Source organism: Mycolicibacterium chengduense (assembly GCF_033741155.1).
In the GTDB taxonomy this organism is placed as follows: domain Bacteria; phylum Actinomycetota; class Actinomycetes; order Mycobacteriales; family Mycobacteriaceae; genus Mycobacterium.
Window position 1 is genome coordinate 57,672 of sequence record NZ_JAWQNH010000009.1, and the last position, 56,035, is coordinate 113,706.

At 67.8% G+C, this 56,035-nt stretch carries 58 protein-coding genes and 1 tRNA gene (2 of these 59 only partly in view); 31 read left to right on the forward strand and 28 right to left on the reverse strand.

Annotated features, from left to right (window positions below):
• A protein-coding gene (locus SBI67_RS27185; protein WP_318983553.1) for a glycosyltransferase family 39 protein crosses the window boundary here: on the forward strand, positions 1–1,096 show its 3' portion. Its footprint begins 428 nt before the window's first position; only the last 1,096 of its 1,524 coding nucleotides appear in the window; its start codon lies off the left edge, out of view; the stop codon is at positions 1,094–1,096.
• Positions 1,097–1,100: 4 nt separating this feature from the next.
• Here the strand turns inward: SBI67_RS27185 and SBI67_RS27190 are convergent, their stop codons facing one another.
• Complete coding sequence (locus tag SBI67_RS27190; protein WP_318983554.1) at positions 1,101–1,898, reverse strand: nitrilase-related carbon-nitrogen hydrolase; 798 nt, start codon at positions 1,896–1,898, stop codon at positions 1,101–1,103.
• Between the two features lie 13 nt (positions 1,899–1,911).
• Positions 1,912–3,375: a PucR family transcriptional regulator gene (locus SBI67_RS27195; protein ID WP_318983555.1), complete on the reverse strand. Its 1,464-nt coding sequence runs from the start codon at positions 3,373–3,375 to the stop codon at positions 1,912–1,914.
• 119 nt (positions 3,376–3,494) lie between these two features.
• Here SBI67_RS27195 and SBI67_RS27200 point away from each other — a divergent pair, with 119 nt between their 5' ends.
• Both SBI67_RS27200 and speB read left to right on the forward strand, forming a co-directional pair.
• Positions 3,495–4,958 carry a purine-cytosine permease family protein gene (locus SBI67_RS27200; RefSeq protein ID WP_318983556.1) on the forward strand — a complete coding sequence of 488 codons (1,464 nt, stop codon included), beginning with the start codon at positions 3,495–3,497 and terminating at the stop codon, positions 4,956–4,958.
• Complete coding sequence (speB, locus tag SBI67_RS27205; RefSeq protein WP_318983557.1) at positions 4,955–5,908, forward strand: agmatinase; 954 nt, start codon at positions 4,955–4,957, stop codon at positions 5,906–5,908. The genes SBI67_RS27200 and speB overlap by 4 nt, the downstream gene beginning before the upstream one ends.
• Here speB and SBI67_RS27210 read toward each other — a convergent pair.
• The 3 genes from SBI67_RS27210 to SBI67_RS27220 all read right to left on the reverse strand — a co-directional run bounded on the left by SBI67_RS27210 (position 5,869) and on the right by SBI67_RS27220 (position 8,792).
• Positions 5,869–6,180, reverse strand: a complete 312-nt coding sequence (locus tag SBI67_RS27210; RefSeq protein ID WP_318983558.1) for a hypothetical protein — start codon at positions 6,178–6,180, stop codon at positions 5,869–5,871. The genes speB and SBI67_RS27210 overlap by 40 nt on opposite strands.
• 153 nt (positions 6,181–6,333) lie before the next feature.
• Positions 6,334–6,957, reverse strand: a complete 624-nt coding sequence (locus SBI67_RS27215) for a flavin reductase family protein (protein WP_318983559.1) — start codon at positions 6,955–6,957, stop codon at positions 6,334–6,336.
• Between the two features lie 50 nt (positions 6,958–7,007).
• Positions 7,008–8,792 (reverse strand): helix-turn-helix domain-containing protein, encoded by a 1,785-nt coding sequence (locus tag SBI67_RS27220; RefSeq protein WP_318983560.1) that lies wholly within the window; start codon positions 8,790–8,792, stop codon positions 7,008–7,010.
• Between the two features lie 106 nt (positions 8,793–8,898).
• On the opposite strand from SBI67_RS27220, the gene SBI67_RS27225 reads away from it, so the two are divergent.
• The 6 genes from SBI67_RS27225 to SBI67_RS27250 are packed head-to-tail and all read left to right on the forward strand — an operon-like array spanning position 8,899 to position 15,510.
• Positions 8,899–10,389: an aldehyde dehydrogenase gene (locus SBI67_RS27225; protein ID WP_318983561.1), complete on the forward strand. Its 1,491-nt coding sequence runs from the start codon at positions 8,899–8,901 to the stop codon at positions 10,387–10,389.
• A 30-nt stretch (positions 10,390–10,419) separates the two neighbouring features.
• Positions 10,420–11,787 (forward strand): MFS transporter, encoded by a 1,368-nt coding sequence (locus SBI67_RS27230; RefSeq protein WP_318983562.1) that lies wholly within the window; start codon positions 10,420–10,422, stop codon positions 11,785–11,787.
• Positions 11,784–12,983, forward strand: a complete 1,200-nt coding sequence (locus tag SBI67_RS27235) for an FAD binding domain-containing protein (RefSeq protein WP_318983563.1) — start codon at positions 11,784–11,786, stop codon at positions 12,981–12,983. The genes SBI67_RS27230 and SBI67_RS27235 overlap by 4 nt, the downstream gene beginning before the upstream one ends.
• A 27-nt stretch (positions 12,984–13,010) precedes the next feature.
• Entirely contained in the window at positions 13,011–13,448 is a 438-nt protein-coding gene (locus SBI67_RS27240) for a cupin domain-containing protein (protein ID WP_318983564.1), read from the forward strand.
• Positions 13,445–14,425 carry an amidohydrolase family protein gene (locus SBI67_RS27245; protein ID WP_318983565.1) on the forward strand — a complete coding sequence of 327 codons (981 nt, stop codon included), beginning with the start codon at positions 13,445–13,447 and terminating at the stop codon, positions 14,423–14,425. The genes SBI67_RS27240 and SBI67_RS27245 overlap by 4 nt, the downstream gene beginning before the upstream one ends.
• Complete coding sequence (locus SBI67_RS27250; RefSeq protein ID WP_318983566.1) at positions 14,422–15,510, forward strand: NADH:flavin oxidoreductase/NADH oxidase; 1,089 nt, start codon at positions 14,422–14,424, stop codon at positions 15,508–15,510. Before SBI67_RS27245 ends, SBI67_RS27250 begins: the two co-directional genes overlap by 4 nt.
• A gap of 138 nt (positions 15,511–15,648) precedes the next feature.
• Here the strand turns inward: SBI67_RS27250 and SBI67_RS27255 are convergent, their stop codons facing one another.
• The gene (locus SBI67_RS27255; RefSeq protein WP_318983567.1) at positions 15,649–15,798 is read right to left on the reverse strand and encodes a hypothetical protein; all 150 of its coding nucleotides are present in this window, start codon (positions 15,796–15,798) and stop codon (positions 15,649–15,651) included.
• 128 nt (positions 15,799–15,926) lie between these two features.
• Between SBI67_RS27255 and SBI67_RS27260 the strand changes: the two genes are divergently transcribed.
• The 4 genes from SBI67_RS27260 to SBI67_RS27275 all read left to right on the forward strand — a co-directional run bounded on the left by SBI67_RS27260 (position 15,927) and on the right by SBI67_RS27275 (position 19,700).
• A complete protein-coding gene (locus SBI67_RS27260; RefSeq protein ID WP_318983568.1) occupies positions 15,927–16,520 on the forward strand; it encodes a hypothetical protein in 594 nt (197 codons plus the stop codon).
• Between the two features lie 54 nt (positions 16,521–16,574).
• Positions 16,575–17,528 carry a helix-turn-helix transcriptional regulator gene (locus tag SBI67_RS27265; RefSeq protein ID WP_318983569.1) on the forward strand — a complete coding sequence of 318 codons (954 nt, stop codon included), beginning with the start codon at positions 16,575–16,577 and terminating at the stop codon, positions 17,526–17,528.
• A gap of 150 nt (positions 17,529–17,678) precedes the next feature.
• Entirely contained in the window at positions 17,679–18,077 is a 399-nt protein-coding gene (locus tag SBI67_RS27270) for an STAS domain-containing protein (protein WP_318983570.1), read from the forward strand.
• Positions 18,078–18,119: 42 nt separating this feature from the next.
• Complete coding sequence (locus SBI67_RS27275; RefSeq protein ID WP_318983571.1) at positions 18,120–19,700, forward strand: Na+/H+ antiporter; 1,581 nt, start codon at positions 18,120–18,122, stop codon at positions 19,698–19,700.
• Here SBI67_RS27275 and SBI67_RS27280 read toward each other — a convergent pair whose 3' ends face one another.
• The 8 genes from SBI67_RS27280 to SBI67_RS27315 all read right to left on the reverse strand — a co-directional run bounded on the left by SBI67_RS27280 (position 19,701) and on the right by SBI67_RS27315 (position 23,756).
• Positions 19,701–20,288, reverse strand: coding sequence for a DUF308 domain-containing protein (locus SBI67_RS27280; RefSeq protein ID WP_318983572.1), 588 nt, complete (start codon positions 20,286–20,288; stop codon positions 19,701–19,703).
• 138 nt (positions 20,289–20,426) lie between these two features.
• Entirely contained in the window at positions 20,427–21,032 is a 606-nt protein-coding gene (locus tag SBI67_RS27285; RefSeq protein WP_318983573.1) for a TetR/AcrR family transcriptional regulator, read from the reverse strand.
• Positions 21,033–21,184: 152 nt separating this feature from the next.
• Positions 21,185–21,397, reverse strand: a complete 213-nt coding sequence (locus SBI67_RS27290) for a CsbD family protein (protein WP_318983574.1) — start codon at positions 21,395–21,397, stop codon at positions 21,185–21,187.
• 99 nt (positions 21,398–21,496) lie between these two features.
• Positions 21,497–22,051, reverse strand: a complete 555-nt coding sequence (locus tag SBI67_RS27295; RefSeq protein WP_318983575.1) for an Asp23/Gls24 family envelope stress response protein — start codon at positions 22,049–22,051, stop codon at positions 21,497–21,499.
• Complete coding sequence (locus SBI67_RS27300; protein WP_318983576.1) at positions 22,048–22,806, reverse strand: hypothetical protein; 759 nt, start codon at positions 22,804–22,806, stop codon at positions 22,048–22,050. Before SBI67_RS27300 ends, SBI67_RS27295 begins: the two co-directional genes overlap by 4 nt.
• Position 22,807: 1 nt before the next feature.
• The gene (locus SBI67_RS27305; protein WP_318983577.1) at positions 22,808–22,990 is read right to left on the reverse strand and encodes a DUF2273 domain-containing protein; all 183 of its coding nucleotides are present in this window, start codon (positions 22,988–22,990) and stop codon (positions 22,808–22,810) included.
• 2 nt (positions 22,991–22,992) lie between these two features.
• Positions 22,993–23,292 carry a hypothetical protein gene (locus SBI67_RS27310; RefSeq protein WP_318983578.1) on the reverse strand — a complete coding sequence of 100 codons (300 nt, stop codon included), beginning with the start codon at positions 23,290–23,292 and terminating at the stop codon, positions 22,993–22,995.
• The gene (locus SBI67_RS27315) at positions 23,289–23,756 is read right to left on the reverse strand and encodes an Asp23/Gls24 family envelope stress response protein (protein WP_318983579.1); all 468 of its coding nucleotides are present in this window, start codon (positions 23,754–23,756) and stop codon (positions 23,289–23,291) included. Before SBI67_RS27315 ends, SBI67_RS27310 begins: the two co-directional genes overlap by 4 nt.
• Positions 23,757–23,893: 137 nt before the next feature.
• Between SBI67_RS27315 and SBI67_RS27320 the strand changes: the two genes are divergently transcribed.
• From SBI67_RS27320 to SBI67_RS27335, 4 genes are all read left to right on the forward strand, one after another.
• A complete protein-coding gene (locus tag SBI67_RS27320) occupies positions 23,894–24,454 on the forward strand; it encodes an RNA polymerase sigma factor (RefSeq protein WP_318983580.1) in 561 nt (186 codons plus the stop codon).
• An 88-nt stretch (positions 24,455–24,542) separates the two neighbouring features.
• A complete protein-coding gene (locus SBI67_RS27325) occupies positions 24,543–25,052 on the forward strand; it encodes a hypothetical protein (RefSeq protein WP_318983581.1) in 510 nt (169 codons plus the stop codon).
• Positions 25,053–25,142: 90 nt separating this feature from the next.
• Positions 25,143–25,628 (forward strand): J domain-containing protein, encoded by a 486-nt coding sequence (locus tag SBI67_RS27330; RefSeq protein WP_318983582.1) that lies wholly within the window; start codon positions 25,143–25,145, stop codon positions 25,626–25,628.
• Complete coding sequence (locus SBI67_RS27335; RefSeq protein WP_318983583.1) at positions 25,616–26,893, forward strand: MFS transporter; 1,278 nt, start codon at positions 25,616–25,618, stop codon at positions 26,891–26,893. The genes SBI67_RS27330 and SBI67_RS27335 overlap by 13 nt, the downstream gene beginning before the upstream one ends.
• 13 nt (positions 26,894–26,906) lie before the next feature.
• Here SBI67_RS27335 and SBI67_RS27340 read toward each other — a convergent pair.
• Both SBI67_RS27340 and SBI67_RS27345 read right to left on the reverse strand, forming a co-directional pair.
• A tRNA-Cys gene (locus SBI67_RS27340) sits at positions 26,907–26,980 on the reverse strand.
• Positions 26,981–27,040: 60 nt separating this feature from the next.
• Positions 27,041–27,781: a DUF899 domain-containing protein gene (locus SBI67_RS27345; RefSeq protein ID WP_318983584.1), complete on the reverse strand. Its 741-nt coding sequence runs from the start codon at positions 27,779–27,781 to the stop codon at positions 27,041–27,043.
• Between the two features lie 91 nt (positions 27,782–27,872).
• Here SBI67_RS27345 and SBI67_RS27350 point away from each other — a divergent pair, with 91 nt between their 5' ends.
• Entirely contained in the window at positions 27,873–28,607 is a 735-nt protein-coding gene (locus SBI67_RS27350; RefSeq protein WP_318983585.1) for an MgtC/SapB family protein, read from the forward strand.
• Here SBI67_RS27350 and SBI67_RS27355 read toward each other — a convergent pair.
• Positions 28,583–29,986 carry an MFS transporter gene (locus SBI67_RS27355; protein ID WP_318983619.1) on the reverse strand — a complete coding sequence of 468 codons (1,404 nt, stop codon included), beginning with the start codon at positions 29,984–29,986 and terminating at the stop codon, positions 28,583–28,585. The genes SBI67_RS27350 and SBI67_RS27355 overlap by 25 nt on opposite strands.
• Positions 29,987–30,292: 306 nt before the next feature.
• Here SBI67_RS27355 and SBI67_RS27360 point away from each other — a divergent pair, with 306 nt between their 5' ends.
• Complete coding sequence (locus SBI67_RS27360; RefSeq protein ID WP_318983620.1) at positions 30,293–31,990, forward strand: BCCT family transporter; 1,698 nt, start codon at positions 30,293–30,295, stop codon at positions 31,988–31,990.
• 3 nt (positions 31,991–31,993) lie between these two features.
• Here the strand turns inward: SBI67_RS27360 and uvrB are convergent, their stop codons facing one another.
• Positions 31,994–34,165, reverse strand: coding sequence for an excinuclease ABC subunit UvrB (gene uvrB / locus SBI67_RS27365; RefSeq protein WP_318983586.1), 2,172 nt, complete (start codon positions 34,163–34,165; stop codon positions 31,994–31,996).
• Positions 34,166–34,224: 59 nt separating this feature from the next.
• Between uvrB and SBI67_RS27370 the strand changes: the two genes are divergently transcribed.
• From SBI67_RS27370 to SBI67_RS27380, 3 genes are read left to right on the forward strand one after another with little or no spacing between them, the layout of a single operon-like run.
• Positions 34,225–34,518, forward strand: a complete 294-nt coding sequence (locus tag SBI67_RS27370; RefSeq protein WP_318983587.1) for a hypothetical protein — start codon at positions 34,225–34,227, stop codon at positions 34,516–34,518.
• A gap of 2 nt (positions 34,519–34,520) precedes the next feature.
• Positions 34,521–35,024, forward strand: a complete 504-nt coding sequence (locus SBI67_RS27375) for a ribonuclease FAU-1 family protein (protein WP_318983621.1) — start codon at positions 34,521–34,523, stop codon at positions 35,022–35,024.
• Between the two features lie 11 nt (positions 35,025–35,035).
• Positions 35,036–35,557, forward strand: coding sequence for a hypothetical protein (locus SBI67_RS27380; RefSeq protein WP_413232576.1), 522 nt, complete (start codon positions 35,036–35,038; stop codon positions 35,555–35,557).
• Positions 35,558–35,561: 4 nt separating this feature from the next.
• On the opposite strand, the gene coaE is transcribed toward SBI67_RS27380, so the two are convergent.
• From coaE to rpsA, 3 genes are all read right to left on the reverse strand, one after another.
• Positions 35,562–36,725 (reverse strand): dephospho-CoA kinase, encoded by a 1,164-nt coding sequence (coaE, locus tag SBI67_RS27385; protein ID WP_318983588.1) that lies wholly within the window; start codon positions 36,723–36,725, stop codon positions 35,562–35,564.
• A 29-nt stretch (positions 36,726–36,754) separates the two neighbouring features.
• Positions 36,755–37,990 (reverse strand): zinc metallochaperone AztD, encoded by a 1,236-nt coding sequence (gene aztD, locus SBI67_RS27390; protein WP_318983589.1) that lies wholly within the window; start codon positions 37,988–37,990, stop codon positions 36,755–36,757.
• Positions 37,991–38,102: 112 nt separating this feature from the next.
• Positions 38,103–39,551: a 30S ribosomal protein S1 gene (gene rpsA, locus SBI67_RS27395; RefSeq protein WP_266049781.1), complete on the reverse strand. Its 1,449-nt coding sequence runs from the start codon at positions 39,549–39,551 to the stop codon at positions 38,103–38,105.
• 149 nt (positions 39,552–39,700) lie between these two features.
• Between rpsA and SBI67_RS27400 the strand changes: the two genes are divergently transcribed.
• Positions 39,701–40,852 (forward strand): PrsW family intramembrane metalloprotease, encoded by a 1,152-nt coding sequence (locus tag SBI67_RS27400; protein WP_318983590.1) that lies wholly within the window; start codon positions 39,701–39,703, stop codon positions 40,850–40,852.
• Positions 40,853–40,979: 127 nt separating this feature from the next.
• Here the strand turns inward: SBI67_RS27400 and polA are convergent, their stop codons facing one another.
• A complete protein-coding gene (polA, locus tag SBI67_RS27405; protein WP_318983623.1) occupies positions 40,980–43,640 on the reverse strand; it encodes a DNA polymerase I in 2,661 nt (886 codons plus the stop codon).
• Positions 43,641–43,686: 46 nt separating this feature from the next.
• Positions 43,687–44,577: a LysR family transcriptional regulator gene (locus tag SBI67_RS27410; RefSeq protein WP_318983591.1), complete on the reverse strand. Its 891-nt coding sequence runs from the start codon at positions 44,575–44,577 to the stop codon at positions 43,687–43,689.
• Between the two features lie 71 nt (positions 44,578–44,648).
• Here SBI67_RS27410 and SBI67_RS27415 point away from each other — a divergent pair, with 71 nt between their 5' ends.
• Together SBI67_RS27415 and SBI67_RS27420 are read left to right on the forward strand one after the other, a co-directional pair.
• A complete protein-coding gene (locus SBI67_RS27415) occupies positions 44,649–45,770 on the forward strand; it encodes an FAD-dependent monooxygenase (protein WP_318983592.1) in 1,122 nt (373 codons plus the stop codon).
• Positions 45,767–46,438: an alpha/beta hydrolase gene (locus SBI67_RS27420; RefSeq protein WP_318983593.1), complete on the forward strand. Its 672-nt coding sequence runs from the start codon at positions 45,767–45,769 to the stop codon at positions 46,436–46,438. The genes SBI67_RS27415 and SBI67_RS27420 overlap by 4 nt, the downstream gene beginning before the upstream one ends.
• Here SBI67_RS27420 and SBI67_RS27425 read toward each other — a convergent pair.
• Positions 46,432–46,782 carry a hypothetical protein gene (locus tag SBI67_RS27425; protein WP_318983594.1) on the reverse strand — a complete coding sequence of 117 codons (351 nt, stop codon included), beginning with the start codon at positions 46,780–46,782 and terminating at the stop codon, positions 46,432–46,434. The two genes, SBI67_RS27420 and SBI67_RS27425, sit on opposite strands and share 7 nt — an antisense overlap.
• A gap of 297 nt (positions 46,783–47,079) precedes the next feature.
• Between SBI67_RS27425 and SBI67_RS27430 the strand changes: the two genes are divergently transcribed.
• The 6 genes from SBI67_RS27430 to SBI67_RS27455 all read left to right on the forward strand — a co-directional run bounded on the left by SBI67_RS27430 (position 47,080) and on the right by SBI67_RS27455 (position 52,121).
• Entirely contained in the window at positions 47,080–48,699 is a 1,620-nt protein-coding gene (locus tag SBI67_RS27430) for a hypothetical protein (RefSeq protein ID WP_318983595.1), read from the forward strand.
• 55 nt (positions 48,700–48,754) lie between these two features.
• Positions 48,755–49,195, forward strand: a complete 441-nt coding sequence (locus SBI67_RS27435; protein WP_318983596.1) for a Zn-ribbon domain-containing OB-fold protein — start codon at positions 48,755–48,757, stop codon at positions 49,193–49,195.
• On the forward strand, positions 49,192–50,388 hold the full coding sequence (locus SBI67_RS27440) for a lipid-transfer protein (RefSeq protein ID WP_318983597.1): 1,197 nt from the start codon (positions 49,192–49,194) through the stop codon (positions 50,386–50,388). The genes SBI67_RS27435 and SBI67_RS27440 overlap by 4 nt, the downstream gene beginning before the upstream one ends.
• A gap of 361 nt (positions 50,389–50,749) precedes the next feature.
• Positions 50,750–51,199, forward strand: coding sequence for a hypothetical protein (locus SBI67_RS27445; RefSeq protein ID WP_318983598.1), 450 nt, complete (start codon positions 50,750–50,752; stop codon positions 51,197–51,199).
• A gap of 127 nt (positions 51,200–51,326) precedes the next feature.
• Positions 51,327–51,548 (forward strand): DUF167 domain-containing protein, encoded by a 222-nt coding sequence (locus SBI67_RS27450; RefSeq protein WP_318983599.1) that lies wholly within the window; start codon positions 51,327–51,329, stop codon positions 51,546–51,548.
• A gap of 195 nt (positions 51,549–51,743) precedes the next feature.
• Complete coding sequence (locus SBI67_RS27455; RefSeq protein ID WP_318983600.1) at positions 51,744–52,121, forward strand: DUF1003 domain-containing protein; 378 nt, start codon at positions 51,744–51,746, stop codon at positions 52,119–52,121.
• 267 nt (positions 52,122–52,388) lie between these two features.
• On the opposite strand, the gene SBI67_RS27460 is transcribed toward SBI67_RS27455, so the two are convergent.
• The 4 genes in view from SBI67_RS27460 to SBI67_RS27475 are tightly spaced (each overlapping or abutting the next) and all read right to left on the reverse strand, a layout consistent with a single transcriptional unit that may run on beyond the window.
• Positions 52,389–53,129 (reverse strand): ABC transporter ATP-binding protein, encoded by a 741-nt coding sequence (locus SBI67_RS27460; RefSeq protein ID WP_318983601.1) that lies wholly within the window; start codon positions 53,127–53,129, stop codon positions 52,389–52,391.
• On the reverse strand, positions 53,116–53,964 hold the full coding sequence (locus tag SBI67_RS27465) for an ABC transporter ATP-binding protein (protein WP_318983602.1): 849 nt from the start codon (positions 53,962–53,964) through the stop codon (positions 53,116–53,118). Before SBI67_RS27465 ends, SBI67_RS27460 begins: the two co-directional genes overlap by 14 nt.
• Positions 53,961–55,151, reverse strand: coding sequence for a branched-chain amino acid ABC transporter permease (locus tag SBI67_RS27470; protein ID WP_318983603.1), 1,191 nt, complete (start codon positions 55,149–55,151; stop codon positions 53,961–53,963). Before SBI67_RS27470 ends, SBI67_RS27465 begins: the two co-directional genes overlap by 4 nt.
• On the reverse strand, positions 55,148–56,035 hold the 3' portion of the coding sequence (locus SBI67_RS27475) for a branched-chain amino acid ABC transporter permease (RefSeq protein ID WP_024451932.1). 150 nt of this gene lie beyond the right edge of the window; only the last 888 of its 1,038 coding nucleotides appear in the window; the start codon falls outside the window, past its right edge — the gene reads right to left on this strand; its stop codon occupies positions 55,148–55,150. Before SBI67_RS27475 ends, SBI67_RS27470 begins: the two co-directional genes overlap by 4 nt.

The following is a 56,035-nucleotide window of genomic DNA, read 5'->3' on the forward strand; positions in this document are numbered from 1 at the left end:
TGCCCTGACGGCGGCCGTCGCGGTGTGGCTGACGGTGCTCCTGGTCGCGGCGTGCCGCCGGCCCCGCCTGTGGGTGGCTTATGGTGCCGGTTTGGCGCTGGCCGCCGTACTCAACGTCTTCATGGTGCTGCTCGTGCTGCCGCACGCGGTGTTCATCGCGACGCTGCGTGAGCGTCGGTCCACCGTGGCGTGGGCCGGCGCCGCGGCCGCCGCGGCGCTCACCGTCGCGCCGCTGTTGTTCTTCTGCCGTACCCAGATAGCGCAGGTGCGATGGATCTCCCCGCTGTCGGCACGCACGGTCCGCGAGGTCCTCAAGGAGCAGTACTTCGACGACAGCCTGGCGTTCGCGGTGTGCGCCGGGGTTATCCTGCTGCTGCCGTTGGCATTCCGGCGGCTACGGCCGGCCGAACCGGGGGCACGCACGCTACTTCGTCTCAGTGTGGCCTGGCTGGTACTGCCCACCGCGGTGTTGCTGCTGTATTCCGTTGTGGCCGAGCCGATTTACTACCCCCGCTATCTCACGTACACCTCCCCCGCGATGGCGTTGCTGCTCGGGGTGAGCATCGTCGGCATCGTGCGGACCCGGGAGCGCGCCACCGCGGCGCTGGCCGTCCTCGCCGTCGCCGCGACGCCGAATTTCCTGATGGTCCAGCGCGGCCCATATGCCAAGGAGGGCATGGATTTCAGTCAGGTCGCCGATGTCATCACCGCGCACGCCGCGCCCGGCGACTGCCTGATCATGGACAACACCACCAACTGGATGCCGGGCCCGATCCGGCCGCTGACCGCGGCACGACCCGCGGCCTACGCCAAGCTGATCGATCCCGGCCGCGGGACGCGCGCCGCGGACCGGAACCGGTTGTGGGACGCGCATCTGGGCATCTGGGGGGTGGCCGACCGGGTTCGCGCGTGCACCGTTCTATGGACGGTGTCCCAACGCGATCGGGCCGTGCCGGACCGGCAGAGCGGCGCCGCACTGGACCCGGGACCGCGATTGCGCCGCGCCCCGGCCTACCAGGTACCCGAGCGGATGGGCTTCCACATCGTGGAGCGCTGGCAGTTCAATTTCGCCCAGGTGGTGAAATCCACGCGCTGACAGCTCAATACAACTCGGGACGCCGATCACCGAACAGATCGACATACTCGGTGAGCGCCTTGTCGTGGGTGACGCTGAGGTCGACATCGGCGATAGCCATGCCTGTGCCGGAGCCGACGGCAGAGAGCACCCACCCGTCCGGGGACACCACCGCACTGCCCTCCGTCCACGCCTGGCCGCGTTCCACCCCGGTGCGATCACAGCAGGCGACGGCCACCTTGCTGGCCCGGGCGGTGGCCATCGCGTTGATCACCTCGCCGGCGCGTTCACCATCCGGACGGGGAAACAGGGGCCAATTCACCGGCGCGGCAAGGAGTTCGGCCCCGGCCAGCGCCACCGGTCTGGTCAGTTCCGGGAACTCCAGGTCGTAGCACACCATCACCGCGATGGCGCCGTGCCGGGTGGCGACCACCTGCGGCACCGCCGCGCCGGGAGTGAAGATCAGCTTCTCCCGGTCCCACAGGTGCGATTTGCGGTAGAAGCCCAGCACCCCGGATCCGTCGAGCATCACCGCACTGTTGTAGAGCAACCCGTCCGGACCGCTCTCCGGAAATCCGCCGATCACGACGGCGTCACCGGCCGCGGCGATCCACTCGGCGAACGTGTCCGCGGTGGCCGGCCGCGCGAGTGACCGGGCCTCGTCGGCGTCGGCGAACATGTACCCCGAGGTGACCAGTTCGGGCAGCACGACGACATCGGCACCGGCGGCGACCGCGGCGCGGATCTGCTCGACGATCAGGGCGGTGTTGGCCGTCAGGTCACCGAACACGGGCGCGATCTGGCAACAGGCGATCCGGGTCATCAGCGCAGTGTAGTCACGGCAGGGCGGTGCGGGCCTTCAGCGCCAGCCACAGCTCCATGCGGTCGTCACCGTCGTCCAGGCGGCGCCCGGTCAACTGGGCTATCCGTTCGATACGGTTGCGAACGGTGTTGCGGTGCACGGACAACCGTGCCGCGGCGGGATCCCAGGCCCCGTTGACCCGCAGCCACTGGTCGAGGGTGCGCAGCAGCTCCACCCGCTCGCCGGGTTCGAGTTGGTCCAGCGGTGCGAGCACCGCGTCGCCGAATCCGCGCACCGTCTCGGGCTCCCCCATCGACAACAACAGCGACACCGTCTCGCCCTCACCCGCGGTGACGATGCGGCCCAGCCGCCGGCTGACCGGCACCAGGGACCGGGCCTGGGCGGCGGACACCCCGAGCGTCTCCGGGCTGGTCGCGGCGCCGACCCCGATGGGCAGGCCGCCGGCGTGGGTGGTCAGGGTCTCGGTCAGCGCGGCCAGATCCCAGTGGGCGACCTCGACCGTCGGACCCGTCACCCGGACCAGTGCGCCGTCGAGGGTGGACCGCAGCAAAAAGGCCAGCTCGTCGCCCGCGCCGTCGACCACGGCAACGTGGCAGTGCGCACCGGTCAGGCCCACGCTGGCCGCCAGTTGTTGGGCGCGTTCACGTTTCATGCCGGCACGCAGCAGCTGCCCGAACACCTGCTCGCGCCGTCGGCGCTCGGGCTCGTCGGAGAGTTCACGCCGCTCGCGGTCCACGGCGATGAGCGAGACCAGTACCGTCGACGACGCTCGGGTGGCGGCGTCCATATCGGCACCGAGCACGACGTAGGCCAGCGGTACCCGGGCGCCGATGGCGTGCACCTCGAACCCGTCCACCACCGCCCAGCTGCGGCCGTCCATCTGTCCGCAGCTCGCTCGCGCCCGCTCGACGGTGTCCTGCGCAGCGCCAGGGCTCGCCGCCACCAGGCCGCCCGCACCGTCACACACCACGCACGGGGTGGTGCTCGTCGCCGCCCAGGCCGACAGCAGCGCAGGCAGTGGCGCGGAACTGGTCGCCACCGCGGTGAGCCGGCGGTTGGTCTCCATGGCCTGTTGCAGGCCGCGTCGCTCCTGCCGGGCGATCGTCTCGAACACCCACTTGGTCACGGCGATGAACGGGGTCTGGTCGGGCACCACCAGCATGGTGATGCCGGCCTCTTCGGCCGCCGCGCGCAGCGGCTCCGGGCAGTTGCGGTACGGCAGGCCGTGTCCGACGCCCAGCGCCAGGGCCGCCACTCCGGCCGCTGCGCAGGCCCACACGTAGGCCCGGCAGTCCTCCTCGGTCATTGGCAGCAGCAAGCCGACCGTCATCAGCAGCTCCCCGCCCTGCAGCCAGTCACCCGGGGCGACCAGCTCCGAGACGTGCGCAGAGGTGACCTCGCGATCCAGCCCTGCCGCGCCGGCCACCACGGTGAGCTGCAGTGCCGCCGCCGTGGCGACATCACGGACGGTGATCACCGCGGGACCGGCGAGTTGTACATATCGTCCAATCCTAATGGGCTAACTGAACAAAATCACCATGGCGTTGGGCTGCGGATCCGGCGACAGTATGACCAAAGCCACACAGGGAGACACACATGACCATGCCCAAGACCGACCGGTCCGGCGCGCTGATCGAGACCCGCTCGATCGACTACGTGCCCGACGACGAACGGCACGGCAAAGTCGGCCACCAGGGGCCGTTCTGGTTCGTCGGCAACTTCCAGCCGTTCACCCTGGCGCTGGGGTTCGTGGGCCCCAGCCTCGGCCTGTCCCTCTGGTGGACCGTGGTCGCCGGCATCGCAGGTATCGCCTTCGGCACGTTGTTCATGGCGTTCCACGCCACCCAGGGCCCGGTGCTCGGGCTGCCGCAGATGATCCAGTCACGAGCCCAGTTCGGTTACCGCGGTGTGCTCCTGCCGTTGATCGGCACGCTGTTCACCTTCGTCGGATTCAACGTCGTCGATGTGGTGATCATCAAGTCCGGCCTGCAGGAGATCTTCGGCTGGAACGCGGTGGTCGTGGCAGTGGTGATCACCGTCGCCGCCGCCGGGCTGGCCATCTTCGGGCATGACCTGCTGCACAAGGCCTTTCGCGTGCTGTTCTGGGTCTCGCTGCCGCTGTGGCTGGTGCTCACCTACGGCGTGCTCTCCGGTGATGTGCACGCGACCACCCCGGCCGCCGGTGATTTCACCTGGGTGGCCTTCCTGGCGCAGTTCGGGGTGGCGGCGTCGTACAACATCACCTACGCCCCGTACGTCTCGGACTACAGCCGCTACCTGCCGCGCGACACCAAGCCATCGGCCATCATCAGCTCGGTGTTCGTCGGTGCCACCGCATCGCCGATGTGGCTGATCCCGTTGGGCGGGTGGATGGCCACCTACCTGGGTGCCTCCGACGCGCTGGCCGGCATCAACACCACCGGTAACGCCACCGTCCCCATGCTGGGCAGCGTCCTGGCGGTGGTCTCGACCCTGGTGCTGGTGGCGACCATGGGCTTGAACGCCTACAGCGGAATGCTCACCGTCGTCACCGGATTGGACTCGATTCGTTCCGTGCAGCCCACCCGCCGGCTGCGGGTGGTGACCATCCTGGCACTGGCGGCGGCCTGGCTGGTGATGAGCCTGCTGCTGTCCAACGCGACCTCGGCGCTGAACACCACGCTGCTGATCATGCTGTACCTGTTGGTGCCGTGGACCGCGGTGAACCTCACCGACTTCTTCTTCGTGCGGCGCGGACACTATGTGATCGCCGACCTGTTCACCCCGGCCGGCGTGTACGGCGCGTGGTCGTGGCGCGGGCTGGTGGCGTTCGCCGCCGGTATCGCCGCCGAGATCCCGTTCGTGGTGCTGCCGTTCTACACCGGGCCGATCGCCTCCGCGATGGGCGATGTCGACATCGCGTTCGTGGTGGGCCTGCTGGTGTCGGGCGTGGTCTACATCGCCGTCACCCGGTCCCTCGATGTGACCGACGAACTGGCCCGCATCGCCGCCGACCCGTCCCTGAGCGATCCCGCCGACGCCGCCGCGATCGCCAACACCGTTGAAGCGGAGGAAAAATGAGTAACCCCGGCGGACCCATCGGTCCGGTCGACGCCACCCGCCAGCCGCGCTACACCGAGCCGGGCACGTTCGCCCGGCTGCCGCGCCTCGACCAGGTCGGCCGTGCCGATGTGAGCATCGTCGGCATCCCGTTCGACAGCGGCGTGTCCTATCGCCCGGGCGCCCGCTTCGGTCCGGGCCACGTCCGCACCTCGTCGAAGTTGTTGCGGCCGTACAACCCCGCCGTCGACGTCGAACCGTTCGCCGCTCAGCAGGTGGCCGACTGCGGGGATATCGCGGTGAATCCGTTCGATATCGCCGATGCGATCGAGACCATCGACGCCGCGGTCACCGACCTGCGCAAGGACGGGTCGAAAGTCCTGACCATCGGCGGGGACCACACGATCGCGCTGCCCATCCTGCGGGCGTTGGCCCGGGACCACGGCCCCATCGGGGTGCTGCACTTCGACGCCCACCTGGACACCTGGGACACCTATTTCGGGGCACCGTTCACCCACGGCACCCCGTTCCGACGGGCCAGTGAGGAAGGCCTGATCGACATGGAACGGTCCCAGCACATCGGTATCCGCGGTCCGCTGTACAGCAAGCACGATCTCGAGGACGACGCGGTGCTCGGATTCCAGGTGATCCGCTCGGACGACTACGAGGTCGACGGGGTGGCCTCGATCGTGGAACGGATGCGCAAGCGGCTGTCCGGCGGCCCGGTGTACGTGTCGGTCGACATCGACGTGCTCGATCCCGCCCACGCCCCGGGCACGGGCACCCCCGAGGCCGGCGGTATGACCTCGCGCGAACTGCTCAACACCTTGCGCGGGCTGATCGGGCTGGACGTGGTGGGCGCCGACATCGTCGAGGTGGCACCCGCATACGACCATGCCGAGATCACCGGCATCGCCGCCGCACACGTCGGCTACGAACTGCTCTCCGTGCTGGCCGCCAATCGAGCCTGAGGGTGGGCGTGCCGACCGAAAGCGCGTGTCGGCGGGGCGGTTTCCGGGAACCGGCGATGCAACCCGTCGATCAGGCGGTGCGCCTCGTACAGCTCCCGGCGTAGATCGCCGGCCCGCGGATCCACCCGGGCGGTACCGCGGGCCCGGGCGCGCCGGTTACGCGCGTCGACCACCTCGAGCTTGCGCGAGATGTCGGCCACCTGGTCGTAGAGTGCGGCCAGGAACTGCCGCGCCTGGTTCACCGCCGCCGGGTCCTCCGGGTTCTCACACACATGCGGATCTTCTCATCGTTTCGGGCGGTGCGCGCGCCCGGGGGGTGACCGGGCACCGCTACCGCCGTGCGGATTCCGCAGCCCGCGCCCACCGCGACTTTGCCCGCCGTGGTGCCGACCTGGCGAAGTCCGAGTGCGCCGATGTTGCCGACGTCAGGACGGCCGCACCATCGTGAACATCGCGGCGGGGCTGATCTCGGCGTAGTCGGCCGGGCCGCCCGCCCGCAGGATCGGGTGGGCCGCCGCGGTCTGATAGACGCCGTCGATCAGATGGTCGCGGTCGATGTGCACCGCGACCACCTCACCCAGCACCAGCCAGGTGTCCAGAGCGGCTCCCCCGGCGTCCTGCAGCCTGGTCAGTTGGGTCAGCCGGCATTCGAAGTTGACCGGACTCTCCAGCACCCGGGGTGCCGATACCACCGCCGACGGAACCGGCGTCAGCCCACCCCGCTCGAACTCGTCCTGGTCGGCGGGCAGGGTGGCGGCGGTCTCGTTCATCTGCGCCGCGAGGTCACGAGTGGCCAGGTTCCACACGAACTCGCCGGTGGCGTCGACGTTGGCGACGGTGTCCTTCCAGCCGATGGACGAGAACCCGATGATCGGTGGCCGGTAGTTGAAACCGTTGAAGAAGCTGTACGGAGCCAGATTTCGCACGCCGTCGCGGTCCTGGGTGGCCACCCAGCCGATCGGTCGCGGACCGATGATGGCGTTGAACGGGTCGTGTGGCAGTCCGGTGCCCTCGGCGGGACGGTAGAAGTGGGCGTTCTGGCCTGCCATGTCAACTCTCATTCCCGGTCGATGGCGGGGCGCACCCGCCGGCGCGGCTGTCAGCGTCGCGCGGCAATATCATGCACCATGAGCGCCGCCGAGAATTGGGTGGTGACGGCGGGATCGGCGAGGTCGACGGCGCACAGGTGCTCGATGCGCCGCAGCCGCTGAGCGACGGTGTTGGGGTGGACCACCAGCGCCGCGGCTGTTGCGCCGCGATCCTGCCTGCACGCGAAATACGTTCGCAGCGTGGACATCAGCTCGGTCCGATGGTTCGCGTCGTAGTCGAGCAATGGGCCAAGCGTGCGCTCGGCGAAGGCGGTGAGCTTGACCGGATCGTCCAGCTGGAGCAACAGTCCGACAATGCCGAGATCGTCGAGCGTCACCACCGTGCCGGTGCGGTCGGCCCGCAGCGCGATATCCAACGCCCCCTTGGCGATTCGGTAGGCTTCACCGCCGCCGACGGATTGCGAGTCGGAAACGGCGACCGTCGCGGTGATCTCCGGTCCCACCCGGGCCATCACCCGATGCACCAGCACACCGGGCGGCGCATCGGCCTCGGCGGTGTCGGGCCACAGCACCACCAGCGCGCCGCCGTGCATGGCCACCAGCGGGCGCGGCGTGAATCCCGATGCCAGCTCGGTGACCACCGACAGCGCACGCTGCCACGCCCGCCGCAGCGCCGCCTCACCGGGCCCGGTGACGGTGGCCACGATCGCAACGTGGGCGGCGGTGAGGTCGTGCCCCAATCGCTGCGCCCGCTCCAGCAGTTGTGGCGACAACGACGCACCACCGGTCAGCACGTCGGCCAGCAGTTCGCCGCGCAGCCGCCGCTCCACCTCGGCCGCGGTCTGTTCGCGCAGCAGCTCGACCGACACCACGATGGACGCGTGCTCCACCGCCCGAACCTGCAGCGCGTCAAGGGAATCCACCGCACCCGGGAACCAGATGCGGGCTGCCACCTCGTGACCCAATCGCACCGTGGCCACCAGCCAGCCGGTCGCAGCACCCTCGGCGTTGCGCACCGGCACCACGGTCGCCGTGGGCTCGTCGTCCGGGATACCGGAACGGGTTGCGGCCGAGGGAAAGTCGGCATGGTCACCGGCGCGGGCCAATTCGACCTGGCGCGCGTCGTCGATCAGGACGGCCCGGCCGATCAGATCGCTGAGCGCCGCGGCGATACCGTCGATCCCGCCCGAGCGCAGGGTGACCGCCAGCAAGCGCTCGTGGATCTGTTCGGAGCGCGCCAACGCGTCGCGCTGTTCGCGCAGTGAACCGGTCATGGTGCGCAACTCGTCCAGGCGCCGCGCCGAGGTGACCGCGATGGCTGCATGGTTGGCCAACAGGATCAACCGCTCGATCTCGTAGCGGGTGAACGTGTGCACCGAGGCGTAATAACCGTTGAGGGTGCCCAACACCTCGGTGCCGGCCACCAGCGGCACGGCCACGATGGCGCGGTAGCCCTGGTCGCGGGCCACACCGGCCCACAGGGCGAACTCGGGTTCCACTCGAACATCCCGGATGGCCACCGGTTCACCACGGTGGAAGGCCTGGCTGGAGGGGGAACCGCTGTCCAGCCGGATGGCCCGGTCCGAATTGACCCGCCGGACATACACCTCCGACAGCCCACTCCAGCCCTGCACCAGCAGCCGGTCCCGGTCCGCGTTGGGAATCAGCACACCGCAGAAGTCGAAGCCCAACAGCGTCCTGGCGGTATCGGCCACCAGACACAGCACCTCGGGCAGGTCCGTCTCGGCGCCGGCCTTGGCACTGAGTGTGCGCAGCGCGGCCAGCCACGTCACCAGCTCGGCTCCCGGCCGGTCCTGGCCCGTCGACGTACTCACCGGGACAGTCTGCCCCACCGCGCTGTGTCTAGACATACATATTTCCACTTAAACTATGTCTCTACATACATTGAACGCTGCTCCCGCTGTGACGACACTCATAGCCATGACCTCCGCTACCGTCTCCGACAGCCACCGCACCGGACCGCTGCCCGGCGCGTCCCGCGATATCGTCAACCCGGCGACCGGCGAGGTGATCGCCACCGTTCCCGAACACGGCGCCGGCGACGTCGACGCCGCGGTGGCCAGGGCGCACGCCGCGTTCGCCGGCGGACCATGGCCGGCCATGGCGCGCAGCGACCGCGCCCGGCTGCTGCTGCGCATCGCCGACGCGATCGAGAACGCCGGCGAGCGGCTCTACACGCTGGAGGCGCGCAACAACGGACGGCCGATCACCGAAACCCGGGCGCAGCTGTCCCGGGTCCCGGAGTGGTTCCGGTACAACGCGGGGCTGTTGGCCGCGCAGCGCCAAGCCGTACTCCCCGGGGACGGCCCCTACCTCACCTATCAGCAACGGCTGCCGCTCGGTGTGTGCGGCATCATCACCCCGTTCAACCACCCGATGCTGATCCTGGCCCGCAGCCTGTCCGCCGCTCTGGCCAACGGCAACACCGTGGTGGTCAAACCATCCGAACTGACACCGTTGACCACCCTCGCACTCGCCGAGATCCTCACCGAAGCCGGGCTGCCCGACGGCGTGCTGAACGTGGTCACCGGGGCACGCGAGGCCGGCCAACGGCTCACCGGCCACCCCGACGTCGCCAAGATCACCCTCACCGGAGGCACCGAAGCCGGCCGGTCCGCCGCCGTGGCGACGGCGTCCCGGTTCGCCAGGATCACCGCCGAATTGGGCGGCAAGACACCGGTGCTGCTGTTCGACGACGTCGACCCGCGCATTGCAGCCGAGGGCGCGGCATTCGCGGCCTTCGTCGCCGCGGGACAGTCCTGCGTGGCCGGCTCACGCTTCCTGGTGCAGCGCGGTATCTACGACCAGTTCGTCGAGGCGCTCAGTGCCCGCGCCCACGCCATCCGCCTCGGCGACCCGGCCCTGCCCGACACCCAGATGGGACCGCTGATCAGCGCCCGCCAGCGCGACAAGGTGGCCGCCCTGATCCAGACCGGGCTCGACGAGGGCGCCAGCCTGCGCGCCGGCGGCCGAACCCCCACGCTGCCAAGCCCATTCGACAACGGCTTCTACCTGTCCCCCACCGTGCTCGCCGACGCGACCATGGACATGACGGTGGCCCGCGAGGAGATTTTCGGCCCGGTGGCGGTGGTCATCCCGTTCGACGACGAACACGAGGCCATCCAGATGGCCAACGACAATCCCTACGGTCTGGGCGCCGGAATCTGGACCACCGACGTCGGCCGCGCCCACCGCGTGGCCGCACAGATCAACGCGGGCATGGTGTGGGTCAACGACCACCACCGGCTGGAACCGTCCCTGCCGTGGGGCGGCATCAAGGAGTCCGGCTCCGGAAAAGACGCCGGCACAGAGTCATTCGACGACTTCTCCTGGGTCAAGACGATCGTCGTGCGCACCGCGGCCGAATCCGTCGACTGGTACGGCGACCAGCCGCAGCGTCGCCTGAACTGATCCCCCCACCCGTCACCGAAAGGCTCTCGCATGTCCCCCGGACGTTGGTATCACGACATCACCCGAACACAATGGCTCGTCCTGGCGGGCACCACCCTGGGCTGGGGACTGGACGGCTTCGCCGGCAGCCTCTACGTCCTGGTGCTGGGTCCGGCCATGACCGAGCTGTTGCCGCACAGCGGGATCGCCACCGACGGCGCCGCCATCGGCTTCTACGGCGGTATGACCGTGGCCCTGTTCCTCATCGGCTGGGCCACCGGAGGAATCCTGTTCGGCATGCTTGCCGACTACTTCGGTCGGACCCGGGTGCTGTCCATCGGCATCCTCACCTACGCCGTCTTCAGTGCGCTGGCCATCTTCGCCGACACTTGGTGGCAACTGGGAGTGCTGCGCTTCATCGCCGGCCTCGGCTCCGGTGTCGAGGCACCCGTCGGTGCGGCACTGATCGCCGAGACCTGGCGTAACCGGTTCCGGGCCCGCGCCGGCGGGGTGATGATGGCCGGCTACGCCGCCGGGTTCTTCATGGCCGCCGCGGCCTACGCGCTGCTGGGCGATCACGGGTGGCGCGCCATGATGCTGCTCGCCGGGATCCCGGCGTTGGTGGTCTGGTTCATCCGCCGCTACGTTCCCGAACCGCCCGAGATCGGCGCCCACCTGGAGGCCCGCAAGGAACGTAAAGCGCTCGGACGCAAGCCCGATCACGACCGGTTCGTGCTGCGCCGGCTGGTCAGCCCGCCGCTGCTGCACCCCATGCTGGTGTGCACCGCACTGGCCACCGGAGCCCTCATCGCGTTCTGGAGCGTGTCGACCTGGTACCCGCAGATCATCCGGCAGATGACCATCGCCGAGCAGTTGCCCAAAGACGTCGCCGACCACCGGGTGGCCGTCGCCGCAATGCTGTTCAACGCCGGCGGCATCATCGGATACGCCACCTGGGGATTCATCGCCGACGGTATCGGCCGCAAGAAGGCGTTCCTGATCAGCTTCGCGGTATCGGCCGCCGCCGTGGTGTGGACGTTCCCGTTCGACCGCAGTTTCGACGAGGTGCTCATCGCGATGCCACTGCTGGGCTTCGGCCTGTTCGGCGCGCTGTCGGGCACCTTCATCTACGGCCCGGAACTGTTCCCGCCCAGTGTGCGAGCCACCGCGCTGGCGGTGTGCAACAGTGTCGGCCGCTATGTCACCGCGCTGGGTCCGCTCACCGCCGGCGTCATCGCCTCCTCGTGGTTCGACGGTGATCTGGGCATCGCCACGGCCTCGGTATCGGCGGTCGGCTTGATCGCCGTCATCGGGCTCGCCTTCGCCACGGAGACCAAGGGTGAGCCCCTGCCGCTGGACGAGACCCCGGACCACACCTCGGACCACACGGTCCCCCTGAGCGAGAAGAGCCCATCATGACCGGACAGTCCGCATACTCCACCGCGTCGGCCATCGTCGTCGGCGGATCCATCGGCGGCCTCACCACCGCACTGCTGTTGCGCGACCTCGGTTTTCAGGTCGACGTCTTCGAACGCACCGCCACACCGCTGGACGGCCGCGGTAGTGGCATCGTGTTGCAACCCGACACCGTGCGGTGGTTCACCGAGCGCAGTTCCCAGGATCTGGCCGACCTGCGCACCGCCACCGCCTACGTGCAGTACCTGGATCCCAGCGGGGCCGTCGTGCACCGTGAACCGGCGCTGTGGACCTACACCTCGTGGGGCACGTTCTACCGCGCCCTGCTTGCCGATTTCGGCACCGAGCACTACCACTATGGCGAATTCGCCAGCGGATTCGACCAGGACGCCGATTCCGTCACGGTCCGGTTCGTCAGCGGCCGGACCGCCTCCGCCGACCTGGTGGTGTTCGCCGACGGCATCACCTCCCCCGCCCGGGAATACTTCGACCCGGAGGCGACACTCGCCTACTCCGGCTACGTCGGCTGGCGCGGCACCGTCGCGCTGGGCAGCCTGGATCCGGCGACACAGGACGTGCTCCGGGACTCCATCACCTACGCGGTGATCCCGCATTCACACATCACCATGTACCCCATCCCCGGCGAGCAGAGCCTGGACGAAGCGGACCGGCTGATGAACTACGTGTGGTACCGCAATGTGCCGGCCGGCCCGCAGCTCAGCGAATTACTCACCGACAAAAGGGGATTCACCGGGTCGGTCTCCGTGCACCCGGGACAGGTGCAGGACCGCTTCGTCGACGAGCTGCGCACGGCGGCCAGAGCGCAGCTGGCCCCCGCGGTGGCCGACGTCGTGGTCGCCACCGAACACCCGTACCTGCAGGTGCTTTCCGATGTGCGGTCCTCGCGGATGGCGCTCGGGCGGGCCGCACTGATCGGTGACGCCGCATGCGCGTCCCGGCCGCACGCCGCGGCCGGGACGGCCAAGGCTGCCGCCGACGCCTGGGCGCTGGCCGATGCGCTGTCGACCGCGTCCGGGGATATCGTCTCGGCCTTGGCCAAGTGGGAACCCGCGCAACTGCAACTGAGCGACTCACTGCTGCGCCGGGTCGTCGACATGGGTGAACGCTCCCAGTTCCGCAACACCTGGATCCCCGGTGATACCGACCTACGGTTCGGCCTCTACGGCCCCGGAATCTGAAAAACCCTGTCTACGAGAGGATTCGACATGACCGACAACAACTACCTGACCGACCTTCCGCTGGCCGGCGAACTGGTGGCCACCGATTTCGAGAGCTGGCCCGAATGGCTCAAGACCGAGTTCGCCGAGCACGCATTCGACGGCAACGTCGGCTCCCGGTTGCTGAGCCACGATGCCCGGGTGCGGGTTTGGGAGATCCGGCTGGCACCCGGCGAGCGCTGGCATGCGCACCGGCACGTGCTGGACTACTTCTGGACCGCCGTCAACGCCGGCCGCAGCCGCCAGCACACCCACGACGGAACCGTCCGCGAGGTCTCCTACCAGGCCGGTGAGACCCGGCACTTCCACTTCGGGCCAGGGGAATTCCTGCTGCACGATATCGAGAACATCGGTGATACCGAGTTGGTGTTCACCACGGTCGAACACCTCGACAGCGCCAACACCGCCCTGGACATCGCCCGATGACCGCCACAACCCCCGCCGACGGTGTCATCGACGTCCACGCGCACTGGCTGCCCCGGGCGTTGTTCGGGTTGCCGCCGAGCGCGCCCTACGGGCCGATGAACGACCGGGACGGCCAGCTGTACCTCGGTGACCTGCCGTTGTCGATCGTCACCGACGCGATGAGCGACGAGGTCGCGATCATCGAGGACATGACCCGCGCCGGGGTGGGCGTGCGGGTTCTCTCGGCACCGCCGTTCGCGTTTCCGCTCGGTGCCGACGCGGCCGGGACCGACTACGCGCACGCGTTCAATGCCGCGCTGGCCGAGGTGGTGACCCGCGCCGACGGAAAGCTGTTGGGGCTGGGCATCGTCAGCCTGAGCACCCCGCAGTCGGTCACCGATCAGCTCACCACGATCGCCGGCACCGACGGTCTGGTCGGGGTCGCGATTCCCCCGGTGGTCGACGGCGGCTCCCTGCATCGGGGCGTGTTGCGGCACATCGTCACCGAAGCCGCGCGCCTCGGCCTGGCCGTCCTGGTGCACCCCATGCAGATCGGTCGCCCCGAATGGGCCGACTACTACCTGGCCAACCTCATCGGGAACCCGGTCGAGACCGCCACCGCGGTGGCCAACCTGGTGCTCAGCGGTCTCAAGGACGAGCTTCCCGCGCTGCGCATCTGCTTCCTGCACGGCGGCGGCTGCGCGCCCGGGTTGTTGGGCCGCTGGGATCACGGGTGGCGCGCCCGCGCCGACGCGCACGGCGGCTGCACCCGGCTGCCGTCGCATGTGGTCACCGACTTGTACTTCGACACCGTCACCCATGACGCACCACAGCTGGAGCTGCTGGGCAAGATCGCCGGCACCGACAAGGTCGTGTGCGGCAGCGACTACCCGTTCGACATGGCCGAGGCTGATCCGGTGCGGTTCGCGGTGAAGCACGGGCCCGACGAGCAGGCCTTGACCCGGGCCGCGCGGGCGTTTCTGGGGTTGGACCGATGACGGCGCTGTTCACCCCGCTGACCTTGCGGGATGTCACGTTTGCCCACCGGGCATGGATGTCGCCGATGATGCAGTTCTCCGCGGTCGTCGACGGCCCCGAGGCCGGCACCCCCAGCGATTGGCATCTGCAGCACTTCGGTGCCCGCGTGGTGGGCGGCGTGGCACTGGCCATGGTGGAGGCCACCGCCGTGCATCCGGTGGGCCGCAGCAGCGCCTATGACCTGGGATTGTGGAACGACGCGCAGATCCCCGGTTTCGCCCGGTTGGCGAGTTTCATCGCCGATCATGGCGCCGTACCGGGTATCCAGATCGTGCACGCCGGCCGCAAGGCATCCACCGGCCGGCCCTGGCCGGACCCCGCCCGGGCCCCGGAGTCCTGGACGACAGTCGCGCCGAGCCCGATTCCGTTCGGCCGCAACATGGTTCCCGCCGAACTGGACCGCTCCGACATCGAGCGCATCGTGGCCGGGTTCGCCGATGCGGCCCGGCGCGCGGCCGCCGCCGGGTTCCGCGTGCTGGAAATCCACGGTGCCCACGGGTATCTCATCCACCAGTTCCTGTCGCCGGTGTCCAATACACGCACCGACGACTACGGTGGATCGCCGGCCAACCGGATGCGGTTCGCACTACAGGTGGCCACCGCGGTTCGGGAGGCGTGGCCCGCCCAGCTGCCGCTGTTCTTCCGGGTGTCGGCCACCGACTGGCTGGCCGGCGACACCGACGACCCGCGTCCCGGCTGGACCGTCGCCGACACCGTGGCGCTGGCCGCCGAACTGAAGACGGCGGGGGTGGATCTGATCGACGTGTCCACCGGTGGTGCGGTGCCCGATGCCAGGATCCCGGTGGCGCCCGGCTACCAGGTCCCGTTCGCCAAGCGGGTCCGGGCCGAGGCGGATGTCCCCACCACCTCCGTCGGCCTGATCACCGACGCCGAGCAGGCCGAAGCGATCATCTCCGGCGGTGATGCCGACGCGGTGTTCTTGGGACGCAGCCTGCTGCGCAACCCCAACTGGGTGCGCGATGCCGCACGACACGCCGGAGTCGCCCTACCGTTCCCGCCGCAGTACACCCGGGCGTTCACGTGACCCCGCCGAACGGCGGGCCGGATGGCCTGGCGGTGCTGCAAGCCAACCTCGCCCAGGTGCTGTGCTGGGGGGTGCCGGCCGCGGCGCTCGACGACACGTCGGCCCCGGCCCCGCGCTCGCCACGCCGGGGCGGCCGGGTCAGTTTGCTCCGTTCCCCGATTTCCGCTCGGCGAGCTTGTACTTGACGAGCGCGACCACGGCCTTGGGGTTACGGGCCAATGCCACCGCGGCCTGGCCGCCGAGCTTGACTTTCTGTCCGAACGTCAGCTGCTGCTCTGGTTCTGGCACTGGACTCTCCCCTACGGTCGGTTGCGCTGGAACAATAGCGTGCGTTTCGACAGCGGCAACCGCCGGCGCGGTTGCTGGGCTAGACTCGCTAGGGATCATTCGCTACGCCATATTGAGGACGACGACCCGTGCAGATGTCGAGAAGCCGCTTCGCCGCGGCCGCGCTGGCCGCCTTCACCCCGTTGGCCGCCGTCTCCGTGATCACCGCTGCGCCCAGCGCCGCGGCCTGCGGCGAGGGCCAAACCGAGTTCAACGGCAATTGCGCGCCGGTGACCTGCAAGAAGGGTCAGGTGCGCGACGCGGACACCGGCGCCTGCCGCAGTGGACTGGTGGAGGCGTTGCGTAAGGCCGAGGCGCCCGCCATCGCCCACGTCACGCCCGAGCAGTGGAGCAACGCCGGGCAGACCCTGGACCAGGTACGTCGCCTGCCGGGCACGCTCAACAACGTGAACAGCATCGTCAACTCGGCGATCGACATTCCCACCAGCATCTCCGGCGGTGTGGCCGATACGGCCAACGCGCTGTACTTCGCGGGCCTGTTGTTGAACGGCGGCGGCGGTGTCACGCCCCCGGGGATCGGTGGCCTGTCGGCGGTGGCGAATGCGGCCCAGGCGCTGCCGTCTCCCGGCATGCCGAAGGTCGGGCTGCCCAAGATCGGGATGCCCAAGCTGTTCCAGAACTGCCTGCCGGTCAAGTTCGCGTTCTTCCGTCCCTGCATCTGACGGTTCACCGCGTAGCGTCGAAGGCAGGTCCGCCGTGGCCAGTGGAGGTGGGCCATGATCGATCTGGACTTCGCGAGCAGCGATGTCGGCGAGACCGAGGACTTTCTCGTCCGCGCCTACACCAAGATGACGATCGCGAGCAGCAGCCCGGACGCCCACACCGCGATCTCGCGCCGGTGGCTGGGATCGCTCAGTTATGACGAGCTGTCGTTCACCTACGACATGAGCTACGACGCCGATCCGCTCGGCCGGATCATCCTGTGCCGCGTCCGCGACGGCCACATCAACGAGAACTTCATCGGCGAGCCCGCCGACGTGTTCGCCCCTGGCGACCTCACGCTCTATTCACCACCTGAGTTGCCGTACTCGGGCCAGGTGTGCCGGGCCACCTACGACCTGACCGGGTTCGATCCCGATCTGTTCAACCGGGTCGCGGCCGCCGACGGGTCGGCGCGCTCGGAACCGGTCCGGCTCACCGGGCACCGGCCCGTCTCGGTGCAGGCCGCGCACCGGCTCAGTTCGTTCATCGACTACCTCCGTGATTTCGTGCTGTCCGACGAACACGCCCGCACGTCGGCGCTGGTGGTCGGTACCGCCTCGACCCACCTGGCCGCGGCGACGTTGGCCGCGTTCCCCAACAACGCGGTCACCGACCCCACGGCAGTCGACCGCCGGGACGCCGGCAGTCCGGTCCTGTTGCGCCGGGCGATCTCGTATATCGACGACCACGCGCACGTGGACCTTTCGGTGCACGATATCGCCCGTCAGGTCTACGTCTCGCCGCGCACGTTGCAGCTGGTGTTCCGCCGGCACCTGAATTGCACGCCGATGAGTTATCTGCGCACGGTGCGCCTGCACCGCGCCCACGAGGACCTGGTCCGCGCCGACCCGATGTCCGACAGCGTGGCGAGCATCGCCGCACGTTGGGGATTTCCGCACGCCAGCCGCTTCGCCGGGTACTACCGGGCGGCCTATGGCCGATCGCCGCAGCAGACACTGCGCGGCTAGCTCGATCCGCACCCCGACCGGCCTGGCGCGGGGATGCGCGAAAACGCATGATTTGGCCCGTTCAGCGAATCCCGGCAGGTGCCGGGCGGCCCGTGACCCTATGGTCGGACACACTCAAGACAAGCGCGTATCGAGCACCTGGAGGTATGGATGAGCGATCGGCCGACGCAGTCGACACCGGGCTCGGTGTCGAGTTCTACGTCGAGCGCCGGCTGCACCGTCACCCACCGCCGAGTGGGCACGACACACGTCGTGGCGGTCGCCGGCACGGTGGACACCTTGACCGTCTCCCACGTGCAGGAGGCGATCACCGTTGCGACCGGGGAATCGCCCGCGGCGCTCATCGTCGACCTCAGCCAGGTGGACTTCCTCGCGTCGGTCGGTATGGGGCTACTGATCCAGACCAACGAAACCCTTTCTCCCGAGCAACGATTCGCGGTGGTGGCCGACGGCCCCGCCACCAGCCGGCCCCTGAAGCTGATCGGCGTCGCCGACATCGTGAAGGTGTTCGCCGCGCTGGACCGTGCGCTGGCCGCCGTAGCGGCCTAGTTTCCTTTTGCTTCTGCGGGTAGTTGCGCAGAAGGTAATGGGGTGAGTCACCTCGATGTCGTGGTCACCGGGCTGCTGGCAGCGGTCGCCATCCTCGGGGCGTTGGCCTGCCGGCTGTCGGTGCCCTATCCGATCATGCTGGTGCTCGGCGGCGCCGCCTTCGGGTTCATTCCGGGCCTGCCCGATATCCGGCTCGATCCCGAACTGGTGCTGGCCCTGTTCCTGCCGCCGCTGCTCTACAAGTCGTCGATCTACGCCAATTTCGGCGATTTCCGCAGCAATGTCCGTGGCTTGACCCTGAACTCGGTGGTGCTGGTCCTGGTCACCATGACCGCGGTGGCCTGCGCGGCGCATCTGGTCATCCCCGGGATGAGCTGGCAGGTCGCCTTCGTGCTGGGCGCGATCGTGTCACCCACCGACCCGGTGGCCGCCACCGCGATCATGCACCGGCTCGACGTGCCCCGCCGACTGGTCAGCGATATCGAAGGGGAAGGGCTGTTCAACGACGCCACCGCGCTGGTCGCCTACCGCGTGGCGGTGGCGGCCACGGTCGCGGGCAGCTTCGCCTTCGCCGATGCGGGGCTGAACTTCGCGCTGGGCGTCATCGGCGGGGTTGCCGTCGGGCTGGCGGTGGGCTGGATGTCGGCCTGGATCCGGGAACGGATCACCGACACCCAGATCAGTGTGACCATCTCGCTGCTCACCGGGTACGCGGCGTTCCTGCCGGCGCAGGCGCTAGGCGCGTCCGGGGTGCTGGCCACCGTCACCGCAGGTATCTTCATGGCCATCCGCAGCCCCGAGGTGCTCGACGCAGGTCCGCGGCTGCAGGGCTACTTCGTCTGGGACATCGTCGACTTCCTGGTCAACGCAACCCTTTTCGCCCTGACCGGGTTGCAACTGCATGCCATCATCGCCGGGCTGGACAACTATGCGCTACCGGCGCTGGCGCTGTATGCGCTTGCCGCGGCCGGGACCGTCATCCTGGTACGGCTGCTGTGGTTCTGCGCCGCCCCGGCTGTCACCGGCCTGCTGGCGCGCCGGCCCCGGCCGCGGGCCGGACCGCGTTCTGCGCCATGGCAATTGATCACCGCCTGGAGCGGTATGCGGGGTGCCGTGTCGCTCGCCGTCGCGCTGGCGATCCCGCTGTCCACCGACTCCGCCCCCTTCCCGCTGCGCGACCTCATCCTGTTCCTGACCTTCGCCGTCATCTTCTTCACCCTCGTGGTGCAGGGTCTCACCCTGCCGACCCTCATCCGCCGGCTGAATCCGGTCGACGACGAAGCCGACACCGATGAGGAAGTGCGGGCCAGACTGGTGGCGTCCAAGGCGGCGATCGCGCAGATCGACCTGCTGGCCGATGAGGACTGGGCGCGCGAAGACACCGTGCAACGGATGCGCGGACTGTACGAATACCGGATGCGCCGTTTCGCCGCCCGGTTGGGCAAGATCGAGGACGACGGCTACGAGGACCGATCGGGCTCCTACCAGCAGATGGTCCGGCTGGTACTGCAGGCGCAACGCCAGGCTCTGCTCACCATGCGCGGGGAGGGCCGACTGTCCAACGAGGTGCTCAACCGCGTGCTGCGCGATCTGGATCTGGAGGAGTCCCGGCTGGAGGGGTGACTAACCACTGATGCGACGACGGCGGGCCTGCGTGACCGCCAGCCAGATCGCCGAAATCAGGAAGTAAAACGCACCGAAGGCCGCATATGGTGCGATGGCGTCCACGTGCGGCGCGACGGGTGCGCCCGCTTTGATCACGAAGCTGACCCCGGCGGCCGTCGACTGGATGCCGCTGATGATCATCGGCCACTGCGCCCCGTGGGTCTTCCACCGGCGCACGGCGGTGGCCAATTGCAGCAGACCGGACAGCGAAGCCCACACACCGAATACGCGCAGCACGTCGTTCATGCTCGACGTCAATGCGACTGCGACGGCAATGGTGGTCACCGAGCTCACCAGCATGTTGAACGTCTGTGTCGGATTACTCCGCAGGCCCCCATTGCGCCGGGCGTCCACCGCGTTGGCAACCGCGTCCCATGCCGGGTAGATCAGCAGAAGCGCCGCAACCACGGCCATCGCGCTGTCGGCCAGGCCGACGGCAGCGCCCACCCAGACGATCGAAAATGCCGCTCGGACAAAGTAATAACGCTTCAGCCAACTGTCGTCGCCAGCGGCCTGCCGCGTTTCACCAACGGTTTCGGTCATCATCTCTCCTCCATCTCAGGAAGCACGAACGACGTGAGCGAGGAACAGCCTCGCTCCGCTCGTGCCGCACCCGCCCACGGCGGGTCACCCGAAGCCGCTGAATGCGCTCCGGTAGGTTTGTCTACCTATCGGTAGATCGGTTCAGTTGGACCGGTTCGTCGTCGATGGTGGTGTGCACAGGCGCTCGAGGACCGGCTGGGTGACCGCGGCGAACGCGTGGGGGTCGCCGTAGGCACGCGCCGAGAGCATGGCGCCGTGAACGGCGGCCATCAACGCTTCGGCTTCGGTGTGGGCGTCATGCATCAAGGCGAACGTGCCGTGACGGGCGCCGCGTTCCAGCACGGACGTCAGCCAGGCAGAGAGATGACGGAAGTAGGAGCGCAGCTCGAGCACGATCTCGTCGGGAAGAACGGGGATCTGCGTTGCCAGCAATGCACAAAGGCAGTAACTACTTTCGGGCTCTCCGATGCACGACTCCCAGAAGCCGAGATAACCGCGGAGTTGGTCGCGCGGGTCCGGATGATTGCGCTCGATATGGGCGATTCCCGCCTCGGCCTCCGCGCGGTACTGCTTCACGAGGGTTCGGACGAGGTCGACCTTTGTCGGGAAGTGATGATGGATGCTGGCCTTACGGATGCCGACGACTGCGGCGATATCGGCGTAACTGAAACCGTTGTAGCCACCGGCGATGATGGCGGAACGCGCGCACCGGAGAATCGCCTCGGCGGTGGGCACGGTGCTCGACATGCACTCAACCTACCTTCTGGTAGGTAGATCAAGCAAGTGGTGGTGCAGAGCCCCGCCGGAGGTCGCACCGGAGGACGCGAGGGGGACAACCCTCTCGCGGACGAAAAAGGGTGGTACCGGGAGCAGCCCGGTACCACCCTTGTCGCGCTCGATTACGAGTTGCCGGTCAGCTTGTCCTTGACGGCCTCGACACCGTCCTTGACCTTGTCCGCCACGTCGGCAATGTGGTCCTTGACCGCGGCGACGGCCTGGTCGAGTTGGCCCTCGGCTTCCAGGTCGGAGTCACCGGTGGCCGAGCCGACCGTTTCCTTGGCCTGACCCTTGAGGTCCTGGACCTTGTTCTTGGCATCGTCTGCGATTCCCATCGCGATCTTCCTTTCATCCACGGCAGCCATCCGATGATGTTCTGCTCGTTGTTATTTCGACCGACGCATTCCCCTCGGTCGCGCCGGACACCTGGGGCCTCAGGTCAGGACCCGACGCGCCTTGTCGGCGGGTACGGGTTTGACCAGAAGCTGGAACTGGACGTCGTTGCCTGCGGCACGCCGGATGTCGGCGCCACACCGGCGGGCCAGCCGGCGGACGAGCTCGGCGGGGGTTGCGTTGGTCACCCCGACCGTGATGCGCACGACCGGCTTCCGGTGCACGGTGACGGTGGTCGCTTTCGCCGACTGCACATCGGGATGCCGGCTCAGGTCCTCGGCTGCCGCATCCGCGAGCCGGGTCAGGTCGACCGCGCCGAGACCGGCCGGAATGGTCCGCACCGCAGACGACCGCAGGTGCGCAAGCAGCAACCATGCCCCGACGACGATGAGTGCCACCCCGGCAGCCGCCTCAGCGACCTGCCACCATGAGGCATTCGGCAGATCCGCGATGGCCGCCTTGTCGATCCGACCTGCCGCTTCCCGCGCTGGGCGGTAATGCACGGCGTAGCCGATGATCCACGCTGCCCCACCCATCAGGAGCACTCCGACCAGCCCGGTCAGTAAACGGTCGAAGAACCGCAGTGTCGGCGTCATGGCGTTGCTCCCTCTGCTCGTTCTGCTCCTGCTGCACCTCGGTAGGACTCGACCATCGATCGGTGCACCCACACCGCATCGCCCACCGGGACGTGGGTGCGCCGGCGCGGCTTGATCGCCACCACGATCAGCACCAGACCGGTCAGCGCGGCGAGGGCGGCTGCCGGCCACCACCACCATTGCCAGTGCTGGTCGGCGACCCATGTGCACACCGCCGCGACCCAGTCCGGGCCACCGGCGACCACGTCGTGAACGGCGATCACTCCGAGCGCGATGAGCGCCATGGTGATCGCCACCGCGCTCACCGTGGACGCCGCCATCGCCCTTGGCGCCAGCCGACGAGCGTTGGGCGGCAACTCTTTTTGCTCCTCGTCCAGCTCACCGGCGTACATGTCGGCCACCTGGGCTGGACTGCGGACGGCGTCGACGCGGGCAATCCGAACCTCGACGTGTTCCGGCGGCGAGCCCAAGGACGTGGTGAGCTCACGCTCCACCGCAGAACGCACCGAGCCGATCAGCGCCGCGCCTTCTATCGGCCAGGCGGCCGCGATATCGACCTGGATCCGGCGGGCATCCTGGGACCCGCCGACGGTGACGGCGGGCAGGGTGCGCCCCGGGACCAGCGTCCGGTGCGTCGTCACACCCGGCACCGCCAGCACGGTGCGTTCCACGAGTCGGCGACACACCGTGTCCGCGACGATGGTCCGTCCCCGCTGGGTCGGTACGTCGGGGCGCGCCACCACGTCGGTGGTCATCTCAGCGCCCCTCGCGGCGAGCGAGCGCGGTCAGGTCGATGGTGCCGTCCAGGTGCGCTCCGACGGCCGCTCCGACGGCGCCCAAGACCAATGCCAACAGGAACCCGCCAAGACTGCCGGTGATCGCAGCGAGCGCCAGTAAGAGACCTGCGAAAAGTCCTGTGACAACATAGTTTCCGCTCATGGCTACCTCTCCTGATTGTGCGATTCGGGGACAGCGACATCACCGACGACGACATCGACAGGGATTCCGGCCGCCTCGGTGGCCGCCGCTCGGACGTGTTCGGCCGTGGCGAGCAACGGGTCGCCCAGCCGCACAACAACATGCACCGCGCCGCTCTGCGGGCCGAGCCGTAGCCCGTTCACCGTCCGGCCGGGCAGGTGGGTGCTGGGGACGCCGGGCCCCGAGTGCAGGCCGACGACGCCTTGGACCGCCGTCACCGCGGCGACGACACGGTCGACCCGTGCGGCGTTGCGGTCGCTCACTGGACCCGCGGACGGGTATCGGCGGTCGCGTCGCCGCGGTCGTCGTCGTCATCGAAGTGCACATCGTGCACGGTGATGTTGACTTCGGTCACCTCCAGCCCGGTCATGGTCTCGACGGCGGAGATCACATTGCTGCGGATCCCCTCGGCAAGGTCATGGATGGCCACGCCGTAGTCGGCGACGATCCCGATGTCGATCGCGGCCTGCCGCTCCCCCACCTCGACGTTGACCCCCTGGGTCAGGTCGCGTGCGCCGGGCAGGGTTTCGCGCAGCTTGCCGACCACCCGCGCGGCCTGGCCACCGAGGTCGTAGACACCGTCGACCTCGCGGGTCGCGATACCGGCGATCTTGGAGACCACGATGTCGGCGATGGTGGTGGTCCCGTGTTCGGTCACGAGCTTCTCCAGCTCGGTGCCCGGGGCCACTGCCGAGCCGGCTTCGTGGGTCTGCGTTGCTGCGGTCATCGGTAACTCCTTCGTTCCTTGGCTGATCCGGACCGTGCGTCCGGCACAATCGTTTTGTCGAGCCGGGGTGGGCAGAGCGCACGCCAATGAGACGCACAACACATTTCTCGGTTCCACCCACACTTGGAGGACGCCGCGTGCACACCCACGACGTGCTCGATTCGCTGCCCGACGACACGTTGGCCCGCCGCGCTCAGCGTGGCGACACGGCCGCGTTCGACGTGCTGGTGGCCAGGCACGCCGCGGCGCTGTTGCGGTTTGTCACGCATACCTATCCGGAATCCGGTGATTGTGAAGACATTGTCCAAGAGACCTTCATCGCCGCTTGGAAGGCATTGCCCACCTTTGCCTTCCGTTCTCAGTTCCGTACCTGGCTGTATGCGCTGGCCTCGCGCAAGACCGTCGACGCACTGCGGCGTCGCCGCCCGCAGAACGACCTGGAGTCGGCAACGGAGCGTCCGGATTTGGCGCCGGGGCCAGGACAGCGGGCCGAACACAGCGCATTCATGGCGGCGCTGAGCCGGGAGTTGGCGCTGCTGCCGTACCCGGCACGTGCGGCGTGGTGGCTACGCGAGGTCTACGACCTGCCGCTCGCCGAGATCGCGACGGTGCTGCACACCACCGAGGGATCGATCCGCGGGCTGTTGCAGCGGACGCGAAAACGCCTGGCCGCGGCGTTGGAGCAGTACAAACCATGAGGCCTGCCACCGCTTCGGGCGTACCCGCCGGCTGTACAGCCTCCCGCGCATACGCAACACTGAACTGCGACGTCAATTTGGAGAATCGATGAGCACGGCAGCCGAGGACGACTACGAAGCCACCGCGCACGCGACCGCCTGGATAGCCGACGCCACCCGCAGCTTCGCGGGGTTGGACGCGCCGGAACCGCACGACGGTGACCGGTGGTCGCCGACCGGTGCCGCCCTCAGCCAACTGCGCGCCTCGATCACCCAACGTATTTCGGCGTTTCCGCGCCTGGGCAAGCCCATCCGCACCACCGAGCCCGGGATCACGGTCAGCCACATCGCCCTGGCCAAGCTGCTGACGTGGTCGCTGGCCGGGCCGGCGGCCGATGTCGGGGCGGCGGTCGCCGATGTCGAGCTGACGGTCGACGCCGGGCACTTGATCGCCGTCCATGTGCACCTCATCGGCGTGGGGACGCAACCGCGCGACCGGACCTATCTGCAGGACGGTGATGCGCTGCGCGCACACGTGGCCCGGATTCTGGCGGACACGCTCGGCGACGATTCGGCCGAGGTCGTCGCCAGCTGGGACGACATCGTGGTCACGCACTGAGGTTCACGTCACGTTTGGACTGCGCCGGTGAACGGGTACGACCATTCGCCGCGGAACGCGGTCGCACCGTGACCGAAAGGGACTCCGAGTATGGGTCAGCCCGCGCGCGTAACAGCCGGTGCCGGTGGAGCCTCGCCTGCCAAGAAAGCGGCAGCCAAAAAGGCCCCGGCAAAGAAAGCGGCCAAGAAAGCACCCGCGAAAAAGGTTGCGGCGAAAAAGGTTGCGGCTGAGCAGACACCGGCGAAAAAGGCTGCCGCCAAGAAAACACCGCCGAAGAAGGCCGCCAAGAAAGCCACGAAGGCTCATCCGCACAAGGGCACCCCGAGATCGCGGCCACGCCGCGGCGCAGCGGCCGACGGGTCGGCGGCCGATCCGACCATGGGTCTGCCGTCGCTGCCCGCTCCCCCGACCGACCCGGTCCAGATCCTCGGTCTCGAGCGGGACTTCACCGCTGCCCAGTTGCGCCAAGCGTGGCGCCGGTACGCGGCACAGCACCATCCCGACCAGGGTGGTGACGCGGCCACCTTCGACCGCGGCCGGGCCGCGTACGAGACGCTGCGCGGATGCCCGCGATGACGACGGCGGACGCGCCGGGGTTGCGGCGCTCCCTGCGGGCGCTGAACGCGGTGAACTTCTTCATCGCCGACGTGCAGGCCGGCCTCGGCCCCTTCCTCGGGGTGTACCTGATCAACATGCACGGGTGGAACCCGGCCAGCATCGGGGTGATGCTGACCCTCGGCGGCGCGATCGGCTTGTTCCTGAACGCACCCGCCGGAGCGCTGATCGACCGGTCCACGCACAAGCGCACCTTGTTGGCCGTCGCGGCCGCGTTGACCTCGGTCGGCACCTTCATCGTCACACTGGAGCCGACGCTGGCCGTGGTGACCGCGGCGCAACTGCTGACCGGAATCGGTGGTGTCGTCGTCGGCCCGGTGCTCGCGGCGATGGCGCTCGGTTTGGTGGGCCCGAAACGCTATGCGGCACAGACGGGTCAGATGACCGCATTCAATCACGCGGGCAATGTGGTCGGCTCGACCGTGGCCGGGCTGGCCGGTTACCTGGTGAGCCTGCGGCTGGGCTTCTGGATCGCCAGCCTCTTCGGCATCTTCGTCGTCGCCACGACGCTGATGATCAAGAGCTCGCTGATCGACAATCGGCTGGCCCGCGGCTTGGAGGAGACCCGGGACACCGAGGAACAACCGTCGGGGCTGCGCGTGCTGCTGCACAACCGGCCGCTGCTGGTGCTCGCCGCGGTGGTCGGCCTGTGGCAACTGGCCAACGGCGCCATGCTGCCCATCGCCGGTCAGCAACTCGCGCTGGGGCACAGCCATGTCGGCGCGCTGTATCAGGCCGCGCTGATCATCGTCGCGCAGCTGGTGATGATCCCGATGGCCTTGCTCACCGGCTCGACGGAAAGGTGGGGCCGCAAGCCGCTGTTCCTCGTCGCCTTCGCGGTGCTCCCGTTGCGGGGCCTGCTGTTCGCCTGCACCAGCAGTCCCGCCGCTGTGATCGCCATCCAGGCGCTCGACGGGGTGGGAGCCGGGCTGCAGGGGCCACTGTTCGCGGTGATGGTCGCCGACCTGACCAGAGGCACCGGCCGGTACAACATCGCGATGGGTGCGGCCACCATGGTGCAAGGTATCGGGGGCGCACTCAGCCCGACCCTGGCCGGTGCCGTGTACGCCCAATTCGGTTATGCGGCAGCCATGTTCACCCTGACGGCAATTTCGGTGCTGGCGTTGGCGCTGCTGCTGATCGGCGTCCCGGAAACCCTGAAGCGCGACGCCGTCGCCCCGGCCCGCGATGACCAGCCCGAAGGCGAGGCCACCGTGGCCGGTTGACGCCGCTCGGCGCTGGAGCGAGTGACGGGACTCGAACCCGTGTAAACGGCTTTGCAGGCCGGTGCCTAGCCACTCAGCCACACCCGCAGCACAACCAACAGTGCCACCACCGCTGACCGGTGCCAATGGTTGTGCTCGCCGTGATCGCTATTCGTGCGGCATGCCCGCGGCGACCCCGCGCTGGGGCCAGCCGGGTGGGGAATCCTCCCAGGGTTCCTGCCTGCCGAACGGCGTCAGGTCCAGGAACGGATAGCCGACGGCGGCGTGGTCCAGCCCGCGGGCATACGCCGAATAAGTGTGGAACACCTCGGCACCGCGGCGCAGGAAGACGCTCGCACCCGGCCAGTCCCGGTCCGACCACCCGTCGGCACGCAACTCGTCGAGGGACTTGTAGTTGTACTGCACCACAGCACGTTCCGGGTCGAGCGTGACACCGAGGTCATAGGTGAAGTCCCCGTCCCGCGACGAATACCAGGGGAACGTCCACCCGTGCGCGTCGCGATACCGGGCGATGCTGGCGTACGGCGCGCGCGACACACAGGCGAAGGTGACTCCTTTGCCGGTCAGCAACGCCCGGTCCGATTCGGTGAAGGTGAGATCGGCGGCGGCGGTGCAGCTCGGGCAGCCCTGGTCGATATCGTCGAGCCACATGAAGTGGTGGATGTAGAGCTGCTGGCGTCCCTCGAACAGGTCGACCAGTCCGACCTCGCCGGCGGGCCCGTCGAATCGGTAGTCCTTGTCCACCTTCACCATCGGCAGCCGCCGGCGTTCGGCATTGACGGCGTCGCGCAGGTGGGTGGCCTCACGTTCGCGCGCCAACAATCGCTTCCGGGCCACCAACCACTGTTCACGGGACACCACGTCGGGATAGACGGTGCTCAACGACATCGGTCGACCTCCTTCCAGTCCGGTCGTGATGCAGACTTGCCACGCCGCGGAAATTCATCGCCGCAGGCCCCGCGCGGTCTAGGTTGATCGCATGATGGAGTGGCTGGCCGATCCCCCACTGTTCGGTGGCCCCGGCCAGGGCAGCCGTCAGGTCGTCGAGCTGTTCGCCGCCTTCGGCTTGACCGCGCTGATCGGCCTGGAACGCGAAATCCAGGGCAAGGCCGCCGGTCTGCGCACCCAGACCATCGTCGGCACCGCCGCAGCGCTGATCATGTTGATCAGCAAGTACGGATTCTCCGACGTGCTGGTCGCCGGCACGGTCATGGTCGACCCGTCCCGGGTGGCGGCCCAGATCGTCTCGGGTATCGGCTTTCTCGGCGCGGGCATCATCATCACCCGCCGCGGCGCGGTGCACGGCCTGACCACCGCCGCAGCGGTGTGGGAGTCGGCCGCCATCGGGATGGCTGCCGGTGCAGGCCTGCTGCTGCTGGCCGTCACGGTGACGGCCATCCATTTCCTGATCATCGTCGGGTTCATGCCGGTGGCGCGCCGATTGGCGGCCCGGCTGTCCGGGTCAGTCCGCATGCACGTCACCTACGAGGAGGGCCGCGGCGTGATGACGCAGCTTCTGGCGGCGTGCGATCGGCGTAGCTGGCAGCTCACCGAACTGGCCGCCGACCCGGGCGGCAAGCCGCTGGACGCGCCGGCCAATCTGTCCGGGGCGATCCTCACCCTGGCCGGCACCGGTGTCACCCAAGCCCCGTTGGTGCTCGCCGGGATCGACGGGGTGACCTCGATCCGTCAGCTCGACGAGGATCCCGACTGAGGTGCGGGCCGGGTGGCCCGATAGGCCGCCACCGCCGTGACCGCGGCGAGCGCACTGAACACCGCGAACACCGACCGCGCCGCCGACACGTCGTCGTGCTGCGCGTTGACGATCACGCCGGCCACCCCCGCGCCGAACGCCCCGCAGATCAACTGCACGGTGTTGATCGCCGCGGCGGCGGTGGCACCTTCGGCCGACGGGTCCTGCACGGCGCCCATCGCCCACGCCGACAGGTGCGGCCACGCCATCCCGATCCCGGTGCCGGTCACCACCAACGCCAAAGCCCAGCCGATGGTCACGCCGACGGAGGCGTCCTGGCGCACACCCAGCGCCGCCGACCCCAGCCCGACCGCCATCACCAGCGGCGCGACGGCCACGATCCGGACCACCAACCCGCGCCGGTCGAGGGACGCGCTGGCCAGTTCGCCGGTGGTCCACCCGACCGCGAGGGCGACTCCGAGGAACCCGGCGACCACGGGCTCAAGGTGAGCCAGCCGCTGCCCGAACAGCGGCACGTACATGTCCACCATCGTCGCGGCCATCAACAGCCCCAGGGTTAGGTACATCCATTTCAGCGGTCCCGGCCGGAACGCGGTCGGCGGCAACACCGACGACGCCTGCGCCGCCCGTGCCCGGTCGACCACCAGGAAGGCCGCGATGAAGCCGAGCCCGCCGGCCAGCAGTGCGACCGTGAATGCCGGATTGCGCGGGATGCCGGCCACGCTGATGATCAGCGCTGCCGCCCCCAACAACAGTAGGGACCAGACCGGGATGCGCAGCGCGGACTGCTCCGCGTCGGTGGGCGCCCGGCCGGGCAGCGCCACGGGCACCAGCACGGCCATGGCCGCGGTGAGGATCGCCAGGACACCGAAAGCCCGACGCCACGAACCGAATTGCGCGAACAGTCCGCCACCGGCGGGCCCGAGCAGGGTGCCCACCCCCCACATAGCCGATACCAGTGCCGAGGCGCGCACCCACAACGACTGCGGCAGCGCCGCATTGATGACGGCGTAGCCCAGACCGGCCAGCAGGCCACCGGCGGCGCCCTGCACCGTCCGGCCGACGAGCAGGAACTCCATCGTGGGCGCAACGGCACACAGCAGGCTGCCCGCCCCGAACACCGTGAGCCCGGTCAGATAGGACCGGCGCGGTCCCAGTCGGCTCAGCACCGCACCGACGGTGGTCGCTGCCACCACCGAAGCAACGAGGTACACGGTGGTGACCCAGGCGTAGAACCGGTGGCCGCCGATCTCGGCGACCGCGCTGGGCAGCAGGCTGATGGTGAGGAATTCGTTGGTCGCATACAGCGCGACGCCGCCGGCCAGAACTGTCGACGCGCCAAGATGTTTCGGGCCGAGGAGGTCACGCCAGCCGCCCATTCGGGCATCGTCGGTCGGCGATGTTCGAGTCACCCTGCGACGTTACGACCTCAACTTGCGTTGAGGTCAAACCGCCCCGCGTATCCGACGCACCGATTTGCCATGGCGTTGCTCACGTCGGGTAACGTCGGCCCCGCCGTCGGGTTCCAAGCGGGTGCGAAAACTCACTCCCCGCCGGGTTGGGCGGGCGATGGTCCCCCTCCCGGTAGTGGCAAGCCTCCCGACGTTGCAACGCACGAAGGAGGATGCACGGCCGTGCCGACCACCGACTCCGCCGGCGACCGCAAGCCAGGCGCACTCAATCGGGTGCGGCAGAGCATCAGCGCGCCGGTTTTCATCCCGGCCTCGGCGATCGTGATCGGGCTCATCGTCTTCGCGGCCGCGTACTCCCGTGTCGCCGAAGACGCCTTCACGCGCCTGAACGCAACGATCACCAGCGGAATCGGCTGGTGGTACATCCTGGCCACCACGGGATTCGTACTCTTTGCCATCTACTGCGGCGCATCGCGGATCGGCACCATCCGGCTGGGCCAGGACAACGAAAAGCCGGAATTCGGATTCTGGTCGTGGCTGGCCATGCTCTTCAGCGCCGGGATGGGCATCGGGCTGGTGTTCTATGGCGTCGCCGAACCGCTGACCCATTACGTGAGTCCGCCGCCGTCTCGCGGCGTACCCGGTCTCACAGACACGGCAGCCAACCAAGCGATGGCGCTGACCTTGTTCCACTGGGGTCTTCATGCCTGGGGCATCTACGTCGTCATCGGGTTGGGCATGGCATACATGACCTATCGCCGCGGACGGCCACTGACGGTGCGTTGGCTGCTCGAACCACTACTGGGCGGCCGGCTCGTCGAGGGCGTCATCGGTCACGCCGTGGACATTGTCGCCATCGTCGGCACGTTGTTCGGTGTCGCCACCTCCCTCGGGTTCGGGATCACCCAGATCGCCGCGGGCCTGGAGTATCTCGGCTGGATCGAGGTCAACAACGGGTGGACGATCGCGATGATCGCCACCATCACCGCCATTTCGACGCTGTCGGTGGTCAGTGGCGTCGGCAAAGGGTTGAAGTGGCTGTCGAACGTCAACATGGTGCTCGCAGCGGCACTTGCGCTGTTCGTTCTGCTGCTCGGCCCCACCCTCTTCCTACTGCAAGCATGGGTGCAGAACCTCGGCGGCTACGTGCAGTCGCTGCCGTCCCTGATGCTGCGCACGGCGCCGTTCACCGATGGCACATGGATGGGCAAGTGGACCATCTTCTATTGGGGATGGTGGATCAGCTGGGCACCGTTCGTCGGGATGTTCATCGCCCGGATCTCCCGCGGCCGGACCATTCGGGAGTTCGTCACCGGGGTTCTCCTCGTACCGACACTCATCGGGTCGTTATGGTTCACGGTGTTCGGCGACTCAGCGGTGATCAGGGAGCGCGACCACGGCGACATGCTCGTCGACGGCGCGGTGGACACCAACACGTCGCTCTTCCGGTTGCTCGACGGACTGCCGATCAGCGTCGTCACCAGTGTTCTCGCGGTGGCCGTGATCGTCTTCTTCTTCGTGACCTCGTCGGACTCGGGATCGCTGGTGATCGACATTCTGTCCTCGGGCGGCGAGCTCGATCCCCCCAAAGTCACCCGCATCTACTGGGCCGTTCTGGAAGGGATCGCGGCCGCAGTTCTGCTCGTCGTCGGTGGCGCTGGTTCGCTGACCGCGCTGCAGACGGCATCGATTGCCACCGCTGCACCATTCTCCGTGGTGATGGTTCTCGCATGTTGGGCGATGTTGAGGGCCTTCCGCTATGACCTGGCGACCAGCCCGCGATACCTTCACATCTCGACACCGGATGTTGCCAACCAGGACGGCGGCCAGCGGTATCGACGCCACGATGTCTCAGCGACGCTGTCGGGACTTGTGGCGGTTCGGTCGATCGGCCCAGACACCATGGAAGTGAACCCGGAGACCGGCGCAGTCACCATCGCGATGCCCGACGACCCCCTGGGTGAGGCCTGAGTACTACTTCAGTCCCGCCGCGTCCATTCCGCGCAGCTCCTTCTTCAAGTCCTGGATCTCGTCACGGATCCGGGCCGCCAGCTCGAACTGCAGATCGCGTGCCGCGGTCATCATCTGCTCGGTGAGGTCCTTGATCAGATCAGCCAGCTCAGCCCGCGGCATGTTCGCGGTGTCGCGGCCCTCGATGATGCCGGCGCTCACGGCGCGACCCGGCTCACCCTGGGCCCGGCGCCCGCGGGAGGCGTTGCGCCCGGATCCGCCGACCTTGACGTTCTCGGTATCGTCGGCCTCCCGGTACACCTGGTCGAGGATGTCGGCGATCTTCTTGCGCAGCGGCTGTGGGTCGATGCCGTGGGCCTCGTTGTAGGCGATCTGCTTGGCGCGGCGACGCTCGGTCTCGTCGATCGCCTCCTTCATCGAGTCGGTGATCTTGTCGGCGTACATGTGCACCTCGCCGGACACGTTGCGCGCGGCCCGGCCGATGGTCTGGATCAGGCTGCGCGGTGAGCGCAGGAAGCCTTCCTTGTCGGCGTCGAGGATGGCGACCAACGACACCTCGGGCAGGTCCAAGCCCTCGCGAAGCAGGTTGATGCCGACGAGCACGTCGTATTCGCCGAGGCGCAACTGGCGCAGCAACTCCACACGGCGCAGGGTGTCCACCTCGGAATGCAGGTAGCGCACCCGGATACCCATCTCGAGCAGGTAGTCGGTGAGGTCCTCGGCCATCTTCTTGGTCAGCGTCGTCACCAGCACCCGCTCGTCGCGTTCGGTGCGCAGCCGGATCTCACCGATCAGGTCGTCGATCTGACCCTTGGTCGGCTTGACCCGCACCAGTGGGTCGACCAACCCGGTCGGGCGGATCACCTGCTCGACGAACTCGCCGCCGGCCTGGGCCATCTCGTAGTTACCCGGCGTCGCCGACAGGTAGACCGTCTGCCCGATCCGCTCGGCGAACTCCTCCCACGTCAGCGGCCGATTGTCCACCGCGGACGGCAGGCGGAACCCGAAATCGACCAGGTTGCGCTTGCGGGACATGTCGCCCTCGTACATGCCGCCGATCTGCGGCACCGTGACGTGCGACTCGTCGATGACGAGCAGGAAGTCCTCGGGGAAGTAGTCCAGCAGGGTGGCCGGTGCCGACCCGGCGGGGCGGCCGTCGATATGCCGCGAGTAGTTCTCGATACCGGAGCAGAAGCCGACCTGCTTCATCATCTCGACGTCGTAATTGGTGCGCATCCGCAGCCGCTGCGCCTCCAGCAGCTTGCCCTGCCCCTCCAACTCGGCGAGCCGTTCTTCGAGTTCGGCCTCGATGGTGGAGATGGCATGCGCCATCCGGTCCGGGCCGGCGACGTAGTGGGTGGCCGGGAAGATCCGCACCGATTCGACCTGGCGCACCACGTCACCGGTGAGCGGGTGCAGGTAATACAGCGCCTCCACCTCGTCGCCGAAGAACTCGATGCGGATCGCGAGTTCCTCATAGGACGGGATGATCTCGACGGTGTCACCACGCACCCGGAACGATCCCCTGGTGAACGCCACGTCGTTGCGGTCGTACTGCACATCGACCAGCAACCGCAGCAGCCCGTCGCGGGGCACCTCGTCACCGACCTTGAGCTCCACCGACCGGTCCAGGTAGGACTGCGGGGTGCCGAGGCCGTAGATGCAGGACACCGAGGCGACCACCACGACATCACGCCGGGACAGCAGGCTGGACGTCGCCGAGTGCCGCAGCCGCTCGACATCGTCGTTGATGGAGCTGTCCTTCTCGATGTAGGTGTCCGTCTGGGCGATATACGCTTCCGGCTGGTAGTAGTCGTAGTACGACACGAAGTATTCGACGGCGTTGTGCGGCAACATCTCCCGTAGCTCGTTGGCGAGCTGCGCGGCCAATGTCTTGTTGGGCGCCATCACCAGCGTGGGCCGCTGCAGCCGCTCGATGAGCCACGCCGTGGTCGCGGATTTACCGGTGCCGGTGGCACCGAGCAGCACGACGTCACGCTCGCCCGCCCTGATGCGGCGTTCCAGCTCCTCGATGGCGGCGGGCTGGTCACCGGCGGGTTGGTACTCGCTGACCACCTTGAACTCGCCGCCGGCCCGCACGATGCCATCGACGGCGTCGGCGGCAGGTCGGTACTCCGAATGCGCCAGCACGGGATGTTCGGTAGCGAAAGCCATGTTCACCAGGTTAAGCGCGACCACCGACATGTTCATTCCCCCTGGGTTACGGTGACGCCGTGCCCGAACCCGCCCGCATCGCGCTGCGCCTGCTCGGCCTGCTGTTACTGCTCGGCGGACTGGTCTGCGCAGTCCTGCTGATCTGGCCGGGACCAGCACAGATCGCCGCATTCCTCGGGTCCAGCTGCGCCTCTGACGACAGCGGCGTCAGCCATCAATGCAGTTGGTTGGAGGCCGCCGATCTGGTGTGGACCGGATGCTGGGTGTCGATCGTCATCGGCTTCGTGGTGCGGCTGCTGACCCGCCCGGCAGGCAAAGGCCCCCTCGTGCTGAACCTGCGCAGGTGGCGGTGAGTATCCATCCGCCCAAACGCGAGGTCTTCGATGTGCGCGCCGGAACCAACACCGACCCCAAAGGCATCGTGCGCGCCGTCGATGTCTACACGGTGCAGCCGTGGGGCTTGTACATGGCGCGGCCGACACCGGGCCGGGCCCAGTTCCACTATCTGGAGTCCTGGCTGCTGCCCGAGCTGGGCCTGCGCGCCTCGGTGTTCCACTTCAATCCCGGTTACGAGCGCGACCAGGACTTCTACCTGGATGTGGGCCGGTACACCGCCGGCGCCGATAGCTGGGAGGCCGAAGACCACTACCTGGATTTGGTGGTGCGCACCGGCCGAGATGTCGGCCTGACCGATGTCGACGAGCTGCTCGCCGCCGTCGGAGCGGGTCTGCTGAGCGCGGACACGGCGGAACGGGCGGTGCACACCGCCGTTGCCACGGTGGATGCGCTGGCTCGCCACGACTACGACCTCGGGCACTGGCTGCGAGGCCGGGATATGCCGCTGACCTGGCGGGCGTAATGTCTGGCGGTATGAGTGTTACCAGGCGCGCAGGAGTGATGGGGTTCGCTTCGGCCCTGTCGGTCTTGGTGCTGTTCGCGGGGCAGTTGCTCCCCGCGGTGGCCACGGCCGATCCAGAGCCTGCACCGCTGCCCCCGCCGACCACGGATCCGGCTGCCCCGGTGTTGCACAACGTGACCTACAAGGCCAGGGCCGACGGCACCTCACGCGGCGCGGTGGTGGCCTACAAGGCCGACGACCACAACGTCAACAGCGAGCAACCGACCCTGCTGCCCGGTCAGACGTTCGAGGTCAACACGGTGCTGGCGGATCCGAAGCTGGCCGGGATGGAGCTGTCCATCCAGTGGCCCTACGGCTCCAACCTGCACTGCGAGATCCTGGTGGACGACCAGACCGTGGCACAGGCCGATCAGTTCATCGCCCCGCGGGTTTTCCGTGTGAAAGATGACCCGCTGTACGGCACGCTGCAATGCGGTGCGCCGCTGAACATCGCGACACCCGGCCAGGAAGCCGTCCCGCCGCCGGCGCAGTAGCGGCTCAGGGCCGCCAGCCGGTGCTCTCGGCCCAGAGTTGCGCGCGCCGATAGTTGTCCAAGAACCACGGTTCCTTGGCGACGGCATAGTCCGGTGCGGCCAGTGCCGCGTGCTTGGCCGCCAGATAGTCGGCGCGCACACCGGGATTGGCGCGCAGCCACGCCACGAACAACAGCGCGAACCGCTGGTTGGGCCAGCCATCCACCCGGACGTGCACATGGGTGGGCCGGCCCGGATCCGCCGACGCGTGGAACCGCTTGTGCCACAAGGCCGGATCGTCGCCGTGCACCGTGTCACCGGCGATCGCCGGAACCCGCGGATAGCCGGCCGCCAGTAATGCGCCGGCGAGTTCGTCGGCCACGTCCAGTCCGGGCACGGTGATCTGGATGTCGATGACGTCCTTGCCGTCCATGCCCGGTACCGCGGTGGAGCCGATGTGGTCGATCCGCACCGCCCGGTGCCCGCAGGCGGTATTGAGCCGGGCGATGATGCGCTGCGCCTGTTCGGCCCAGCCCGGGTCGTAGGTCACCACGGACGGATCCCGGCGCGCCGGAATGCCGGCCTTGAGGTTGTGTGCGAACGGCATGATGCGCTCGTGCCACAACCAGCGTGCCTTCTCCACCAGGTCGGCCGGGGAGCCCGAATTGTCCAGCCACACATCGGCGACCGCCCGGCGCTGTTCCTCGGTGGCCTGCGCCGCAATGCGGGCCCGGGCATCGGCTTCGGTGAAGCCGCGGTGTTCGATGAGCCGCTTGACCCTGAGCTCGGGGTCCGCGTTCACCACGATCACCAACGGGAACAGCGGCGCCATCTGGGATTCCACCAGCAGCGGGATATCCTCGACGATCACGGCGTCGGTGCCGGCTGCCTCGATCAGTTCGGAACGGCGGTGGGCGACCAGCGGATGCACGATGCCGTTGAGGGTTTGGCGCTTGTCGTCGTCGCCGAACGCGACGGCCGCCAGGGCGGGCCGGTTCAGTGCGCCGTCGGGCTGCAGGATGCCGTCCCCGAACGCCTCGACCAGTCGAGCCAGCCCTTCGGTTCCCGGCTCGACGACCTCGCGGGAGATGACGTCACCGTCGACGATGATCGCGCCCAGTTCACTGAACGTCGAGGACACCGTCGACTTGCCCGCACCGATCCCGCCGGTCAACCCAATCCGCAGCACCGCACCAGTCTGTCAGGCCCGCTCCCGGATCAGCCGGCCACGCCCGTCAGTTCGACGGTGGGGTGCGCCACCTGGGTCTGGGCGACGATCGCGCCGTCGGCCAGATTCACCGCCACCAGCCGTCGGGCGTCGGGATCGCTGACATAGGCGATGCCGTCCTGGATGTGCAGGTTGGGCATGGGCGATTGCCACGCGTCGGGCTCGGCCCATGCGCCGATGGCGGGAAGATGCGCGGTGCGCTGGGCCGTCACCGGATCGAAGACGTGCAGATGTCCGTCGGTGCCCAGGATGACGGCCTCCCCCGCGGGTCCGCGATCCAGGGACCGGAAGCTGTAGCTGGCGTCGATGGGCACCACCCGCAGCGCTCCGGTCGTGGTGTCGGTGAGGGTGAACCGGCGGGGACGCTCCAGTTCGGCGTCCGGGTCGGTCTTGTAGTCGCCGAGCACCACCGGCGACGCGTCGCTGCCGGCCTGATTGCCGATCCGGCCGTAGGGGTCGGGGCTGGCCACCTTGCGGATGTCGTTGCCGCGCACGATGAGGATGCCGTCCTGGCAGCCGAAGGTCAGGGCTCCTCCCGCTGCGGCGGCCTCGCCGTGCAGACCCGGGCACTTCTCATTGGTTGCCACGGGCACACCAGTACCGTCGAGAATGACCGCGCCGGAACGGGTTTCCTCATCACCGACGCTGAGGACGGTCGTGCCGTCGGCGCGGGCCACGGCGACACCGTGATGCGGTGTGGTGACGGTGACGCTGCGGGCGGCGGTGTCGCCCTTGAGCAGCTTCGCCGGGTCCACCACGTCGACGGCGCCGGTGCCGTCGCTGAACAGGGTGAGCATGGCGTCGTGCGCCACGACATGGCCGGGTTCGGCGCCGCCGAAGCGGATATCGGTCAGCTTCGGCGGTGCGGTGTAGTGGTGGCCGTGGTCTCCGTGCCGGTCGGTCCAGGTGCCCAGGTCGAGGACGGCGAAACCGTCGGACTGCGAGACCAGGACGTGGCGGCCGTTCGCGGCGGAGTTGAGCCGCACGAAACCCTCGACCGGGATATCGGCGACCTGGCGCAGGGTTTCGGCGTCGAGGACCAGCACGCCACCGTCGTAACTCAACGCCAGACGTGGTGTGGGCGAGGCCTGTTCGGTGGGCTTGACCGATGTGGCGGGCGCGGCCGGCTGCGGCGAGGTGGTGGCGGTGGGACCGTCGGGCTTACCGCAGCCGGCGGCAATCAGCGAAACGGACAGCGCGGCAAGGACTCGCATCGGCGTCGGCATGACGGCGAGTCAAACATTTGTTGAAAATGATTGTCAAAAAGCGATATGTGCATGTGCCGCAACGAAAGACTCCCCGGCTGAAACCAGCCGGGGAGCCTTTCGTGCAGAACTGTTACGCGTTGCCCGCAAGCTTCTCGCGCAGTGCGGCGAGCTGAGCGTCGCTGGCCAGCGAGCCACCAGCGGACTCCTCCGAGCGACCGTTCGACGACGACGACGAAGACGTCGGGCGAGCGGCCTCTTCGGCCTCCGCAGCGGCGAACTTCTCCATCTGCGCGGTGTGCATCTTGTGGCGACGCTCGGCCTCGGCGTACCGGGCTTCCCACTCGGTGCGCTGCTTGTCGAAGCCCTCGAGCCACTCGTTGGTGTCGGCGTCGAAGCCCTCGGGGAAGATGTAGTTCCCCTGCTCGTCGTAGCTGTCGGCCATGCCGTACTTCGAGGGGTCGAACTCCTCGGTGTAGTCCTCGTTGGCCTGCTTGAGGCTCAGCGAGATGCGGCGGCGCTCCAGGTCGATGTCGATGACCTTGACCATGGCGTCGTCGCCGACCTGGACCACCTGGTCCGGGACCTCGACGTGGCGCTCGGACAGCTCCGAGATGTGCACCAGGCCCTCGATGCCCTCCTCGACGCGGACGAACGCACCGAAGGGTACCAGCTTGGTGACCTTGCCCGGGACGATCTGGCCGATGGCGTGGGTGCGGGCGAAGTGGCGCCACGGGTCTTCCTGAGTCGCCTTGAGCGACAGCGAAACCCGCTCGCGGTCCATGTCGACGTCGAGCACCTCGACGGTGACCTCGTCGCCCACCTGAACCACCTCGGACGGGTGATCGATGTGCTTCCAGGACAGCTCGGAGACGTGCACCAGGCCGTCGACGCCGCCGAGATCGACGAACGCGCCGAAGTTGACGATCGAGGAGACGACACCCTTGCGGATGGCGCCCTTGGTGAGCTGGTTGAGGAACTCGCTGCGGACCTCGGACTGCGTCTGCTCCAGCCAGGCACGGCGGGACAGCACCACGTTGTTGCGGTTCTTGTCCAGCTCGATGATCTTGGCCTCGATCTCCTTGCCGATGTACGGCTGCAGATCGCGGACCCGACGCATCTCGACCAGCGACGCGGGCAGGAAGCCGCGCAGGCCGATGTCGAGGATCAGGCCGCCCTTGACGACCTCGATGACGGTGCCCTTGACGGCCTCGTCCTTCTCCTTGAGCTCCTCGATGGTGCCCCAGGCGCGCTCGTACTGCGCACGCTTCTTGGAGAGGATCAGACGGCCTTCCTTGTCCTCCTTCGTGAGGACCAGGGCTTCGACCTCATCGCCCACGGAAACGACCTCATTGGGGTCGACGTCGTGCTTGATGGAAAGTTCGCGGGAAGGAATGACACCTTCGGTCTTGTAGCCGATGTCGAGCAAGACCTCGTCGCGGTCCACCTTGACGATGGTCCCTTCGACGATGTCGCCATCGTTGAAGTATTTGATGGTCTTGTCGATGGCGGCGAGGAAGTCTTCCGCGGAGCCGATGTCGTTGACGGCTACCTGCGGGGACGTGACGGAGGGACTTGGCATGTGGTGGGTTGCTCCGGACAGGTTTAATCGTAGGGACAGATGATGATTTTTGTGTTCCTGCGACGTCCACCGAACCGACGAACACACAGGTACTTCCAAAGCGTACTCGACCGGGTGCACGCTGGCCAAACCCGGTTAGCCTGCTGAGCGTGCACCCATCCCATCTGCCGCACCCGCCGATACCGCCGTGGCCCCGCCGGGCCCGTGCCGTCGGCGCGCCCCTGGCGGTGCTGATCGGCCTCGGCACCATCACCGGCCTGCTGATCATCCTGTTGACGCTAACCAACCCGGTCGGCACCGCGATCGGGTTCGTGCTGTCCACCGCGGCGATCACCGTCGTGGTGCTGAGCTATCTGTGGCTGGACCGCTGGGAACCCGAGCCGACCCGGCTGCTGCAGTTGGCGTTCATCTGGGGCGCCTCCCTGGCGATCGTGGTGTCGCTGATCTTCGAGCTGTGGGCCGACGCGGCGCTCACCCCGATCGCCGGCCTGCCGGAGGGCTTCGAGTCCACCGCGATCCGCGCCCCGCTCATCGAGGAAGCCGCCAAGGGCCTGTTCCTGCTGGTGATGATGACGGGGCGGCGCCGCAACGAGCTGAACTCCCTGACCGACTGCCTGGTGTACGCGGGCTTGGTCGGCGCCGGTTTCGCCTGGCTGGAGGACATCCTCTACATCGCCAACGGTGAATCCGTGGCCCATTCGCTGGTGACGGCCGCGCTGCGTCTGGTGATGGCCCCGTTCGCGCATTCGCTGTTCACCACGTTCACCGGCATCGGGGTGTACTTCGCGCTGCGACAACGCGGAACGATCGGCAAGGTGGCCTGCATCGCCGTCGGCTACGCGGCCGCCGTGGTCATGCACATGCTGTGGAACGGGTCGTCGCTGTTGGGAGTCGAGACCTACTTCGCGGTGTACGTGCTGTGGATGGTGCCGATCTTCGGGCTGGCGATCGCACTCGGCATCTACAGCCGCCGCCGCGAACAGCTGGTGGTGGCCGAGAAGCTACCGGGGATGGTGGCCGCCGGCCTGATCACCGCCAACGAGGCCACCTGGCTCGGATCGTTGCGCAGCCGCAAGCAGGCGATTGCCGAGGTGACCCGCCACCACGGCAAGCCGGCCGGCCGGAGCGTGCGGGATTTCGCCGCCCAGGTGGTGGAACTGGCGTTCGTCCGGGACCGGATCGACCGCGGCTTCGGGGACGCCCGGGTGCAGGCACTGCTCAACGAGGAGGCCTACTGGGTGCACGGCGCCCGGGCTTCCGCGCCCGCGCTGGGTTGGCTGACGCACTACCGGGTGCACTGACCAATGCGGCGCTCATGCGCCACCCCATCGATACGCGGCGCTAATGCGCCACCCCATCGACGCGCGGCGCTAATGCGCCACCCCATCGATACGCGGCGCTAATGCGCCACCCCATCGATACGCGGCGCTAATGCGCCGCGGTGTCCCAGCTGCGGCCGTATCCCACCGACACCTCCAGCGGCACATCCAGCGGATAGGCGCCGCCCATGTGCTCGCGCACCAGCGCCTCCAACGTGTCGCGCTCGCCGTCGGCCACCTCGAACAGCAATTCGTCGTGCACCTGCAACAACATCCGCGATTTCAGGCCGGCCGACTTGATCGCCGCGTCGACGTTGATCATCGCCACCTTGATGATGTCGGCGGCGCTGCCCTGGATCGGCGCGTTCAAGGCGGCGCGTTCGGCGGCCTCACGCACGTTGCGGTTGCTGCTGTCCAGCTCGGGCAGATAGCGCCGGCGGCCCAGCACCGTGGAGGTGTAGCCATCCTTGCGGGCCTGGTCGACGACGTCACGCAGATAGTCGCGGATGCCGCCGAAACGCGCGAAGTACTGGTCCATCTGGAGTTTGGCCTCTTCGGTGCTGATCTTCAGCTGGGCCGACAGCCCGTAGGCGCTCAAGCCGTAGGCCAGGCCGTAGGACATTGCCTTCACCCGCCGCCGCAGCTCCGGGGTGACCTCGTCGATCGGCACGTCGAACGCCCTCGACGCGACGAAGGAGTGCAAGTCCTCACCGGTGTTGAACGCTTCGATCAGCCCCGCATCCCCGGACAGGTGCGCCATGATGCGCATCTCGATCTGGCTGTAGTCGGCGGTCATCAAGTCCGAGTAGCCCTGACCCACCACGAACCCGTCCCGGATCCGTCGGCCGGCCTCGGTGCGGATGGGAATGTTCTGCAGGTTCGGCTCGGTGGACGACAGCCGGCCGGTGGCCGCGATGGTCTGGTTGAAGGTGGTGTGAATGCGACCGTCGGAGGCGACCGACGCCAGCAGACCGTCCACGGTGACCTTCAGCCGCGTGGCGTCCCGGTGCGCCAGCAGGTGCTGCAGGAACGGGTGGCCGGTCTTGTCGAACAGCGATTGCAGCGCATCGGCATCGGTGGTGTAGCCGGTCTTGGTCTTCTTGGTCTTCGGCATTTCCAGCTCGTCGAACAGCACCACCTGCAGCTGTTTGGGCGAGCCGAGATTGATCTGCTTGCCGATCACGGCGTAGGCGGCCTCGGCGGCATCGCGGATCTGGTCGCCGAATTCGCTCTGCAGCTGTTGCAGGTGCGCAATGTCCACGGCGATGCCGGTGGCTTCGAGTTCGGCGAGCACACGCTGGACCGGCAGTTCCATCCGATCCAGCAAGGACGAGGAATCGATGCGGGCCAGTTCCTCGTCCAGCGCGTCGGCCAGATCACCCACCGCCGAAGCGCGCAGCAGTAGCGTTTGCACCGCCTGCTCGTCGACGCCGTCGGTGTCGTCGAGTAGCGAAAGCTGTTGCTGCCCCGTGTCTTCGGCGCGCAGCTCGCGCTTCAGGTAGCGCAGCGACAGATCGTCGAGGGCGAAGCTGCGCTGACCCGGGCGCACCAGGTAGGCGGCCAGCGCGGTGTCGGAGGTGACACCGCGCAGCGTCCAGCCGCGGCCGGCCAGGTCGTGCATGGCAAGTTTGGCCTCGTGCACCGCCTTGGGCGGCCCAGGATCGGCCAGCCAGGACGCCAATGCGGCCTCGTCCTCCGGCGTCAGCGTCGCGGTGTCCAGATAGCAGCCCTCACCGTCGGCCGAGGCGATGGCCAGCGCCGTGGCATCGGAATCGAAGGCCTTGTGCGTGCCCACCACCGCCAGGCCGAACCGGCGGCCGTTGCTGTGCTCGGCGAGCCATGCTGCCAGCTCACCGGCGGGCAGCACCCCGCCGCGCACCTCGAATCCGGCGTCGACCTCGGGATCGGCGGAGCTGAGCGTGTCGAAAAGCCGATCGCGCAGCACCCGGAATTCCAGGTCGTCGAACAGTCGGTGAATGTGGTCACGGTCCCACGGCAGCATGCGCAATGTGTCCGGCGTCTGCGCCAGCGGCACGTTCTTGACCAACTCGGTCAACTCGCGGTTGAGCACCACGTGGGAGAGGTTGGCGCGCAACGCATCCCCGACTTTGCCCTTGACCTGGTCGACGTTGTCGACCAGGGCCTGCAGGGAGCCGTGTTCGACGATCCACTTGGTGGCCGTCTTCTCCCCCACGCCGGGAATGCCGGGCAGGTTATCGCTCGGGTCGCCGCGCAACGCGGCGAAGTCCGGGTACTGGGTGGGCGTGAGACCGTATTTGGCCTGCACGGCTTCCGGGGTGAACCGGGTCAGCTCGCTGACACCCTTGATCGGGTACAACACGGTGACGTCGTCACTGACCAACTGCAGCGAGTCCCGGTCACCGGTAACCACGAGCACCCGGTAGCCGGTGTCCTGCGCCTGGGTGGCCAGCGTCGCGATGATGTCGTCGGCCTCGAAGCCCTCCTCGGCCAGCACCGTGATGCCGAGCGCGTTGAGTACTTCTTTGGTGATGTCGATCTGACCACGGAACTCGTCGGGGGTGGCCGAGCGCCCCTCCTTGTACTCCGGGTACTTGTCCTTGCGGAAGGTCTTGCGCGACACGTCGAACGCGGCGGCCACATGGCTGGGCTGCTCGTCCCGCAGCAGGTTGATCAACATGGCCGTGAATCCGTACACCGCATTGGTGGTCAAGCCGCCCTGCGTCTTGAAGTTCTCGGCAGGCAGCGCATAAAACGCCCGGAACGCCAGCGAATTGCCGTCCAGCAGCATCAAGGTGGGTTTGGTGTCCGTCGCGGTTGAACTCACGGCGTTCACTCTATGCACCGGCACCGACGCCCAGCAGTTCCCGGGCCATCTCCACGAGTGCCCGGGCCGCCGGGCTGACCGGTCCGTCGGCCCGCCACGCCAGCACCAGCCGGCCGCGCAGCTCCGGCCTGATCGCGATGGCGTGCACGTCGTCGCGCGCCAGGGCCAGCGAGCGCGGCACGATGGCCACCCCCAGTCCCCGCGCAGCCAGGTCGGCCAGCGCCTCCGGGGTGGCGGCCTCGAAGGCTACCCGCGGGGACACGCCGGCGGTCGCGCACGCGATGTCGAACTGACGGCGGATACCGCCGCCGACCGGCAGCGAGATGAGGGGCCGGTCCGCCAATGCGGTCAGGGTCACCGTGCGGCGCCGGGCCCACGGGTCGTCCAGCCCGACCACGACGTCGATCACCTGCTCGGTGGTGGGCAGCACCGCAAGGCCGTCGGGAACCTCGGCGGCGCCCACCGAGGCGATCGCCACGTCGAGGCGGCCGCTGCGCACCCCGTCGATCAGGGCGTCGGAGGTGTCGGTGGACAACATGATCTCGACTCCCGGATGGGCGTGGTGAAAGCGGGCCAGCAACCGCGGCATGTCGACGTTGTGCGAGGTGACGGTGCCGATGGTGACTGTGCCGCGGACCAACTGAGTGAGTTCGTCGACAGCGGTGCGAGCTTGACGGACCGCGTGCAGCGCCGCCCGGGCAAACGGCAGCACGGCCCGCCCGGCGGCGGTGAGGCGCACCTCCCGGCGGGAGCGGTCCAGCAGCGGCTGGCCTAATTCACGCTCCAGGCGTGCGACCTGCGTGCTGACGGCCGGCTGGGCGACCAGCATCCGCTGCGCAGCCCTGGTGAAGTTGGCCTCTTCGACCACGGCGACGAAATACTCGAGCTGCCGCAGTTCCATAACGATTGATTATAGTTTGTGTTTTCAGATGGTATTGGACGAATAGCAGTAGCTCCGCGCACCCTGGAGAGATGAAAGTCCTCATCGCAGGAGCCGGGATCGGAGGCCTCACCGCCGCGCTCACGTTGCATGCCGCCGGCATCGAGGCGACGGTCCTGGAGTCCGCGCGCGAACTGCGCACCCTGGGCGTCGGAATCAACCTGTTGCCGCATGCGGTCCGTGAACTACACGAACTCGAGCTGGGCGAGCGGTTGCGCGCCATCTCGGCCACCCCGGCCGTCCTCGACTTCTACCGCCATGACGGCACCCTGCTGTTCCGCGAACCGCGCGGCATCGAAGGCGGGTACGGCTACCCCCAGTGCTCGGTACACCGCGGGCGCCTGCAGATGCTGCTGTTGGACGCCGTCCTCGACCGGCTGGGCCGCGACGCCGTGCGCACCGGCGCCGCGGTCACCGACGTCACCGAACGGGACGACGGGGTGACGGTGCGCACCCGAGCCGGAAACGTCGATGCCGACATCCTGATCGGCGCGGACGGCATCCACTCCCGGGTCCGCTCCCTGGTGCACCAGGGTCCCGATCCCCTGCTGTGGTCCGGCGTCCGGATGTTCCGCGGCGCAGCACACATGCCGGCGTTCCTGGACGGTCGTACCATGGCGATCGTCAAAGGTCCCGACGGTGTCGAACTCGTCACCTATCCGCTCGGCGGCGGGTTGGTGAACTGGGTGTTGCAGGTCGTCGAGTCGGGTCCGGGACCACTGCCCGGAGATGCCGGGTGGAACACTCCTGGTGACCCGTTCGACGTGAGCGCCCGGATGGCGGCCTGGCGACTGGACTGGTTGGATACCGAACGGCTGGTCACCGCCTCCGATGCGGTGTTCCAGTACCCGATGGTGGACCGGGATCCGTTGTCACACTGGAGTACCCGACGGATAACCCTGCTCGGTGACGCCGCCCACCCGATGTATCCGGTAGGGGCCAACGGCGGCTCGCAGGCCATTCTCGATGCTCGGGCCTTGGCCGACGAGCTGGTATCGGGTCGCGGTCTTGCCGGTTACCAGGCACGGCGCATACCGGAGACCTCCGCGGTGGTACACGCCAACCGCGAGATGCACCAGAGCCCACCTGAAGACCTGGCCCGGGTGACCGCCGAATATCGACGAAAAACTTTCGCAGACAGGAGTTCTCGATGACTACCTTCGTCCTGATCGCCGGCGCCTGCCATGGCGGCTGGTGTTTCGACGACCTGGCGGCCGCGCTGCGCGAACGCGGGCACCGGGTGCTGGCGCCGACGCTCACCGGTGTTGCCGAGCGGGCACATCTGTTGCACGCCGGGGTGAACCTGCAGACCCATATCACCGATGCGCTGGCCGAACTGGAAGCGCACCGGGTGTCCGGCGCGGTGCTGGTGGGGCACAGCTACGGCGGCATGGTGTGCACCGCGGTGGCTGATCGCGCCGGTGCGCAGATCGATGCACTGGTGTACCTGGACGCCTTTGTCCCGCGCGACGGCGAGTCGTGCTGGACACTGACCAATGACGAAGAGCGCCAGTGGTATATGGGTGTCGACGCGACCGGCTACGGGGTGCCTCCGCTGCCGTTCTTCGATCCTCGCGCGACGGCCCACCCGTTGGCCGCGCTGTTGCAACCGGTGCGCTTACAGGGCGACCTGTCCGCGTTTCGGCGGCGCGACCACGTCTACGCCAAGGGCTGGCCGAGCCAATCCCCTTTCACCTCAACCTTTGAGCGGCTACGCAACGATCCGGCATGGGTGACACATGCCCTGGACGGCGCCCATAATCTGATGCGGGACAACCACGATGATCTGGTACGCATCCTGTGCGAGGCGGCCGCTCAGTAACCCAAGAGCTTGCGGAACTTCTGACCGACGGCCATCGACTGGCCCATGCGCTGCACCCAACCGTCCAGAGCGGCCTTGGTATCGGCCGGATCCCAGCCCCGCTCCTGCGCGAGCGCGATCATGCCCGCCTCGTCGGTGATGCCGCGCGACTGAGCGGCACGCGCCAACGCGGCGTAATCCGCCAGCGCTATCCCGTTGATGGGGGCCCAGATCGGATCATCGTCGGCCACCGGCCGGTTCGAGGGTCCACCGAAGATCGCGGTGTCGATCGGCTGCTGCAGGCCTTGCTGCGCCGCTGCCGCGGCTTCCCTGGCCTTCTCTTTGGCCTTGTCGAAAAATCCCATGGCGATGCTCCGTTTCCCCGGCGCCCCATCGGCCCGGTCACACCGATGAGTTCACCGGCACCGGGCGGCTACCGATCCCAACAAGCACCGGCAGGAGCAACACCCGAACTCTTTGCCATCGCAATGACCATCGCCCCCGCGTCGAGCGAAACGCCCCTCCGCATCACCGACATTTGCCCACGGCTAAGCCCGCCGTCCGGTTTCCGACACCAACGGAAACATCGGATGAAATCGTTGCTCCAGCTCGGCTCGCATGGTATTTAGCTTGGGCAACAGTTCTTCGGGGAGGGATCTGACATGGGTGGACGACATCGCGCCGAACGCGCCAAACCCGCGGTAACGGCATGGCTGGGCGCCGGCGCGATCACGCTGGGCATCGGTGCCGCGCTCACCACCGGCGCGGCGGTGGCCAACGCCGACACGGAGGGCTCCGGCGCGGCGTCCAACTCCTCCGGCGCCACGAACCATGAGCCGGCCTCCACGGCCCCGTCGCACGAGGCCGCGTCTCCGTCACCGAACACGTCAACGTCACCGAACACCGCGTCGGCACCGAAGAAGAAGCCCCGGCACCGGACCGACGCCAAACCCGATGCCAAAGCTGATGCCAAGGCCGATTCCAAGGCTGATTCCAAGGCTGATTCGAAGGCCGATTCCAAGCCTGACGCGAATCCCGACACCAAACCCGACGCCGACTCCACCGCGGCGTCGACCGGCGATCGAAACCCCACGCGCACAAAGCAAGCCAGCACCGTCAAACTCACCGCCGACACGGTCGGTGCGAGCAAACCCGACACCACCGCGGCGGTGCAGTCGGCAACCACGACCACCACCCCGAAAGTGGCGGTGACCGCCACGGCCGCGCCCGCCGCGACCACCGCGCCGACCAATCCCCTGGCCGGTCTCATCGCCGCCGTCCAATCCTGGGGGCACGCCATCCAGGTCCAGTACTTCAACAACAAGCCGAGGATCGTCAGCGTCAGCGCACCGACGCTGAACTCCGACGGCACCTACTCCGGACAGGTGATCGCCACCGACAAGGACGGCGACCCACTGGTCTACTCGGTGGTCCGGCCCTACGACGGCAGCATCGTGACCATCGACCAGAGTGGCCATTACACGATCACCCCGTCCGATTACGCCCTGACCCGACCCACCAGCGGCGCCATCGGGGTCACCGTGGTGGAGGCGAACGCCGACGAGCACTACCACGGCTTCAGCCAAATCATCGGGCAAGTGGTGCAGACCGCCCTGCACAACGCATTCGGGCAGCTGCACTATCCGCCGTACAGCGCACCGGATTACGCCACCACGCGGGCCACCGTCCCCGGCGTGCCGTGGGGCAACACCGATCCGACTGCCGGCGCGAAGGTATCGGCGAAGCTGACCGCCGCGTCGGTTCCCACCGCCGCCGCATTCACCGACCCGCTGACCACGTTGGTCTACGGCCTGCAGGGATGGTTCAACCGGACGTTCAACAACACCGCACCGACCGTGACCATCGGCTCACCCACCAAGAACGCCGACGGCAGCTATACGGGTCAGATCACCGTGACCGATATCGACGGCGACCCGCTGGCGGTCCATTACGACTCGCCACGAAACGGCACCATCACTATCACCGATCATGGCGACGGCACCTACACCTACACGTTCGTGCCGTCGGATGCCGCGTTGACCACGCCGAACTCGGAGTTCTTGTTCGCCTTCTCTGCGGTCGAGACCAACGCCAACGACCACTTCCACGGTCTTCCGCAGATCCAGGACTTCATCGTGCAATCGACGCTGGGTAATTTCGCGCGAGCTGTGATCCCCTCCTACGGCTACTCATGGGCGCCCTACTCTGCGACGGACTGGGCGTGGGGCTCAGATCTCCTTCGCGTGCCCATCGGTCCAGTCGTTCCGCGCACCAACGCCTGACCACCGAACTGCAACACGTTTCAGTTTTGCGTCGGGACTGGGTACGCTGAGGCTCGTGCCAGCAGCATCCTCGCAACCCGCCGTCGAAGGGTGGTTCGCCACCGACGACGCCGGCGCCACCCATCTGATCGGGGCCAAGTGCCCGCAGTGCGCGACGTACGTCTTCCCGCCGCGGGCCAACAACTGCCCCAATCCGGCATGTGACAGCGACGTGCTGGAGCAGGTGCCGCTGTCGCGGCGCGGCACCGTGTGGAGCTACACGGAGAACCGCTACGCACCCCCGCCGCCGTACCCGTCGCCCGACCCGTTCGAGCCGTTCGCCGTGGCCGCGGTGCAACTGGCCGACGAAGGCCTGATCGTGCTCGGCAAGGTGGTCGAGGGCACCTTGGCCGCCGACCTCAAGATCGGCATGGAGATGGAGCTGACGACCATGCCGCTCTACACCGACGACGACGGCATCGTCCGGACCACCCACGCCTGGAGGATCGCGCAATGAGTGAGCCGGTGTACATCCTCGGCGCGGGCATGCACCCCTGGGGCAAATGGGGCCGCGATTTCACCGAATACGGTGTGGTCGCCGCCCGCGCCGCACTGGCCGAAGCGGGCCTGGACTGGCGCCAGATCCAGCTGGTGGCCGGTGCCGACACCATCCGCAACGGTTATCCGGGATTCGTGGCCGGCGCGACGTTCGCCCAGAAATTGGGCTGGAACGGGGTGCCCGTCACGTCCAGTTACGCCGCCTGCGCCAGCGGCTCGCAGGCCCTGCAGAGCGCACGCGCACAGATCCTGGCGGGGTTCTGCGATGTCGCGCTGGTGATCGGCGCCGACACCACGCCCAAGGGTTTCTTCGCGCCGGTGGGCGGAGAGCGCAGGAACGATCCGGACTGGCAGCGCTTCCATCTGATCGGCGCCACCAACACCGTGTACTTCGCGCTGCTGGCGCGACGCCGGATGGACCTCTACGGTGCCACCGTCGAAGACTTCGCCAACGTGAAGGTCAAGAACGCCAAGCACGGCCTGAACAACCCGAATGCGCGCTACCGCAAGGAAGCCACCGTCGAGGATGTGCTGGCCAGCCCGGTGGTCTCCGATCCGCTTCGGCTGCTGGACATCTGCGCGACCTCCGATGGTGCCGCCGCGCTGATCGTGGCCAGCAAGTCCTTCGCCGAGAAGCACCTCGGATCGGTCGAGGGCGTCCCGTCGGTACGCGCAGTGAGCCTGCAAAGCCCGCAATACCCGCAGCATCTGCCCGAACTACCCGATATCGCAACCGATTCCACCGCGGTGGTACCGGGCCCGGACCGGGTGTTCAAGGACCAGATCCTCGATGCCGCCTACGCCGAGGCCGGGATCGGACCCGAAGATGTCAGCCTGGCCGAGGTGTACGACCTGTCCACCGCACTGGAATTGGACTGGTACGAACACCTGGGCCTGTGCCCCAAGGGCGAGGCCGAAGGGCTGCTGCGCAGCGGAGCCACCACCATCGGCGGCCGGATCCCGGTCAACGCCTCGGGCGGGCTGGCCAGTTTCGGGGAAGCCATTCCGGCGCAGGCCATCGCGCAGGTCTGCGAACTCAGCTGGCAACTCAAGGGCCGGGCCACCGGCCGCCAGGTCGAGGGCGCCAAGGTGGGCGTGACCGCCAACCAGGGCCTGTTCGGGCACGGCTCCTCGGTGATCGTCGCCCGCTAGCAACCGCTGGGCCGAACGTGAACTCGAGCGCGTGATCCGCACGGATTCGCCTGCGCAAGTTCACGTTCGACCCGACGGTTGATCAGGCGGGGAACCAGAAGGGGCCCCACCAGAAGCCCCACGAGTTGCGCACGTCGGACCAGAAGACGCGGGCAAACGGCGCCCACCATGGTGGCGCGGGCCGTTCGTGCGCCCAGACCGGCACGTTGCCCTGTCCCGGACCCCATCCCCATGCGGGGTCGCCGTCCGGGGGTGCGGGACGGTCGAACTGGCCGGGCGGTAGCGCCGGGGGCCGATCGGGGTGCCACCCCGGCGTGCCGTCGTGCTGCGGGCCGCCGCCCGGACCACCGGGACCGTTGTCATGCCAGCCAGGACCACCGGGCCCACCCGGGCCACCAGGACCTGCTGGGCCGCCGGGGCCTCCGGGACCGCCAGGGCCGCCGGGGCCGCCGGGGCCTCCGGGACCGCCAGGGCCGCCGGGGCCGTTATCAGGCCCGCCCGGACCCGCGGGCCCACCCGGGGCACCGGGACCACCGGGACCACCCGGGCCGCCAGGACCGTTATCAGGCCCACCCGGGCCACCGTCATGCCTGCCCGGACCATCATTGCCGGGACCACCTGGCCCGCCGGGGCCACCGGGACCGCCCGGCCCACCACCCTGGCAGTTCTGCGCTCCCGGTGGGCACGGCGGCGCCGCGTTCGCCACGCCTGCACCAGCGCCAAGCATGCCGGCGGCCAGACCGGCCAGTACAGCCGAACTCGCCGCCACTTTGATACCGATGTTCATGGGTTCATGTGCTCCGTTCACTGATTCCCAACCGAATTCGATTCTTGCGGTGAAATATCAGCGTGAGCCATGAGAAAGCTATGGCCGGATAAGAGGTTCCTGTGCCCGACGCTGCACGGTGCACACCACCGCGTCGCTAGACTCGACCGCCGTGATCACCGTCAACGTGAAGCCCGGCAGCAAGAAGGGCCCGCTGGTGCAGACACACGACGACGGCACGTTGACCATCTTCGTGCCGGAGCGCGCCGTCGATGGCAAGGCCAACGAAGCAGTCACCAAGCTGCTCGCCGCTCACCTTGGCGTACCCAAGAGCCGATTGGAACTGGCGTCGGGAGCCAGCGCCCGGGTGAAACGATTCCGCCTTTTACCCTGATGCCGTTGAAGGCCTTCGGACCATCCCGACGCCTTGACCGCCAACGGGATACGCATTGCGGCAATCACTTCGGAGATCCCACGAGCACTTGTGCGCCCCAGGTGTGCCAGGCACGGTGGTCACATGTCAGCATCACCCACACCGCAGCTCATCCCTCATGCGCTTTTGCGACTGAAGGCCGTTCACCATCCCGTCGTGCTGGCCGAGGCCAATCGGCGCGCGGCAAGCCTGCAACTTCGACTGGCCGACCGCATCACCGCTTTTGCCGGCTCGATGAGCTTCGTCTGGCTTCACGCGATCCTCTTCGCGGTGTGGATGCTGTTCCTGGAGAAGAATCCGTGGCCGACGTTGACCTTGGTGGTGTCGCTGGAAGCGATCTTCTTGTCAACCTTCGTCATGATCGGACAGAACCGACAGGCATCGTTTCAACAAGCCAAAGCCGACCACGACTTCCACGCCCAAGAACTGGAATTGAAGACCAACACCCAATTGACCCGTGAGATCCACACACTCACCGAAGAACTACACCGTCGGCTGCTCTCGGCAACCGAGACGCCGCCGACGGACGCATGAGCTCGCAAAAGGTTGTGGGCCGAGCCTTCGCGGCCGCGCCGCTCAGACGCTGGTGGTGTTCGCCACTCTGCTCCTGCTTGCGATCGTGTTGGCCGTTCCCTCCCAGTCGAGCCGGCTGATCGGGGCAGGGCTCGTGGTCCTGGCGCTCGCGACGGGTGTCCTGCTGATTCGGCTCGACCGTTGGCCGGGGTACCCCTGCTCACCGGCGTCCGGTGGGCGGAGGCTTGGCCAGCGCGTATCTGCTGCTGACCAAACTCGGCGAGTGACTCAGGCCACCCCGAGATAGGCAGCGCGGATGCTGTCGTCCTTGAGCAGTTCGCGGGCGTCGCCACTGCGCGTCACCGCCCCCGTCTCCAGGATGTAGGCCCGATCGGACCGACTGAGCGCCTGCTGGGCGTTCTGTTCGACAAGCAGCACCGTCGTGCCCTGACTGTTGATCTCGGAGATGATCCGGAAGATCTGCGAAATCACCATGGGCGCCAACCCCATCGACGGTTCGTCGAGCAGCAGCACCTTGGGCCGCGCCATCAACGCGCGGCCGATGGCCAGCATCTGTTGCTCGCCACCGGACAAGGTGCCACCGACCTGGCTGCGCCGCTCGGCCAGCCGCGGGAAGGTCGTCATGACCCAGTCCAGCCGCTCGTCATGTTCGCTCTTGGACGGGAATTTCCGCCCATAACAACCCATTTCGAGGTTCTCGACGACGGTCATACCCGGGAATACCCCACGCCCCTCGGGAGCCTGGATCAGCCCCTGGGACACCCGCTGGTGGGCTTTGACCTTGGAAACATCCTGACCGTCGAACCACACCGATCCCGACGTCAGCGGCCGCAGGCCCGAGATGGCCCGCATCATGGTGGTCTTGCCCGCCCCGTTGGCGCCCAGCAGGGTGACCAGTTCACCCTCGTGGACCACCAGCGAAACACCGTGCAGCGCTTCAATTCTGCCGTAGTGCACGACGACGTCGCGAACCTCCAGCAGTACCGGGCGCGGATCAGAGCTCGTCATCGGGCACTCCCAGGTAGGCGGCAATGACTTTCGGGTCCTCGCGGATCTCGGCGGGCAGCCCGTCGGCGATCTTGCGCCCGAATTCGAGCACCACGATGCGGTCGGTGACGCCCATGACCAGCCGCATATCGTGCTCGATCAGCAGCACGGTGTAACCGTCGTCCCGGATGGCCCGGATCAGGTCGACCAGCGCCGCCTTCTCGCTGGGGTTGAATCCCGCCGCCGGCTCGTCCAGGCACAACAACTTCGGCTCAGTGGCCAGTGCACGGGCGATCTCCAGGCGGCGCTGATCGCCGTAGGACAGGTTCTTGGCCTTCTCCTCACCGCGGTGGGCGATGCCGACGAACTGGAGCAGCGCCGCAGCCCGCTCGATGGCGTCTTTCTCCTCGCGCCGGTGCCGCGGGGTGCGGAACAACGCACCGGGCACCGAGGTCTGGTGCCGGGCATCTGTACCGACCACCACGTTCTCCAGCGCGGTCATCTCGCCCCACAGCCGGATGTTCTGGAAGGTGCGGGCGATACCGCGGCGGGTGATCTGGTTGCGCTTGATCTTGCCCAGCGGGGCGCCGTCGAAGGTGACGCTGCCCGAACTGGGCCGGTAAACGCCGGTGATGGCGTTGAAGCAGGTGGTCTTGCCCGCCCCGTTGGGGCCGATGAGGCCCAGGATCTCACCACGCCGGATGTCGAACGACACCGCATCGAGTGCGGTGAGGCCGCCGAACTTCACGGTGAGGTCCTTTGTCTCCAAAAGCTTCTCACCCTCGGCCGCGTTCATGTCGCGGTGCAGGGCGGCCTTTTCCTCGTCGATCTCGACGTCGATCTCCGGGCTACTCATGCTGCCGCCTTCGAGTCGTCGGCCTTGTTGAGCAGATTGCGCGCTGACTTGCCGTAGGCCAACAGTTGCTGGCGCACCGGGAACAGACCCTGCGGCCGGAAGATCATCAGCACCACCAGCGCCAGGCCGAAGAACAGGTACTTCAGATCACCGAGGTTGATGCCCAGGAAATGCACGCCGAGCAGGCGGTTGGGCAGGTACACGATGATGAACGCGCCGAAGATGACGCCCAACTTGTTGCCCTGGCCACCGAGCACCACCGCACACAGGAACAGCATCGAGTTGATGATGTTGAACGTCGGTGGCGCCACGTATTGCACCTGCCCGGCGTAGAGCGCGCCGGACAGGCCGCCGATGGCCGCGCCGATGACGAAGGCCCACAGTTTGAACTTGAAGGTGTTGACGCCCATGACTTCTGCCGCGTCCTCGTCCTCGCGGATGGCCACCCATGCGCGGCCCACGCGGCTGCGTTCCAAATTGCCGACCAGCAGCAGCACGATCACGATGAGCACCAGACCCAGCCAGAACCACCAGGTGCCGTAGTTGGCGTCGCCGCCGGAATTGCCGCTGGAGAACACCCCGTTGGGCAGGCGGTCGTTCTCCCCCAGCCGCGGGTAGGCGATCTCGTTGAGCCCGCGAGGACCGTTGGTGATGTCGGTGAGGTTGTCGGCGAGCAACCGGATGATCTCACCGAAGCCGAGGGTGACGATGGCCAGATAGTCACCGCGCAGCCGCAGCGTCGGGGTGCCGAGGATCAGCCCGGCCAGCGCCGTCACCGCCATCGCGATCGGCACACAGGACAACCAGGCCCAGTCCTTGCTGAAGAAGCCGTCCGCGCCGACCTTGTTCCACGGGCTGTCCGGGCTGGTGAGTAGCGCCACCGTATAGGCGCCGACGGCGTAGAACCCGACATAACCGAGGTCGAGCAGACCGGCCTGTCCCACCACGACATTCAGGCCGATGGCGATGATGGCGACCATGGCGAACTGGGCCATGGTGCCGCCGAAGCTGATACCCGGGGTGTCCAGGAAGCCCGGCGTGTACAACGGCAGCAGCGCGACGATCGCGAACAGCACCGCGCCGAAAATCCACTTCATCGGCCGGCTGAGCTCCGACCACCACTGGCGCAGGCCGTCACCGGGGGCGAGCACGGTGCGCCGCCAGCCGCTCGTCTGCTGATGAGTCATGCGCGCGCCTTCCCGAGGCTCTCACCGAGTATGCCCGTCGGTCGGATGAGCAGCACCAGAACCAGCAGCACGAAGGCGACCACGTCGCGCCATTGCGTGCCGAACAACGCCTGACCGTAGTTCTCCATGATGCCGAGGATCAGACCGCCGAGCAGGGCACCGCGCAGGTTACCGATGCCGCCGAGCACCGCCGCGGAGAATGCCTTGATACCCAACAGGAATCCGCCCGAGTAGATGATGCCCTGCGGCAGTTTCATGATGTAGAGCAATGCGGCCGCACCGGCGAGCAGGCCACCGATGAGAAACGTGGTCATGATGACCCGTTCCCTGGACACCCCCATCAACGTCGCGGTGGTGGGATCCTGGGCGACCGCGCGGATACCGCGGCCGAACTTGGTGCGGTTGATCGCGATGTCGGTCAGCACCGCCAACACCAGCGCGGCCACGACGATCACGATGGTCACGTTGGAGACGGTGGCCCCGAAGATGGTGAACTGAGTCTTGGGCTGTACCAAGATGATCGGCTGCTGGGCGTTACTGCCGCCGTAGCCCTTGATGATCTTGGGCAACACGAAGTGCACGAACTCCTGCAGCACGAACGACATGCCGATCGCGGTGATCAGGAAGGTCAGTGCCCGGGCGTTGCGTTTACGCAGCGGTCGGTAGGCCACCACTTCCAGACCGACTGCGGCCGCACCGGATACGAGCATGGCGACCACCATGGCGATCGCCAGATAGAGCACCGTCAGCGCGATGCCCTTGTTGTAGGGCGTGCCACTCGGGGTGAAACCCAGGATGATGTCCAGCGCGAAGTAGGCGCCGAACATGCCGAGCATGAAGATCTCGGAATGGGCGAAGTTGATCAGACGCAGCACACCGAACAC

What these genes read in the sequence shown, in the direction of transcription:
- SBI67_RS27190 (WP_318983554.1), bottom strand. Translation starts at nt 1,898, where the DNA reads ATGACCCGGATCGCCTGTTGCCAGATCGCGCCCGTGTTCGGTGACCTG.
- SBI67_RS27200 (WP_318983556.1), top strand. Translation starts at nt 3,495, where the DNA reads ATGACCATGCCCAAGACCGACCGGTCCGGCGCGCTGATCGAGACCCGC.
- speB (WP_318983557.1), top strand. Translation starts at nt 4,955, where the DNA reads ATGAGTAACCCCGGCGGACCCATCGGTCCGGTCGACGCCACCCGCCAG.
- SBI67_RS27215 (WP_318983559.1), bottom strand. Translation starts at nt 6,957, where the DNA reads ATGGCAGGCCAGAACGCCCACTTCTACCGTCCCGCCGAGGGCACCGGA.
- SBI67_RS27225 (WP_318983561.1), top strand. Translation starts at nt 8,899, where the DNA reads ATGACCTCCGCTACCGTCTCCGACAGCCACCGCACCGGACCGCTGCCC.
- SBI67_RS27230 (WP_318983562.1), top strand. Translation starts at nt 10,420, where the DNA reads ATGTCCCCCGGACGTTGGTATCACGACATCACCCGAACACAATGGCTC.
- SBI67_RS27235 (WP_318983563.1), top strand. Translation starts at nt 11,784, where the DNA reads ATGACCGGACAGTCCGCATACTCCACCGCGTCGGCCATCGTCGTCGGC.
- SBI67_RS27240 (WP_318983564.1), top strand. Translation starts at nt 13,011, where the DNA reads ATGACCGACAACAACTACCTGACCGACCTTCCGCTGGCCGGCGAACTG.
- SBI67_RS27245 (WP_318983565.1), top strand. Translation starts at nt 13,445, where the DNA reads ATGACCGCCACAACCCCCGCCGACGGTGTCATCGACGTCCACGCGCAC.
- SBI67_RS27250 (WP_318983566.1), top strand. Translation starts at nt 14,422, where the DNA reads ATGACGGCGCTGTTCACCCCGCTGACCTTGCGGGATGTCACGTTTGCC.
- SBI67_RS27265 (WP_318983569.1), top strand. Translation starts at nt 16,575, where the DNA reads ATGATCGATCTGGACTTCGCGAGCAGCGATGTCGGCGAGACCGAGGAC.
- SBI67_RS27270 (WP_318983570.1), top strand. Translation starts at nt 17,679, where the DNA reads ATGAGCGATCGGCCGACGCAGTCGACACCGGGCTCGGTGTCGAGTTCT.
- SBI67_RS27280 (WP_318983572.1), bottom strand. Translation starts at nt 20,288, where the DNA reads ATGATGACCGAAACCGTTGGTGAAACGCGGCAGGCCGCTGGCGACGAC.
- SBI67_RS27285 (WP_318983573.1), bottom strand. Translation starts at nt 21,032, where the DNA reads ATGTCGAGCACCGTGCCCACCGCCGAGGCGATTCTCCGGTGCGCGCGT.
- SBI67_RS27290 (WP_318983574.1), bottom strand. Translation starts at nt 21,397, where the DNA reads ATGGGAATCGCAGACGATGCCAAGAACAAGGTCCAGGACCTCAAGGGT.
- SBI67_RS27295 (WP_318983575.1), bottom strand. Translation starts at nt 22,051, where the DNA reads ATGACGCCGACACTGCGGTTCTTCGACCGTTTACTGACCGGGCTGGTC.
- SBI67_RS27300 (WP_318983576.1), bottom strand. Translation starts at nt 22,806, where the DNA reads ATGACCACCGACGTGGTGGCGCGCCCCGACGTACCGACCCAGCGGGGA.
- SBI67_RS27305 (WP_318983577.1), bottom strand. Translation starts at nt 22,990, where the DNA reads ATGAGCGGAAACTATGTTGTCACAGGACTTTTCGCAGGTCTCTTACTG.
- SBI67_RS27315 (WP_318983579.1), bottom strand. Translation starts at nt 23,756, where the DNA reads ATGACCGCAGCAACGCAGACCCACGAAGCCGGCTCGGCAGTGGCCCCG.
- SBI67_RS27325 (WP_318983581.1), top strand. Translation starts at nt 24,543, where the DNA reads ATGAGCACGGCAGCCGAGGACGACTACGAAGCCACCGCGCACGCGACC.
- SBI67_RS27330 (WP_318983582.1), top strand. Translation starts at nt 25,143, where the DNA reads ATGGGTCAGCCCGCGCGCGTAACAGCCGGTGCCGGTGGAGCCTCGCCT.
- SBI67_RS27335 (WP_318983583.1), top strand. Translation starts at nt 25,616, where the DNA reads ATGCCCGCGATGACGACGGCGGACGCGCCGGGGTTGCGGCGCTCCCTG.
- SBI67_RS27345 (WP_318983584.1), bottom strand. Translation starts at nt 27,781, where the DNA reads ATGTCGTTGAGCACCGTCTATCCCGACGTGGTGTCCCGTGAACAGTGG.
- SBI67_RS27350 (WP_318983585.1), top strand. Translation starts at nt 27,873, where the DNA reads ATGATGGAGTGGCTGGCCGATCCCCCACTGTTCGGTGGCCCCGGCCAG.
- SBI67_RS27355 (WP_318983619.1), bottom strand. Translation starts at nt 29,986, where the DNA reads ATGGGCGGCTGGCGTGACCTCCTCGGCCCGAAACATCTTGGCGCGTCG.
- uvrB (WP_318983586.1), bottom strand. Translation starts at nt 34,165, where the DNA reads ATGGCTTTCGCTACCGAACATCCCGTGCTGGCGCATTCGGAGTACCGA.
- SBI67_RS27380 (WP_413232576.1), top strand. Translation starts at nt 35,036, where the DNA reads ATGAGTGTTACCAGGCGCGCAGGAGTGATGGGGTTCGCTTCGGCCCTG.
- aztD (WP_318983589.1), bottom strand. Translation starts at nt 37,990, where the DNA reads ATGCCGACGCCGATGCGAGTCCTTGCCGCGCTGTCCGTTTCGCTGATT.
- rpsA (WP_266049781.1), bottom strand. Translation starts at nt 39,551, where the DNA reads ATGCCAAGTCCCTCCGTCACGTCCCCGCAGGTAGCCGTCAACGACATC.
- polA (WP_318983623.1), bottom strand. Translation starts at nt 43,640, where the DNA reads ATGCTGCTGGACGGCAATTCGCTGGCGTTCCGGGCGTTTTATGCGCTG.
- SBI67_RS27410 (WP_318983591.1), bottom strand. Translation starts at nt 44,577, where the DNA reads ATGGAACTGCGGCAGCTCGAGTATTTCGTCGCCGTGGTCGAAGAGGCC.
- SBI67_RS27415 (WP_318983592.1), top strand. Translation starts at nt 44,649, where the DNA reads ATGAAAGTCCTCATCGCAGGAGCCGGGATCGGAGGCCTCACCGCCGCG.
- SBI67_RS27420 (WP_318983593.1), top strand. Translation starts at nt 45,767, where the DNA reads ATGACTACCTTCGTCCTGATCGCCGGCGCCTGCCATGGCGGCTGGTGT.
- SBI67_RS27425 (WP_318983594.1), bottom strand. Translation starts at nt 46,782, where the DNA reads ATGGGATTTTTCGACAAGGCCAAAGAGAAGGCCAGGGAAGCCGCGGCA.
- SBI67_RS27430 (WP_318983595.1), top strand. Translation starts at nt 47,080, where the DNA reads ATGGGTGGACGACATCGCGCCGAACGCGCCAAACCCGCGGTAACGGCA.
- SBI67_RS27440 (WP_318983597.1), top strand. Translation starts at nt 49,192, where the DNA reads ATGAGTGAGCCGGTGTACATCCTCGGCGCGGGCATGCACCCCTGGGGC.
- SBI67_RS27445 (WP_318983598.1), top strand. Translation starts at nt 50,750, where the DNA reads ATGCCAGCCAGGACCACCGGGCCCACCCGGGCCACCAGGACCTGCTGG.
- SBI67_RS27460 (WP_318983601.1), bottom strand. Translation starts at nt 53,129, where the DNA reads ATGACGAGCTCTGATCCGCGCCCGGTACTGCTGGAGGTTCGCGACGTC.
- SBI67_RS27465 (WP_318983602.1), bottom strand. Translation starts at nt 53,964, where the DNA reads ATGAGTAGCCCGGAGATCGACGTCGAGATCGACGAGGAAAAGGCCGCC.
- SBI67_RS27470 (WP_318983603.1), bottom strand. Translation starts at nt 55,151, where the DNA reads ATGACTCATCAGCAGACGAGCGGCTGGCGGCGCACCGTGCTCGCCCCC.